Here is a 57,671-nt window from a genome sequence, read left to right on the forward strand (position 1 = left end):
ACTTGCTCAGGATTCGGGTACTTTGTCGCAATCCTGAGCCGAGCCCTGCTCATTGATATTGCAAAAAAATGAGCGACCAACTTCAGACGGTCGCTCATCATCGTTCACCAACATTGCGTAAGAACCACTCCTATTTTGCACTACACATCTTTGATACGTTCGTTTATGTAGTCTTTGTAGGGTTCGAGTTTTCCTTTCCTCTTTTTCCGCTTCACTTTCGTAGGTGCACTTTCCATCTTCAAATACTTTCGGATTGTCTTAGGATCATATCCCGTCTCGTCAGAGATGGCTCTGATTGTCCATCCTTTGCTTCTTAACTCACGAATCATAAAAAATCCCTCACTTCGGATCATGTCTCACACTCCATTTTCAGGTTGTCAGAATCATTATCCGTTAATTTGAGGGATTTTTAATACGTTGATATAAGGGATTTTAACAGCGTTGATTACAGACATAGAGACACCATTGCTGAAAGACAAGTTTCACGATATATTCGGTCGCTACGGGGCGACGCGGCTGTTCACAAGGGACGGTTCGACGTTCAACGAAATGGAAGCGCTCACAAAAGCGGACGGCGTCGTCGTCACCCGCTCACGGCGGGACGGCATCTTCCGGCTATATGACGAGGAGGCACGCGACATCCGCCTGTTCCGCGTCTCGGACTTGAACCAGGCCGAGCGGGCGAACAGCTTCGACGAACTGTTCGAGATGCTGCTCTGGCGCTTGAAGCAACAGGACGCGCTGCCGTTCGGGGCGGACCTGTACGTCGTCGGCTCGTACATAGACGACCATTGGCAGTTTGATTTGGAACTGATCGCGTACACGCTCACCCGGCTCGGGGATCAACCGATGCCAGACCACTTGATTCGGGAGCTTTGCCTCAAGTTGGTCGCATAACATTCAAAGGAGAATTGGACATGAAAAAATCGACAATCGCACTCGCATCATCGGTACTCGTCTTGTCATCATTGCTCGCAGCTTGCGGCGGAAAAGAAGAGGCGGCCACGACGACAGAAGACGGCAAGCCGGTCATCAACTGGTGGGGCTGGGCGCCACAACCGGAAGTCGGCGAGGCACTCGCCAAATCGTTCAACGAGTCGCAAGACGACTACGTCGTCAAGTTCAAGCGTCTCGAGGACTATGAGCAGCAACTCCAAGTCGCCATGCTCGGCGGCGACGGCCCGGATGTCATCGGCCTCAAAGAACCGATGATCCCGCAATACAAGGACCGCCTCGTCCCGGCGAAAGACTACATGGACAAAGCGGCCGGCGCGGGCTGGCAAGACAAGTTGATCGAGCTCGGCATCGAACAGACGACGGTCGACGGCGAACAGATGGCGGTGCCGGTCGGCTTCACGGGCCAGGCCTACCTCATGTACAACAAGACGTTGCTCGACAAATACGGCGTGACGCCACCGAAGACGTATGACGAGACGGTCAAAGCGATCGAGACGATCAACGCCTCGGGCGACGCGGTCATCCCGATGCAGCTCGGCGCGAAAGACGCCTGGGTCGGCACGGACGTGTTCAACGTCTTGAGCCACCAGGTCGCACCAGGCTACATCCAAAAAGTACTTGCAGGCGAAGCGAAATGGACGGACAAAGAGATGGTCGAGACGGCCGAACTTTGGCAACAACTGTTCGAAGACAAAGTGTTCCAAGAAGGGGCGCTCGGCCTCGCAACATACATGGACGGCATGAACAACTTCTTCGACAAGAAAGCAGCGATGTGGGTCATCGGCTCATGGGAAGCCCACTCGATGACGACGGTCGAGAAACGTGACAAGTGGAACAACTTCGAAGACGAGATCGGCTTCGTCCCGCTCCCGAACCTCGCGGGTGGCACTGAGCAACCGGTCATCGCCTCGATCGACATGGCGCTCGGCGTCAACAAAGAGTCGGAGCAACAAGACGGCGCGGCCGCTTTCATCGCCTACATGACGCAAGGCGAGGGCCAAGCGCTCTACATGGAGAAGTTCGAGATGGCACCAGCCGTCAAGGACATCGAAGTCGCGTACGAAGACAAGTTCACGTCTGACGTCGAGCGCGAATCGTACGAGATCTTGAACGAGACGGTGAAGAACGCCGTCGCGGGCCGCGGCATCCGTGACCCGAAAGTGTACGACACGCTCGGCAAAGAACTCCAGAACATCGCGGGCGGACAAGATGCGAAAGAAGCACTCGCACGCATCCAAGCCATCGCCGATCAAGGTAAATAATCGACACGAGCGCCAGTGGCCAGCCTGACTGGTGCTCGATTTTTTTAGCGGAAAGTGAGGGAACACTATGCAACACGCAACCGACTTAACGGAACAGGAACCAAAGCTGTCCGCGGTGCCGCCGAAACGGCCGGACCCGGTGAAGAAGAAAGCGCAGCTGAAAAAGAACTTGATCGGCTGGGCGTTCGTCGCACCGACCGTCCTATTCGTCATCGCCTTCATCTATTACGGTATCTTCTATAACGCGTATCACTCGGTGTTCTCATGGGACGGCATCTCGTTCGAGAAGACGTACATCGGGCTCGAGAACTTCGGCCGCATGTTCAGGGACCCTGAATTTTATAACGCGCTCAAGAACACGGGCATCTTCACCGTCCTGACCGTGACGATCCAAGCCGGTCTCGGGCTCGTCTTGGCGTACTTGCTCCACACGAAAGGAGTCGGCCGGACGTTCTTCAAATCGGTGTTCTTCTTCCCGGTCGTCTTGAGCCCGGTCGTCCTCGGCGCCGCGTTCTCGCAGATCTTCGACTTCCAGTTCGGTTACATCAACGAATTCTTACGCATGGTCGGCTTAGGCGCGTTCGAGCAGAACTGGCTCGGTGACCAAGACGTCGCGCTCTACTCGATCATCTTGATCAACATCTTCCAATGGACGGGCTCGTCGATGATCATGTACTACATGGCGATGCTCGCGATCGAACGAGAAGTGTTCGAGGCGGCCAACATCGACGGTGCCGGCTTCTGGCGCACGCTGTGGAGCGTCGTGTTCCCAAACTTGAAAGGGACGACGTTCACGCTGACGATCCTCGGGGTCATCGGTGGACTGAAGACGTTCGACATCGTCTGGATCTCGACGCAAGGCGGCCCGGGTAACTCGACCGAGGTCATCTCGACGTACTTGTTCCGCAAGTCGATGCTGCACCAAGAGGTCGGCTACGCCAGTGCCGTCGCCATCATCTTGTTGATCATCGCGCTCGGCATCACGTACTTCCAGACGCGTGTGCAGAAGAAAATGGACTGAGGAGGGGTACCCATGGAAATTCAAACGAAAAAAGGAAGATGGCTCACCAATGTCGGCCTGTCACTCATGGCGGTCATATGGTTGTTCCCAATCTTCGTCATGTTCAAAGAGAGTTTACGGGTCAACGGCTTCAGTAACTATATCGCGACGTTACAGAACCCGAACTTTCCCCAGTTCGTCTTCAACAGCTTCATCGTCGCCTTCTTCATGATCATCATCTCGATCTCGTTCCTCGCCTTCGCGGCGTTCGGCTTCTCGAAGCTCGAGTTCGCCGGGAAACGGTTGCTGTTCAACCTCGTCTTGGCCGGGCTCATGCTGCCGGTCGCCTCGCTCATCGTCCCGCTCTTCTTCACGCTGCGGACGCTCGACGGGCTGAACAGTTATTGGGGGCTCATCGGAGCTGAGGTGGCGTTCTTCCTCCCGTTCGGACTCATGCTCATCAAGAGCTACTTCGACGAGCTACCGAACGAGTTGATGGAAGCGGCCCATATCGATGGGGCGTCGACGTTCCAAATCTTCTATAAGATCATGATGCCGCTCGCCAAACCGGCGCTCGCGACAGCGACGATCTACGCGTTCCTCAACTCGTGGAACGAGTACTTGATGGTGCTCACGTTCATGACGGACCCGGCCAAGCAGACGGTGACGCTCGCGCCGACGTTCTTCACGGAAGCGCTCGGCGGGGACCCGGGTAAACTATACGCCTCGCTCGTCTTGATCAGCTTGCCGACGATGGTGTTCTATATCTTCTTCCAACGCTTCTTACAAAAAGGAATGACTTCGGGAGCGGTCAAATAATCGATTGAGGTGACTAACATGTATGTAGGAGTAGACTATTACCCAGAACAGACGGACCGTGCCCTGTGGGATACGGACGTCCGCTTGATGAAAGAGTTAGGTGTCAACGTGATCCGGATGGCCGAGTTCGCGTGGACGATGATGGAGCCGGCCGACGGCGAGTTCGACTTCGCGTTTTGGGACGAGGTCGTCGCCAAGTTCGGCCAAGATTTCGACATCATCCTCGGCACGCCGACGGCGACGCCGCCCGCCTGGCTGATCGAGAAGTATCCGGACATCTTGCCGGTGACGGCCGACGGGGTCAAGATCAGTTTCGGGGCCCGGCGTCACTACACGGTCAACAGCCCGGTGTACCGCGAGTACTGCGAGCGCATCACCCGCAAGATGGCCGAGCGCTACGGCAAGCATCCGCGCGTCATCGGCTGGCAGACCGACAACGAGTACGGCCACGAGAAATCGGACCGCTCGTACGGCGACGTCGACCAAGTCGCGTTCCAAGCATGGCTACAAGACCGCTACGAGACGCTAGACGCGTTGAATGCGGCCTGGGGGACCGTCTTCTGGAGCCATACATACTCGGCATGGAGCCAGATTCCGGTCCCTCGCACCGTGTTCCAAGAGCACAACCCGTCGCTCCTCGTCGACTTCGACCGCTTCTGCTCGGACGCGTACCGTTCGTTCAATAAGCTCCAAGTCGACACGCTCCGTCCGCTCATCCATGACGATGCGTTCATCACGCACAATCTCGTCTATAGCGACATGGCGATCAACCAGCAACAGATGGCCCAAGACCTCGACTACGTCTCATTCGACAACTATCCGGTCTGGGGCGGGCTACCGGAGCCGAACCGGTTCGAGAAGACGGCGCACGACCACGATCTGTGCCGCTCGTCGAAACAAGGCAAAGGCTTCTGGGTGATGGAGCAGTTGAGTGGCGCCCAAGGCTGGAGCCGGATCGGCTACTTGCCACGACCGGGCCACATCCGTCTTTGGACACACCAAGCCGTCGCCCGCGGCGCCGAGGCGATCGTCTACTTCCGCTTCCGAGCCGCGCATTTCGGCACCGAGGAGTTCTGCCACGGCATCATCGACCACGACGGCAAGCCGAAACGCAAATTCGATGAAGTGCAAGGCGTCATGAAAGAACTTTCGACGCACGGTGACATGATCAACGCGGCCGAATATAAGGCCGACGTCGCCGTCTATTACGACCAAGAGAACTTATGGGCGTGGACGCACCAGCCTCATTCGGATGCGTTCAACTTCAAGCAAGAGTTCGTCCGCTTCTACGGCGCGGCCGTGCGCCAAGGCGTCAACACCGACATCGTCTTCCCAGGGGACGCGATCGACAAGTATAAACTCGTCGTCGTGCCGCTTTATTTCCTCGGCAATGACACGTTCGACAAATCGCTCATCGACTATATCGAGAACGGCGGCCACGTTATCTTCACGTACCGGACCGGCGTCAAAGACCCGATCAACCGCTGTCACTTTGATACGCTCCCAGGCAAGTTCGCGACATACGCCGGTATCGAGATCGACGAGTATGAGAGCCTGCAGGCCGTCCAGTCGAACCAGGTTCGCCTAGGCGACTACGTGTCTGAGGCGAACATGTGGTGTGATTTGATCACGCCAAAAGGTGCCGACGTGCTCGCGACGTATGAGCAGGCGTTCTATAAAGGGACGGCCGCCGTCACGCGCCACACGTATAAAGGCGACGTGACGTACATCGGCTCATCGGTCGACGATACGATGCTTGATGTGATCTACAACGAGGCGCTCACGCGCGCCGGCATCGACGCAACGCGTCTTCCGGACGACGTCGAAAAAGTCGATCGTCACGGCGACGGTCACGTCATCCGCTTCTATATGAACCATTCGACGGACGTCACGTCGACGGTCGAGATTGGTGACGAGTGGCAGACGCTCGACGGGGACGCGGTCTCTGGGACACTCGAGCTCAAACCGCTCGACGTCATTATGTTGAAACGGGAGGTGGGGGCATGATCTATCGCTTCGACAACCGGTTTGTCATTGAAGGGAAGCAGATTGCCTACGTGTTCGACGTCGACGCCCGGGGCCGGCTCGTCCATCAATACCTCGGCGATCGGCTCCTTGAAACGGATTACATTGAACTACCAGATCGTCGGGTGTTGCACTCGTCGTTCGAGACACCAGAAGGCGTCGCCGCGTACGAGTTCGTCTCGTTCGGCGACCTCGTCTACACCGAGCCGACGCTCAAAAGCCATACGGCGACTGAACGGCTGCACGCCTTCACGTTCCAAGACGCACGGATCGGTCACGACACGCTCGAGCTCGACTTGGTCGACTCGATCCAACAGCTGACGGTCACGCTCCACTTCACCGTGTATCCGGCGTACGACATCATTGAACGGAAGATGACGGTTCAAGCCGGGACGGACGTCACGCTCGAGAGCGCGCAGTCGTTCAGCCTCGGGTTGACCGAGCGCAATCTGCGCCTCAGTCATTTTTCAGGGGCGTGGACAAGTGAGTTCCAATTACAACAAGGTGAGTTACTCCCAGGTAAGAAGACGATTGAGAGCCGGCGCGGACTGACGAGCCATCAAAGCAATCCGTGGTTCGCGCTCGACGATGCGGCGACGGAACAGCACGGTGAGGTCATCTACGGCTTCCTCGGCCATTCCGGCAACTGGGCCGTCCATTTCGAGCGCGACCAGTTCGGCTTCACGCAAGTGACGGGCGGGCTCAACACGTTCGACTTCGCGAAACGGCTGGCTTCAGGTGACGTGTTCACGACGCCAGCGGCCTATATCGGCTACACACAACTTGGTTTCGGGGCGATGAGCCGGAACGCGCACGACTTCGAGCGCGACGTCATCATGCCGGAACGGACGCGCGAGACGCTGCGTCCCGTGCTCTACAATTCATGGGAGGCGACGTATTTCGACGTCAGCGAGGACGGGCAGAAACGTCTCGTCGATGAGGCCGCTGCAATCGGTTGCGAGCTGTTCGTCGTCGACGACGGCTGGTTCGGCGAACGGAACTCGGACGCGGCCGGTCTCGGCGACTGGCACGTCAACAAGACGAAGTTCCCGAACGGGCTAGAGCCGCTCATCCGCTACGTCGAGGACAAAGGCCTCCAGTTCGGCCTCTGGGTCGAGCCGGAGATGGTCAACCCGGATTCAGATCTCTACCGGTCGCATCCCGACTGGATCTACCACACGAATGGACGCCCGTCGACGACGTCGCGCAACCAGTTCGTGTTGAACTTGGCGCTGCCGGAAGTCGAGGCGCACGTGACGCATCTGTTGGACGATCTGCTCGAGAACCATGCGATCCGCTACATCAAATGGGACATGAACCGCGCCTTCTCTGAACCGGACAGCCCGCATTTAGGTGACGCGAAAGAGTTGTGGCTCCGTCATACGGAAGCGGTCTACCGTATTCTCGACACGCTCCGGGACAGACACCCGGACGTCGCCTTCGAGTCTTGTGCCGGCGGCGGCGGCCGGATTGACCTCGGCGTGCTCTCGCGCGTCGAACAGGTCTGGACGAGCGACAACACCGACGCGCTCGACCGGCTCGAGATTCAGGAAGGATTCTCCCACGCCTATAACGCCAAGATGATGAGCTGCTGGGTGACGGACGCGCCGAACTGGCTGAACGCCCGCGCACTCCCGCTCAACTATCGCTTCGTCAGCGCGATGCAAGGCACGCTCGGCATCGGCGGCAACTTGCTCGAATGGAGCAAGGAAGACCTAGCCGCGTCGAAGCGTTGGATCGAGACGTACAAGTCGATCCGCCCACTCGTGCAGCACGGGACGAGCTATCGTCTCGCTTCACTCAAGAAAGAAGGGTTCCACGCGATGGGCTATACGGACGGGGAGGACTACGTCGCCCTCGTCAACGCAGACCGCCGTCATTACGGCAACAACAAGCTGCGCCTCAAACTCGCCGGGCTCGACCCGGACCGCGTCTACTTATATGAAGGAAGACGTTTGAGCGGCCGCTACTTGATGCAACAAGGGATCACATTGACACAACAAATCGATTATGACGCTTACTGCCTGGTCATCCACCCGGCGTGAGCGATGGAAGGGATGGAGTCGTATGCTTGCATTTGATTTAGCACACCTGAACGAACAGTTCGAGACCGTGTTTTTGGCGGGGCCTGAGCGGATCTTCTTCGCACCGGGCCGCATCAACTTGATCGGCGAACACACGGATTACAACGGAGGTCACGTCTTCCCCTGTGCCATCACGTTCGGCACGTACGGGCTCGTCCGGAAGCGCGAGGACGGAATCATTCGCGTCTACTCGCTCAACTTCGAGGCCGTCGGCGTCGTCACGTTCCCGGTGACGGACGGGACGTATGACGCTGGTCACGACTGGGCCAACTACGTCAAAGGGGTCGTCGCGCTCCTGCGTCAAGACGGTCACGACGTCGGAGGATTCGACTTCTTCCTCGCCGGCAACATCCCGAACGGCGCCGGACTGTCGTCGTCGGCCTCGCTCGAACTCGTGACGGCGCTCATGATCAATGACGTGTACGGCCTCGGGCTCGAGCGAATCGACCTCGTCCATCTCGGTCAACGTGTCGAGAACGACTTCATCGGCGTCAACTCAGGCATCATGGACCAGTTCGCGATCGGGATGGGCAAGGCCGACCACGCCATCCTGCTCGATTGCGACACGCTCCATCACGACTATGCGCCGATCAAGCTCGACGGTTACGACATTTTGATCATGAACACGAACAAGCGCCGCGAACTCGCCGACTCGAAATACAACGAGCGCCGGACCGAGTGCGACACGGCACTCGGGCTGCTCCAAGAGCGGTTCGACGTCGCTTCGCTCGGCCAGCTGTCGGTCGCGACGTTCGAGACGGTCGCATCGGAACTCCCGGAGACGCTCCGGAAACGGGCCCGCCACGCCATCTCGGAGAACGAGCGGACGAAGCTCGCCTTCACCGCCCTTCAAGACGAAAAGCTCGACGTGTTCGGGCAACTGCTGAACGACTCGCATGCGTCGCTTCGTGACGATTACGAAGTGACCGGCGTCGAGCTCGACACGCTCGTCCAGGCGGCGCAAGATTGCGACGGCGTCATCGGCGCCCGCATGACCGGTGCCGGTTTCGGTGGCTGCGCCATCGCCATCGTCGACAAGACGTCGACGGAAGCCGTCATCCAGACCGTGTCGACCGTATATGAAACAACGATCGGCTACGCGCCGACATTTTATATCGCGTCCGTCGGGGACGGCGCGCGTGAACTCGTAGAGGAGGAAGTCAAATGAGTGTACTCGTCGTCGGCGGGGCCGGTTATATCGGCTCCCATGCAGTCCGCGCCTTGCTCGCGCGCGGGGAAGACGTGATCGTGATCGACAACCTTCAGACCGGGCATATCGAGTCGGTCCCGAAACAAGTCCGCTTCTATGAAGGCGACATCCGTGACCGTGCGTTCATGGACGAGACGTTCGCGAACGAAGACGTCACAGAAGTGCTTCATTTCGCCGCCAACTCGCTCGTCGGCGAATCGATGGAGGAACCGCTCGCGTATTACGACAACAACGTCTTCGGGACGCAAGTGTTGCTCGAGACGATGCGCAAACACGGCGTCGCGCGGATCGTCTTCTCCTCGACGGCCGCGACATACGGCAATCAGGACGAGATGCCGATCCGAGAGACGGCTGAAACGAACCCGACGAACACGTACGGGGCGACGAAGCTCGCCATGGAGACGATGATGAAGTGGTGTGACCGCGCCTTCGGCATCCGTTTCGTCGCACTCCGCTACTTCAACGTCGCCGGGGCCGATCCGTCGGGCGAAATCGGCGAAGACCATACACCGGAGACACACCTCATCCCACTCGTCCTCGAAGTGGCGAACGGGCAGCGTGAGGCGATCACCGTATTCGGCGACGATTATCCAACGCCTGACGGCACATGTATCCGCGACTACATCCACGTCCAAGACCTCGTCGACGCCCACGTGCGCGCGCTCGACTACTTGAAACGAGGCGGAGACAGCGACGTGTTCAATCTCGGTACGGAGACGGGACTGTCGGTGCTCGAGATCATCGAGGCGGCCCGCCGTGTGACGGGACACGCCATCCCGGTCAAAACTGGTGTGCGCCGTGCCGGCGATCCGGCGATGCTGATCGCGTCACCGGACAAGGCGAAACGCGTGCTCGGTTGGACACCAGAGCGCTCGACGGTCGATATGATTCTCACAGACGCCTGGAACTGGCACGAGTCACATCCGGAAGGCTACAAACACTTAGAGGGGGCGAGACGATGATCGATGCAACGATTGAAGCGCTCGTCGAGGCGGCGATCCGCGAGGAACTGATCACGGAGCAAGACCGCATCTACTCGCGGAACCGTGTGCTCGCACGATTGAACAAGCTCGACTTTGACAAGCCGACGTTCGTGCCGCGCGACTCGATCCCGAACTTGCTCGAGACGTTGACCGAATACGCGGTCGAGTCTGGGCTCGTCGAGAATTTATTAGAGGAGAAGGACCGATTCATGGCCGAGGTCATGGACGTGTTCGTCTCGAAACCGTCCGAGGTGACGCGCACGTTCAACGCGCTCCGGGCAGTTGACGTCGAGGCCGCGACGAGTTTCTTCTATAAGATGAGCCAGGCGTCGAACTATATCCAGACGCAGCGGATCGCAAACAACATCACGTACAAGGCACCAACCCGCTACGGCACGCTCGACATCACAATCAACTTGTCGAAGCCGGAGAAAGACCCGCGCGAGATCGCACGGGCCCGGCTACAACCGGCGCCAGAGACGAACTATCCGACGGGGTTGCTCGCGATCGAGAACGAAGGTTACGGCGGACACTTGAAGCATCCGGCCCGGGCCAACCACCGCATCATCCCGCTCACGCTCGGCGGGGAAGAGTGGTCGTTCCAATACTCGCCGTACTTGTACTACAACGAACACTCGATTTTACTGTCGAACGAAGTGCGCGACATGGTCATCGACCGGTCGGCGTTCGAGCGTCTGCTCGACTTCGTCGGTCAGTTCCCGCATTACTTCGCTGGGTCGAACGCGGACCTGCCGATCGTCGGCGGCTCGATCTTGACGCACGACCATTACCAAGCCGGCCGCTACCGGTTTGCGATGGACGATGCCGACGTCGTTGCGACGTACCGCTCGGACCGTTACGACCAAGTCGACATCGAGACGCTCGAATGGCCGCTCTCGGTCGTCCGGCTCCGTTCGACGCAGCGTGAGCAGCTCGCTATGTTGGCGAACCAACTGCTCGGCCACTGGCAAAACTACGAGGACGGTGACATCGTGCCGTATACGGGCGACGTCCGCCACAACACGGTGACGCCGATCGCCCGGCGCCGCGATGGCCGCTACGAGCTCGACCTCGTCCTCCGCAACAATCGGACGAGCGAGGCGCATCCGGACGGCATCTTCCATCCGCACGCCGACGTCCATCATATCAAGCGCGAGAACATCGGCTTGATCGAAGTGATGGGGCTCGCCGTGTTACCGGCCCGACTGAAGACCGAGCTCGAACAAGTCGTCCGTTTCATCGAAGGCGAGGACGTCGAGGTCGCGGACATGCACAAGGCGTGGGCCGAGGAGTTGAAGACGAAGTCAGGTGACGCGCGTGTGCTCGTCGACCAGGCCGTCGTCGACAAGTTCGTCAAAGGGTTAGAGGACGCGGGTGTGTTCAAACAGACGGTCGAGGGGCAGGAGCGCTTCACGGCGTTCATGAGCTCATTTTTGAGTCACGTCGATAAAGTAGAGTACGGCGCGTCGTCTTCGGGAATGAACAGGTAAACTAGTCGAAGTAGGTGAGCCAATGAGAGAAGCAACGATTGAAAACAAGAACGGCATGCGGCTGTCGGCGATCGAGTACGGCTGTGCCATGACCGAGCTGACGGCACCGGACCGTGACGGCAACATGGACTCTGTCATTTTGAAATATGGCGACTTGGATCAATATCTCGAGAATCCGGTCTATTTGGGCTCGGTCGTCGGCCGTATCGCCGGAAGAATCCGTAACGCCGAGATTGATGGTGTGGCCTTGACCCCAAGCGAGGCCCCGCATCATATCCACGGCGGGACGGACGGTATCACGTCGCGGTATTGGGACATGGACGTCGACGGACAGGCGATTCAATTCATATACTTAAGTCCGGACGGGGAAGAAGGCTACCCGGGGAACGTCCGCTTCAAAGTCATCTATGAACTGACGGACGACAATGAACTCGTCGTCACGATGACGGCTGATACGGATAAACTGACGTGGGTCAACTTGAACCATCACAACTATTTCAACCTCGGTGGGCGACCGACGATCCACGATCACGTGCTGACGCTGCCGGCCGACCACGTCGCGCGGCTCGATGATGAGTCGCTCCCGACCGGGGAACTGCAGCCTGTCGATGCGACACCGTTCGACTTCCGCGACGGGAAAGCAGTCGGCGAGGCGATCACGTCAGACGATGAAGCCATCGCGAAAGCCGGCGGGCTTGATCATCCGTTCATCTTGAAGGATGGGGTGGCGCGGTTGCACGACCCAGTGAGCGGACGCGTGCTCGACGTCGAGACGAACCAACCGGTCATGGTCGTCTATACGGCGAACTTCCTAAGCGAAGAAACACCAGTCACGCTCGACGGACGGCAGAAACACAGCGCCATCTGTTTAGAAGCCCAGGCGCTTCCAGACGCGCCGCACTATCCAGACATCGCCACTTCGATCGAACTGAAGCCGGGTGAGTTGTATCACTCGAGGACGGTTTATAAGTTTAGTGTTGAATAAGCGAAATGGACCCCACTACGCAGCGATGCGAAGTGGGGTTTTTGAGTACATAAAAATATCAAAAGGGGGAAATGAACGAATTGATAAAAGGTATAAATATAGTATACTTAAACTATATAAAAAGACATAAAACTATAAAAAGCATTCAATATTTAAGAAATAGTATATATATAGTGGACTTTCGTTGAGGAGGGATTGAAATGAATCATCATAAACCGATGACCATTGAGGAAGTTGTTGCTGAAAATATTAAAGTCTACATCCAAGCAATTGATAAAACGAACAAGTGGGTATACGAACGGGCGGGGATGTCAAAACAGACGTTTTACAACTTGTTAGCGGGCAAAGGGGAAATCACGCGTAATGTTGAGAAATTAAATCGATTGTTCCGGATTCAGGACCCCATGTACTTCTATCGAACTGATTTTACCCCGCCATTATCTGTTGCAGAGATTGAAAAAACGATGAACTTACAGCAAATGGCCGCTGCAAACTACCATGTTGGATCAATTGGTTCGGAAGCAGAACAATTGAATCATACATTTAAAACGCTAGATGAAGTGATCGATTTACTGGACACGCTGCATACAGTCGCTGAGGTGAACCAATTGTGATTACAAAAGAGAACCTACTACAGGTCGTCGAATCAAATCGGCGGTTGTTACCTAGCGTCCTAAGTAAAGTCGAAGAAACGAGAGAAATCAGTTTGCTATTCCGCTATAAGCCTGTCGAGGTAATTAAGCACTACTTGATGCAGACAGCAAACGTGATTTTATTCCCGAGCTCATTTCCGAATTACGGAGGAATGGTGACTTATCGAAATCATCGCTTTTATATCCATATCAACACGGCACAACCTAGAGTTTACGAAAATTTTGTATGGGTGCATGAGTATTATCATTTCAAATATGAGCAATCAAAAATAAAAAACGCGGCGATTCAGACTTTTTTTGAAGACTCAGTATTAAATGAGCATGAACGCCAAGCCAATCTATTTGCGGCAGAACTTTTAGTCGATGGCAGGCTTCTTAGTGATTTGTTCCAACAAGTGACCCGAACACTGCGAGATCGTCCGTTAGTCGACCGAGTGCTTCATTTGATGCCTGTCTTTGAAGTGCCTTATAAAGTGATTGTTATTAAATTGCTTCAAGACGGTTTGCTTTCAGAAGACGATGCCCTAAATCTGATTGATCATGAATATCGAGAGCAGCTGCCAGATGATTTTGATCATTCAATCTTACAACCAACATTGGTCATCAAATTAGATGACTTGAATGAAATGCTGCGTGATCCTTCCGTTATTTCTGGACTTCGTGAAAGCGACTTGGCTAGCATCCGGAATCGCGCCTCAACTCTGCAAGATCGAATCCGTGAGGAGCGCGCTCAGTATGACTGAATTTTGGTCTTTTGAGGATTCGACATATGATGCGATTCGTAACTACGTGACCACAGACTGGAATTATGCACCGGATGAGACCATTTATATATTGGATAACATGTTGTTGTCCAAGTTGGCAAAAGTGGCGAGAGAACATCCAAGTGCGTTCATCGAAATGGCTGACTATTTTGTGGAGGAGCAGGCTGTATTTTTGATTCCTGACATTATATTTGAGGAAAGTGCGAAATCGAAACATACGGATTCTGAGCGCTATGCTTCGTGGTATTTAGACTTCTTCAAACGAATGAGTCAAGCTTGTAAAGTGATTCGAATCGATTTCCACACCACGTACCAGATTATGATAGATGGCGTTACGAATATAGAAACGGGTTTTTCCAAATTCAAACTAATTGCAAAAGAGACGGTACGAATGAACCCCGACTTGTCGGAACAGGTCAATGCGGCAACTAGCGTTGATGAAATCAAAGAAGCCTTTTATTCCGTCTCAAAGGACTGTGGTGAACGAGTTGTGCATCTGCTCGCCTGTGCGTTGTTACTAAACGGCGCACAGAGCGTAACTGTATTAAGTGATGAAGAAGCAGGGGTATTTATCGTTCGACAAATGTATGCCCGGAACGAACGCTTGTTACAACTCTTGTATATGCAAGATAAGTATGTATTTCTTAGCAGTTACCTCCTCTACTCATTCGATCGACTCCTCTACAACGTCTTGATTAAACGAAAACAGGAGGACGTGCTCGATTTTCTGAATACGGTGAGAGATTCGCGTGATCAAACCCGTTATGTGAGAATTATCTTTGGTGACGAAAGTGATCGAAGTCAGCTTGATAATAGTCAATTTACAGATATGATTTTTGATGACAAAGCTAAAATCACATTTTGAATGAGTCTGGCTTAAGACAAATGAAAGACCATCGTACCTGTCCTAGACAAGTCCGATGGTCTTTTGCGTTACGCTTTGACTGCATATAGCTCATCCAACACATCGGTCACTGTCGCGCTGAACGAACGGAACGCCGGGTCATCGATAAGTGAGGTCATCGCATCTTTGACGAAGGTGGCGTTCGTCCAGTCCGAGACTTCGGTCGTCTCGGTATAGATGCGGGTGAATTTTTTCCCTTCTTGCTTTCCAGACTTCCAAAACGAGATATGCTTCGCTTCGAGTGCTTCCAGAAGCGGCAGACGTTCGGCATAATCGATCGGTCCGACCTCGACGTAGAGCTTGAGACGCTTGCTGCCTTTTCGTTCGAACCAGATGATCAATCCATAGTTGAGCCAGTACTTCTTCAAGCGATCCATCTGTTCCAAACTCGGTAACCAATCGTCCATGACAAAGTTGGGGACACGGGGATGGGCCGAATATGTCGTTATACCTTGTTCTTTCACAAACTCTAGGAACGCTTGACGAACGAGATCACTTCCCGTCTCAAAGATGTAGTCGATTGTCTGGCACTTTCGATTATAGATGAGGAGCAGGTGACGTTTCGTCTCAGCGTCGAACGTGGTGAGCGTCTTCACCGCTTGGCGGAGCTCGATTTGTTTTTGTTTCGCCGGATTGGCATTCGCGTACAATAAGTGAATCGCAGACGCATAGTCTTGATAGAGTTGCAGAGCCGTCTCCATCGTCTTCTCGTCATCGACGAGTCGTTCTTCGAGCAGAGTGACGTAGTACGATAAGAAATCGTGGATGTTGTCAGCAATTGTCGCCTTGTTCAATGTCAGCTCTTGCTTGATGATGTGGAGCACGTCTTCATACGTTAACATCCAGTACGCATCGTGCGACGGTGTATCACCCGACAGCGTTAAGAACACAGGGAGAACGTTCCATTCTGAATAGTGTTTCTTTACACTTGTTAAATAACGGGCCAGCTGACCTGCGGATTCAACTGAATGAACTTTGTTTTCGATGAGTAAGACGATGTTCAACGTCGGTATTTCAATGAGCAAATCGACCGCACCATTCCCATTCGTTGACCACTCGCGGTGGACGACGACGTCGGACAATGACGCATGAGCGAATGACAAGTAGGGAAATTCATCGATTTTATTCTCGTTATCGGCTCTCGTCACAAGATTCATGAGCACTTTGCGTAAGAAAAAGCTTCCAAGCCGATGATTTTCGTTTGGATCGAACAACCAAGCTAGGACGTTCGAATGACGAATCTCGTATTTGGCGACGCGGAGTACTTTAAACGGGTTGAACTCATTGAATTGTTGATCGAGTTTATTGAATTCGGGTGTGTTTTCAAGTTGCAGGATTGTATCAAGTGAGTAGGCCATGTTGGACTCCTTCATTATCAGTATGTATCGCTTATTTTTTTCCATTCTTGTTCAAGGTGGGCATCGACTGCTTTCCAGTCATACACGTCTCTCCCGAGTACATGCTTGAGCTCTTGCATCGAGGCGAAGGCGAAGCGGCTCCAAGCGACGTAGTTTAGTCGTGTCGCAAACAGAATCGGCACGTTGCCACTTCGAATGTACGCATCCATCCCATCAGTCAGGCACAGGGCCCCGTGACCAACGAGCATCATTTTTCGAAGTGTCGGTTTGTTGCCGATAGGGATTGACTCCAACCATCCGTTTTTGTGATAAAACAGACTCTTCAAACCCCAGAGCAGGCGGATGACGAGTTCGTTGAAGACGACCGGAACCGCCATCGCGACACCGTGACGAGCATCATACCCGCTCTCGAACACTTTTGTCGAGAAGTCGGCAAACGAGAGTGTCTTGCCTTTATGGGAAACCTGTCCGAAGTCAGCGAATTGGAACAGTTCGAAAAACGGGAGCGGGATACCGGCGCCACGACGACCATCGTCATGCCCTCGGACACCACTCGATCCTGACACGTCTGATAAAAGGTGGCCGAGCCAGTTAGCGAATCCGGCGAACAGTTTGGCCAACACGTTTCCACCTTGAAGCACCTGGGTCCCGTCTTCTTTTGGCTCGAGTCGAAGCAGTCGGCCGTCCGAGATGAAACTGGCCTTACCCGTGAATTGATCCAAAATCGAGAAGAACAAACCGATGATGTCCGGCGCGTGGGCGAGCGATTTCAAATGATGGTCCGACGGGCGCATGTTGAGCGTCGTTGCGCCCATCTTTAAATCACTCGCATAGCGAGCGTCGTAGTTCACTTTAAACCGACGCTCTAAAAAACCGATGGCGCTCGCAATCGAGTCCGGTTGTTTCCGGAGTTGGGCCCCGTTCTTTTTATCCTGCTTCCAGACGAGGTTTGCGAACTTGATGACGACGTTGTCGACTTTTTCGTCCGACCATGCGCGCAATTTACTGTCGGCCGGGGAACCGACGAAGAAGCTGTCGATCAAACCGGCGACAAGGCCACTGAAGGAGGCAATCATATAATCGTAGCGGTCACATTCCGCTTCCTTCAATAGAAACTCCTCTTTAAACGTTGTCGCCAAGTCGTGTCGCTGTCGTGCTGTCAAAAGATGGGCGAACGGGTCGTCGAGCCCGGTCACGTCATGTCGCGTCGCGTACATATCGAGTTCGGCCAAGTAGATATCCCAAGAGACGTCCGAGACTTGAATCGGCTCGAGGTCGTCAAACATCGGGACGGCTAACGGCGCAAGCGTTGTTGCCTCCGCTGGAAGAGACTGTCCGTTCATGAGCCGCATCATATCTTCAAACAAATCATCGAGGACAGCAGCCTGCGCATCTTGTGTATTTTCAAGTTGTGATAGATGCTTGTTTACTTCACCTAAGCGTTGCTCGGCCTGGGCGGCTTGATGCTGTTGGACGAGTAGCGCTTTCGCTTTATCGATCATGTCTTGTTCGGACCGGTTCATCTGTCACCGAAGACGTTCTTGACGAGACGCTTCGCTCCACCCGTCACTTCAGCGAGACCGCCGCCTGTCATCTCGAAGTAACCGATCGCTTGGAATGACTCATGCAATTGTTCTAGTTCTTCAAGCGTGAGCGTCTCTTTCAAGACGAGCTCCTCTTCGTTACTGAACGTCATGTCATCCAATTGGATTGGTTCAGGCGTGTAACACGTATAGACGTAATCGCGAATCTTTTGATATGTCGCTTTCGACGTCAACTCGTCTAAGCGAACCGCACTCAGTTTTGACGGTAGTTGTGTCATGATTTGTTCTTTCTGCGAATGGGTTTGCTTATCGGCGCTGAATTGAGCACTTTGGCTGAGCATTTGTAGCATATTGGATAACTGATTGATTTTCTCCGAATTTTCATTCCCCTGTTGGATGGCGACAACGAGACGACTGGAAATCTCATTGATGTCTTCGAGCAAATAGTTGAGCGTCTGCTGAGTGTTCCGAATGATGGCTTGAAGCATATATTCCCGTTGCTTGTTATTCTCGATATCTTTCATTCCAGTAATTTTCTTCAATCCCTGATACGTGCCGACCCCGATGACGACCAACACCCCGATTCCGGTAAACATGCTCGAAAAACCGAGTAGACCGCCCATGCCGAGTGAAGCGAGGCCAGACGTCAATCCGGCGGCGCTCAAGCCGACGACAGATCCTGATAAATAGATGGCCGTCAATGGGACTCCGACCGCGGCCGCTTTAGCCGCCAAGTCTTTCATCGACTTGGCAATCTCAGAGTCATTTTTCCGGAACGTCAAAATATCCTCATCGCTTTGGATAGCATTTGAGATAAGTTCGATTTCGTCTCTTGAAATCGACAGATCCTCTTTCAGCTGTTGGAGAAACGCATTCTCAAACCATGCTGAGAGTGGGCGTTTTAATTTGAACAGATAAAGTAAATCTTTGAACAATGATTTCTCGACGATGGAGAAATCGAGCGTCGTCGATAGGGTACGTAATTCTTCAATCAAGTCGGTCGTCGAAGTGTGAAGCGACGGGTTGCTCAAGTAGCTTCGAAGCTGCAATCGATACTCGGAACTGAGGTGAATCCGAGTGACGAGTGACATGAGTTCACTGTACTCTTTCGCATCGATTTGCTGGTCGTCGACGAAGGTGAAGTTCGCCAAAATTTTTAAATATGTAAGCTTATACGTTTCCGGCAAGTCGGCGAGGGGGGTCACTTGCGAGACGTTGACGAGTTCGTCTTCTTTGTCTTTGAGCGCTGCGATGCCGTTTAATAACTCGACGACGCCTTCGACGTTATACGTCGCGAGCTTGTCGGTCATACTATAGTCGTATTGCTCGGTGTGCATGACGACATGAAGCTTCTCTTTCCGCTTGTCGTTTTTATATGTTACTTCTCGGTCCAAGTCGACACGTTGCAAATCTTTGTAGAGCACACAGATTGGCTTTTCAAGAAGCGGTTTGAAGTAGAAGCGGTCCCCTAAAAACAGCATGCCTTCTTTGCCGCTCTTAAAGAGCGTCGAATCGTACAAGACGACGACGTGTTCTGGAAGTGCATCTTGCGCATAAGTTTTAATGGCACCGTTCAATTTTTTGTCGGGTACGTTTGGGGCGATATGTGTTCCGTCACCGAGCACAGTTTGGGCGTACTCTTTCAAATATGTATTAATATTCATGTGGCAACACCTTCCATATATTGTTTATAAAGTTATTATATACTTATAGGGGTTTAAGAGTAGGGAAAATATTCTACTCGGTAGCATAAATGAACGAGAGGAGAAACGAGCGCCGTGAATGTCATCATGTATATGTTGATCGTGTTATTAAGTGGGGGTATTACGATTCTCTTATTTCGTCAAGGACGTGAAATGAGGATTGTTTATCGGGCATTAAAGCGTGAACTTCGTCCCATCCAGAACGAGTTGAAAAGGTATGAGCACAATCCCGCCAGACAGTTTGAACTACTCGATCCGGTGTACCGGAAAGTCGTGTTTCAAGTTCACCCTAAACTGAAGATGAAACGGACGCAGCTAGAACAGATGGTCAGCGATGAACTGAACAGATTGATTAAAAGCAAGCGGTCATCAATTTGGTCATCAATCGTCGTGACTGGACGTGGCGTGTTGACGATGACAATGCTCGGGGTCAGCTTCGTGAGCGGGCACATGGTGTATACGGAAGGTGACATGACGGAACTGTTCGGACCGAAACAAGTGGAGAGTCAATCCGCTACGATTTTAGGGGACACGTTTGAGCTACCGAATCAGATTGCTTCTCCCGAAGAGCTCGGCATGGCAATCGCCTACCATATGAGCCAATTCGATGAATCATTCAGCATCCGTTATATCGGTAAAAGTCGTGACTTCGAGCAGACGATGGATGAAGCGTGGGATTGGCTCGAAGCGAACCATATTTATGTCTTCCGCTTGTCACGCGGAGGCGAGACAGAGTATCGGGATCACGGCGGGTATGTCGATTTGGATATGCGATTAGCCTACGATATGAACATCGAGGAAGCTAAGCAAATCGAAGCAAAAGTCGATCAAGTCGTCGAGGAGATGCCTAGCGGCTTGAATGATTATGAGAAAGTGAAATATGTGAACGACTTTGTCGTCTTGAATACAGCTTATAACTTGGATAGCGTGGCGAGTCCGTTCACCCCGTACTCGATTCTATTCAACGGGGAAGGTGTCTGTGAAGGATATGCCTTGACGACGTTGCTTCTATTAGAAGCGGCGGGAGTAGAGGCGAAGTATATTTCCGGGGAAGCCGGGACCGAGTTGCATGCCTGGAATCTCGTGAAGTTGGACGGTGTTTGGTATCACTTGGATACAACCTGGAATGATCCCGTGCCGAACCGGCCGGGGGAGGTCGGGTATGATTACTTCTTAGTGTCGGATGAGACGCTAAGAAGTGACCATTCATGGGAAGAAGAGACGTATCCGGTGACGGCGACAGCGAACTATCATTGAGGCAGGAGTGAAGCGATTGAAGCTTCGCTCTTTTTTGTTGCATTCATACACTTGTTTTTAAAAATAGGTCATTTCGTTTTTGAGAAACGTGCTATATTTTTAGTTGGGATTTATAGGGTTCATATTCAAAAGTCTACATATAGGTGTTGGGAAAAGAGGAAAACATATGAAGAAGTGGTTCATTCAATTGGTGGTTGTTATGTTGGTGCTGGGTTCATTTCAGCTGACAGGTACGGCAGAGGAGGACGTAATCCCCCCAGAAATCTTGAGCTATACGATCGCGCCGGGCGAGTACACGGTCGGAGACACGGTACCGGTTGAGGTCGTGGTGAAGGACAATGTCACCGAACAGAACCGGGTTTACCTTTATCTCAAGAAGCCGAAAAGTGGGAACTCGTTGAACGTCTGGCTGACGTACGCCGGGGACGGTCGTTATCAAGGCGAGCTGACGATCGCGGAGGGCATGGAGGCCGGCGTATACCATCTCAACTACATTTCGGCGATAGATGATCAAGGAAATGCCTACACGTTGTGGGGGGATGATAAGGGCCAAAGCATCACTATGTTCGATACGAACGAAGATGTATCACCTCCAGAAATTTTGAGCTACACGATTGCGCCGGGCGAGTACACGATTGGAGATACGGTACCGGTTGAGGTCGTGGTGAAGGACAATGTCACCGAACAGAACCGGGTTTACCTTTATCTCAAGAAGCCGAAGAGTGGGAACTCGTTGAACGTCTGGCTGACGTACGTCGGGGACGGTCGTTATCAAGGCGAGCTGACGATCGCGGAGGGCATGGAGGCCGGCGTATACCATCTCAACTACATTTCGGCGATAGATGATCAAGGGAATGCTCACACTTTGTGGGGGGATGATAAGGGCCAAAGTATCACTATGTTCGACACGAATGAAGATACATCACCTCCAGAAATCTTGAGCTATACGATTGCGCCGGGCGAGTACACGGTCGGAGATGCGGTACCGGTTGAGGTCGTGGTGAAAGACAATGTCACCGAACAGAACCGGGTTTACCTTTATCTCAAGAAGCCGAAGAGTGGAAACTCATTGAACGTTTGGCTGACGTACGTCGGGGACGGTCGTTATCAAGGAGAGCTGATGCTCACGGAGGGCATGGAAGCCGGAGTATACCACCTCCACTATATTTCGGCGATAGATGATCAGAGCAACTCCTATACGTTGTGGGGAACAGACGACTATGACTTTTCATTCCGCTACCCCTCAACCGACACCGTCGCACCTACGTTCAAACGCATTGACGCTACAAACACCCAGCTCGACGAAGGAGAAGCTACTTCTTTCACCGTCTTCGCCACAGATGACTTGAAACTGAAGTCGGTCGATGCGGTGTTCGTGAACGGAGAAGAGTCCATCACGCTCTCTAGTTCGAACGTGACGAATGAAGGATTCCAATTCGATTTGAACCGCAGCGACTTCCCGGAAGGAGCAGGGACGTGGAAGCTGAAAGAATTGACGATTGCTGACTTGAACCAAAATACGACGACGGTATCGGATGGGTTGGTATTCACCGTGACGACGTTACCGAAAATCGAACCGGTCGATGAGGTCATCGTCAATGCGGACGACTGGTGGAGCTACACGACAGTCAATCAAGACGTCTACATCATGCCGGGTGCGACGTTGACGCTCGGACAGAACACCGTCTTAAACGGGAACGTTTACGTCGGCGGACGGCTTCGTCTGACGGGTGGGGTCCAAGCGAAGCGTGAGATTCGAGCGAGTTCGTTCACATTTGGCCACTACTATCCGTACCAAGACGGGATGGTGACGATGTCGGGTTCGAACTCGATCTCCTCGATGATCGCAACGAGCAATTTGTATGGCACGCTCCCGTTCCGCTTGAACGAGACGCCAGTATTTGAGACGAACGGGAACGTCGCCGTCGCCGGTGCGTTCATCCCGCTCGGCACACTGTACGTGAACGGTGAAGCGGTTCAAGCAAACGCAAACGGGACGTTTCGTCTGGACATGGAAACACCGGGTGACCACGCGCTTCGTTTCGCGATGACCGACCAGTTCGGAAAGACTCACCGCTGGACGTATAAAGTCTATACGCGCGACTTGCCGGTCGTCTCGGTGAGCAAGGAAAGCGGCATCTACTTGCGAGGTGAGACGGCCGAACTGACGGCGACGAAGCAGGCGACTGTCTACTACGCCAAAAATGATGAGGCTGCTAGCCCGTATACGGGGGCAATCCCACTCAGCGAGACCATGTCGCTCACGGCATATGCGGTCGATGAGATCGAGCTCACGTCTGAGAACGTGACACGTCGTTATGAAGTATTCCACGTCGACGACGTGACGAATCGGGATACGTCGATTCGGGGGAAGGCTGAGCCGGGTACGGAGCTCACGCTCACACTCGGACAACTGCCGGTCGTGACGACGGCGAAAACGGACGGGACGTTCGCTTTCACCGGTCTTGATTTGACTACCGATTCGTTTACGATTCAAGCGACGCGCGGCCTACTGACGAGTGACGTGTATACGAAAAAGATTCGTGACGTCCTCCCGCCTGTCGTGTCAGGTGTGGAAAACGGTAAATCTGTCTCCACGCCAGCGACGATTACCTTCAATGAAGGAACCGCGACGTTGAACGGGAAACCGTTCACTTCTGGCCAGACGGTCGATCAAGACGGGAAGTACACACTCCTCGTTCGAGATGCGAGCGGAAATGAGACGACGCTGCAATTCACGATCGATCAGACTGCCCCAGTCGTCACCGGGGTAACCGACCAAGCGTTAATCAATAAAGCCGTCACGGTAGCCTTCAATGAAGGGACAGCGACGTTGAACGGGAAACCGTTCACGGGCGGAGCCGTGACGAAGGCTGGGACATACGTCTTGCGCGTGACCGACCTCGCCGGTAACGAGACGGCGTTGACATTTACCATCGACCTCATCGCCCCGGCAATCGAAGGCGTTGACGCGGCGTTCTACCAAGACGGGGTCACACCGACGTTCACAGAAGGAATGGCGACGCTCAACGGGAAACCGTATACGCCCGGCATACGCATCACGACAGAAGGCACGTATACACTCGTCGTGACAGACGCTGCTGGAAATGAGACGATGCGCGAGTTCACGATTGACCGAACTCCGGTCGCGGTGACCGGGGTAGCGGACGGAGTGACGAAAGACATCGTCACCCCACGTTTCACGGAAGGGACGGCGACCTTAAACGGGAAACCGTTCACATCGGGACAAGCCATCACGGGCGACGGTGCGTATACACTCGTCGTGACAGACGCTGCTGGAAATGAGACGACGCGCGCGTTCACAATCGACCGGACCGCGCCAATCGTCACGGGCGCGACGAACGGGACGTTCAACAAAGCCGTCATCCCTGTCTTCACGGACAAAGCGACGTTGAACGGACGGGACTTCACGAGCGGCACGACCGTCACGAATGAAGGGACGTATACGCTCGTCGTGACGGATTTGGCCGGCAACAAGACCGAGATTCGTTTTACGATCGATCAGACGAAAGTGGAAGTGAGTGGTGTCGAAGCCGGCAAGACGTATGTCAGTGTGACACCGCGCTTCACCGAAGGCAAGGCGACATTGAATGGGGCGTCGTTCGTCTCTGGCCAGACCGTATCAACAGACGGTGACTATACGTTGAGCGTGACGGACGAAGCCGGCAACGAGACAGTCATCCGTTTCACGGTTGACGCGACACCCCCTGCAGTAATTGGTTTAAACAAAGGCCAGACGCATTACCGCGAAGTCGCACCGACATTCGCAGAAGGGACGGCGACATTGAACGGACAACCGTTCGCCTCGGGCACACGTATTTCCCGGGAAGGGGCGTACACGTTGCGCCTAGTCGACGCGAGTGGCAACGAGACGACTGAGACGTTCACAATCGACCGGACGCGTCCAGCCATCACCGGCGTGACGGCAAATCAGCTGACGAAGCAGACCGTCACGATTCGGTTCAATGAAGGCACGGCGACGTTGAATGGGAAGGTGTTCCGGACGAACACGCAAGTGAGTGCGTCAGGCAACTACACGCTCCGTGTGACGGATGTGGCTGGCAACTACAGCTGGCTCGCGTTCACGATTGATAAAGTCGGGCCGACAAAACCGACGATCCTCACACTCACGAACAAGTCGACACGCGTGACCGGTAGAACGGAAGCGAGGGCGACCGTGCTCATCACGTATGGCGGGCGGACGTATACGACGAAGGCGAGTTCGACCGGTGTCTATGCGTACAACCTGAAGACGACGAAACCAGGTGCGACCGTCTCCGTCCGGGGGCGCGATGCGGCGGGTAACGTCTCGAGCCTGACGTCGACGAAAGTGCTCAATACGTTCACGACGTTCACGACCAATCCGGTCAAGTCGACGCAAACAATCGTGACCGGCAAAGGGAACCGGGCCGCGACGGTACAGGCGTATGTCGGGACGAAAGCAATCAGTAAAGCGGTAAAAGTCGACGCGAAAGGGAACTATCGGTTGATGATCCCGAAACAAAAGACAGGGACGGTCATTACGGTGAAGATGACCCAAACCGGTTATCAAGAAGTGAAGAAGACAAATAAAGTCGTAAGATGACAAAACGCAGGTTGGCTCTAAGCCAACCTGCGTTTTCGTTAACCTTTTTCTAAGAATTCGACCGGATCATGGTCCGACCGTTTTGCATGATTCATTTCAACGTTTACGACGTAAAACGAACAGTAAGCCAGCGATTCCTGCGATCAGTGCGAAGAACCCTACGAAATACCAGACAGGACGAGATGAGGTCACGGTATTTGTGTTCGCTCCGGCTGTCTCGACTTGGGTCGTGTCGCTATTCGTAAAGACGGCACCGTTTTGATTTTTTACGGCAACGTTGAACGTTTCACTCGGTAAGGCGAGCGTCTGAATGAGTGCTGGGTCGATGCGTTCAGTCGTCGCGATCACGACCATCGCCCGTTCGTCATTCCAAGGTGAAGGTTGAATCCAGGCGAATTCGTCAGATGTTTCCGGTACGAATCCGTATTGCGCCAAATCGACACGTTCATCCGCCGTGACGAGCCAGTCTGCCTTACGGTCACGCAAAATCGGCATCTCTTCTGGGTCACCGACGAATAGGACGGAGCGATCGTCTAGGAGCGATTCGTCGAGTTTGCCCGCCTGTACGAATTGGATCTGACCCGTCAACGGTGTTGCCGGGAGCTCGCCCATGACGTTCGATATATTCGTGAGCATCATTGAATCAATTTCATCTGGGACGACGACGACGACGCCACCGTCAGCCGAGAACAGGCTTGCTAAATTCAAGAACGCCTCGTTGCTGGCTTGGCTGTTGCTGGCCGGTAATCGAACCTGACTGTCGTCAGAAATGTAAAGCCAGCGATCCAAATCACTGTCGGTACAAGGGGCCTCGGTCCGCAAGCCATTCGCTTCGAATGATACATCGAGGAACGTCGTCCGTTTGAGCGTCGAGGCATCGACGGTGACGACATGTCGCTGCCAGTCATCCTCACTGTCCTCGGCGTTTAACGGGACGGTATGGGGGACACCGTTCACCCAAGCGATCAGTTCGGCGGCTGTACCGGCCTTGTCTGAACTGAACACGCTATCCGACACTTTGAACTGAAGGTCGAGTTCGACGGACGATGTGTCATCAAGCACCGGTAACGGATAGAAGTAGTTAGAACTTACAGTCTGTGTGCCCCTCAAGAAAAGATCGGACGCGCCAAGTGTCTGAAGCGAAATGACATCTGTCTGCGGTCGCTCGTTTGGTGCGCTCGATAGAACGAGGCGTTCGCCATCGAGTTGGAGCCGCTGGCGCTCAATCAACAAGTGATCAAGTGTTCCTTCGAACGCTGTCGTGTCTTGGGCGAGAACGAATAGCGCATCGACCGACGTCTCGTCATCAGTAATCGTAGCCCGTTCGAGCAACACTTCGTCGTCTTCGATAGCAAGGTCAAGCTGGGCGATGAGTTCACTGACGGAGTCTGTGAAGCCGTCAGCTTGTCCGACAAAGATGTATCGTCCATCAAGCGACTTGAGTTGACGCTCGTATTGAATTGAAACGTTGTCCGAGTCGGCAGCGTCTCCTTTCATTTGTCGATACAGCAACAAGCCCGCTTCGAGCGAATCGGTATCGGGTTGGTCAGGCAATACGATGGTCAAGCGGTCGTTGAACGTTTGGGTGAACGGGCTCGGATAGTCACTGAGCGACAAGTTCGCCGACTCGTTCCCGACCGAGACGAAGCTCGAGGAACGAATCGTGAGCCAGCTCCCAGACGTGTTGCCCGTGTCACACATCCTTCCACGCACGATGCCGGTGAAACGAACGGTCACTTCATGTGTCCCTTTCGTCAATTGATCGGCTCGGAGCGGTATGTTCAGGTTACCGTCGGCAGTATCTTTTGACAGCGCAACGGATTGTACCGGTTCCCCGTCGATTTCTACGGTGAGTGCTGACGGAGGAATCAACAAATTGGAATGAGCCCAGTCGAGTGAGAGGAGTTTATCGGAGCCGGTCGTCTCATCACTCAAAATCGTATACGTGTAAGTACGTGTCGAACTTTCGCCGGGCAAGACGTCATCGTTTAATGTCAGGCCCTGGTCCCCCGTCGAGCTCTTTCCTTCAATCGGGAGAGTTGACGTCAACGGTTCAGACGCTTGTACAGGGATGGCGGTCAGTAAAACGGAGGCTCCTAGCGCAAGACACAAATTTGTTTTCATATGCTTCATCCTTTCAACCGAATCGGTCTGTTTTATACCACTTTACTTCTTGATTGAAGAGTACTCGTTTCGTCTCGAGATAAAGGGAGTAAATGACAAGAATAATCCACAGCTGACTGTACGTAAAATACATAAAGATGACGGTGAAAAAGTTTTGAATATTGAATTCGGAGCGTTCGATACTGAGCGTCACGAATACCTCGGTGACGAACAATAAAAAAGCGAGCACCCAAAGGACGAGCGTGATATTCCCAACCTCGAGCCCGATGTCGACGAACAAATTGATGACGAATAGGCTGTTCGAGAGGATGACGCCAAAAAAGAATAAGAAGTACGTAAAAAAGAAGTAAAAGATATCAAAGATGATTTTTTTCTGCTTCAACGTGAACAGTTGTCTCATGAATTTCAAGACGACGTACTGGTTGCCGCGCGCCCAGCGTGTCCGTTGTTTCCACCATACTTTAAGCGTCTGCGGTTCTTGCTCCCACGTGACGGCGGCGGGGAAAAATCGGATGTGCCAGCCGAGCTCATACACGCGAATCGTCAACTCGGTATCTTCGGCGAGCGCTGATTCATCCCAGCCCCCGAGTTCTTCGATGATGTGGCGCCGGATGGCGAAGTTTGTCCCAGGAATCGTCGCAATATTGAACCATTTCCAACGGCCGGCTTGCGCCATCCATTGGAAGCAAATCGTCTCGATATTGATGAGCCGGGTGAGCAGTGTTTCATACGCATTGGTGACACGGAACTTGCCGACGACAGCACCAGCTTTCGGGTCGTTCATCAGCCCCATGACCAAATGGTACACACCGTCCTTTTCTGGTGTGTTGTCGGCATCATAGACGACGAGGACGTCACCGGACGATTGGGAAAATCCGTAGTTGAGTGCTGACGATTTGCCTTTGCCAGCAAACTCGGGTGTCGTTTTAACGACGTGAATGAACGGGAACTTGGCAGCGAACGTCTGGGCAATCTCGCCCGTCCGGTCTGACGAGTTGTCATTGATCAAGATGACCTCGAGCTTGTCTTTCGGATAGTCGATTCGAGACATCGCGCGAAGCGTCGCAGCGACTACGACTTCTTCGTTATGGGCCGGAATGAGCACGGACACCTTCGGCAGGTCGGTCATCTGTTTCGACCATTCCGGAATAGGGTCACGATACGTCATGAAATGCCAGAAACCGCCTTGCATTAAGAACATATGATAGAGGAGCATCGTCCAAATCATGATGAGTGAAAAGATGAATAGACCGTTCGCCATGATTATCCACGCTCCTTAAACAGACGTTTTTTGCGCTGACTGCGCAAGTAAATCGTATAGGTGAAAAAGGCAGTGACGGCAATGAGCGTGATCAGAGCAAGGATTGCGAGGGCACGTTCTAAAAATGAGCCGGGAACGAGAAACCGCAAACGTTCAAGCAAGGTGTTTCGGTCGTCCTGTAAGACGAACTCACCGTCGATAGCTTGAATCGAGATGTCATCCGTCGACACACGTTCTCCTGTCGTCCTCAGGTCAAGCCAGCTAAACCCTGGAGCCGACTCCATCAAATCGACGACTTCATCCAAATGTTCGGTTCCGATGTAAGGATGATAAAACGCGCCGATCATTGACTCGCGGACGAGCAGTACCTCGTCAAACGCGTGGCGCATCTCGTCAACCGGACGGGGGATATCTGGACGGACGTAACCGATCGTTTCAGGGTAGAGCGTCATACCATGCAAAAGTGTCGGTTTAGATACGTAAGGCGTCGCACTCATCGTTTGCCAGTTCGTGTTGCTCCATTGAACTTGCCCGAACACGTTCGTGAACTGCTTGGCAGTCAATGCATAGCCGGAATGGGACATCGTATAGTGTGGTGCTTCGAACCCGAGTGGATGTAACCCGAGCGAGACGAGTGAATGAATCGAATTCGTCAGTTTTGAACGGATATAGGTCGTCTCACCCTTAAGCAGCGCGTCACGATGCGACACATAAGCGCTTTCACTCGAGAAGGACTCGCGGCTTTTTAATATCGGGGGTGTCTCGTTCGAGGGAACGAGCACCGGCTGGTTGTTCTCGACGTCCCAAAATTCAAAACCTTCTCCAGTCTCGGAAGAACGGTATTGATGGGTGTATCCGTGTGCGAGTACGGTAGCCCCCCGAGCCTCGAGCTCTTGTAAGACCCGAACGAGTTCAGGACGCTCGGAAAACTGGATCGTCTGTCCGCTTTCAGCATCCGTATAAATTGGGATGACGGCAAGCAGGATCGGGACGCCTCGATCGAGTAAATAGGTACCGACCGACTCGACCAAGTCTGGGTCGGAGCTCGGGTTGATATCTTCGAGCCGCAAATATCCGACATGACCGGGCTTGGCTTCCACATCGAAAAAGTCAAACAAGCTGTCAGCAACAAACAGGTGAGTTCGGTTCAATAGATTATTGACACCGGCATAAAAGGTATCGTCTATTTGGACGAGCACAGGTGTCATCTGTTGATCGCGGATGAGGCTGGCGTGAACCAGCATGTCCTCGGTTCGTCGAATCGTCGTGACCACGTCCGTAAGTTCGAACGATACCGTCTCGCCCGTTCGCTCATGAAAAAATTTAGATGCGTCCGGGACACGGTTTAAGTCATATTGCTTGAACGCATCAAGCTGTTCGACATTGTGACCAATCGCATAGACCGGTACGTCTGTATCGTTGAGCAGGTCTCGTGCAGGCTCTGCGATTGTGGCGATCGACACACCATAGTAAAAAAGGTGGCTCGCGTGATCGGACGTATTCGCCATGACGTCGACGTCGCGGACAAGGCGAACGTCGTCTGTGAACTTAGAGACGAGGGCGTCTAACTTATGGACGTCTGGTGGCACGGTGACATCGGATGAACTGTAGACGATGACGACGGTCGTCGGCTCATCGGCATGGACGTACATGGGAAGCAATAACAACAGACAGGTCATCACGAGGATATTATAACGCATAGCTTTTCAACTCATTTCCAATTAGCGTCAAAATCTCGTCCGGTGTGTCTACAGCGATGTCTTCTGTCACCGTATAGTGGGCGATGTGATGGGTGAACGTGACCAGTTTACCTGACTCAGTCTCGTAGTCCCCAAGCATACGACGAAATCGATCGGTCAGAATCATCATATGCTCGTCAGAGGCGTCTGGTAAAATCAATGCGAACTCTTCCGTGTCGAGCCTGAATTTTTTATCGGTCGTCCGTGTCGATTGATAGAGCCGCTCACTGAAGTAAAGAAGGAACCGTTCATATTCACGCTGTCCGTACAGCTTTTTAAATTCCTTTAAATAATCGATTTTATAGAGGAAAACAGTGAAGGCCTCACTGTGCCGTTTCGTTCGATCCAACTCGAGCTGAAGTTCAAGGTTGAATCGGCCCCGATTATCGAATCCGGTCTCCGTATCGATGGCGACCAATTGCTTAACTTGTTCTTGTAAATCTCGATTGAGTGTATGCAGTGCTTTAATACGCTCATGGAGCAAACCGCTCAAGATGACGAGTCCGATTAAGGAAATACCGTAATAAAAGAGGGTCGCCTCGTCAAATAGGAGCGTATCGTCTTGAGGGCGGAAAAATAAATTCCAAAAGTAGAGGCTGCCGAAGCAAAATAAGATGGCCAATGATGTAAATAAACCTGCTCGCAGACCGGCGAACAGCGTCAATACCGTGGCAAACGCGACGAATAGCATGCTTTCGGTATGGACACGTCCCATCTCGGGCATGTACAGGATGAAAGCGATAGCGGCTAAGGTGAATACAGTAAGTTGTAAGCTAATGATGCTTGTCTTACGGAATAAGGCGTCCATCGAGAAGTCTCCCTTCAGCCAATAGCGGCAGTAGATTGTCAAAAGAATGGGTGTGTCGCGTCTTGACGTCAACATACCCGCCGTATAATGCGGCTGTTTCATCTTGGACAGCCAGACCTCGTAATCTTGTCATCACCTGTTCGGCGAATTCAGGCTCATCTCGCTCGAGTAAATAGAAGACAGCGAGCGCATATACGGCCTGAGATTCATAGTCGACTGTCGGTGCTTGTGTCTTGCGATCATAACGGCCATAAACCGGACCAGAGTCGAACACCATTTTGAAGAACTCATAAAAGCGGTCTGTCGGAAGGTCAAACTGTTCATACCTGAGCGCGACATACACCTGGTCAATCAGATTGAGTTCAGAGTCAAAACTGTACGTCCCATCGGTGATGGAATAAGCTTTCGCGAAAAAAGGTCCGTCAATCGGTGCGTCAAGCAAGAGGTTTTTACTGTTCGTGTAAAGTGTAGAGGCGGGGGCCATCCATTCAAGCGCAGCCTCATCTAAGTAGCTGAGCGTGATGACGTCCGAGGTCTCGTTCGTTTTCAAATCGACGTAGTCAACCGGAAGACCTTGCTTGGTTGCGACTGTCGTGAGCGGCACCGAGATACGGCTTGCCAACTCCGCATATTCCGGCTCGTCAAATGTCTGTGCAGCCTCATAGAGCGCGTGGACGATGCGGGCATCGTCAATCCAAGCGTTGACCGGACTTGCGACGAGCGCGTCGCCCGTTCGATCCAACTTCCAAGTAATCAAGTCTGATTCGTCAAGAAAATGGTCTGTCAGCACAGCGATTTGATCGGCGAACTCGTTCTCGCGTTTACGCTCGACTAAAAAGAGTAGATAGAGACCGATCGATTCAGATAAAAACTCGCTGTCACGATCCGTCATGTTCGTCCGCAACAGTCCCTCTGCCGTTAACAGATGGTCTCGGATGAATGTTTCGACGGGAAATTCACTGTCATAGTCTTGAGGCGGTTGTTTCGGCGGATCAATTGAGCATCCTGCTAAGGAAATCACACAGGAGAGGGCGAGAAGGATGTTGTTTCGCATAGAGTTCTCCTCAATAAATAGGTTTCTTTTATTAAGATATCGGATGCGTCTATCATTTGTTGATGGCTTTAGGAGAGGATGTGTGCAACATTGACATGCGAAGTTTAGGAGTACAAAGATAAATGTTAATTTAATAAAATATTCTCAATTCAGTGTATTAATGTCAAGGTGAATTATAAAATTAAGTGCAACACCTGGAACAGTATACAAAAAAGCCCATAGCGATGGCCTCGTATAGAATGAAGTTACGACAACAAACATTCGGAAGGATAAATCGCTATGAGCTACACCCATCTTACCACACACGAAAGCGTGAAAATAGATACATATCTCGATCTCGTCTTCATCATGGGGCTGATCGACGTACCGATTAGCGCTCCGCGAGCAAGGGAGGCGACGAAAGTTCACGCCGACACGAGGTCATTTCAGCATCGGTCTATCCATCGCTAGACGTGCTCGCACTAAGGGTTTGCCAAGATTAACGGAAGCCCATCCACCGGGCCGGAAGACCGCACACGAGGCATCCGAGGAGGAAGTGTTGCGCTTAATTTGACAAACCAGTCGTCAACTAAAAACCTGTAAGATCATGATCCACATCCAAGACTTCGGAACCTGTCAGCAATAAGAGACGTATATGAATCAATCCAATTACTCATGAGGAGCTGACTTATGAAACGCGAACAACATATCCGCCGCCTCGTCGACTATGCACGGCAAGGCAAAGCAAAAGCGATTATGATCGGAGCCGGTTCCATCTTCCTGACGAGCACGTTCCTGCGAACGGACGACCTCTCGCAACCGCTCCTCATCGGACTCGGTTTCCTCGGCGTCGTCCCGCTGCTCGTGCGTGAATGGAAACTCGGGACAATCCGGAGTACGTTCAACGATGACGCGACGTATCAACGGCTCATCCGCTTCCCGTTTTGGCTGACGCTGTTTGGCCTCCTTGTCTTGTACGCGTTGCTTGGGTGGTTTGAAACCGGCTCGCCGGGGACGTCGTTCTTTCTAGCGCTCGGTGTCCTGTTGCTTGGCATGTTCGGCCTTCAACGCGCCTTCGACCGCGTCATCTTAAAACTCGAACCCGACTATATCACCGACCGCGAACTGCAGCGCGAACTGAACTGATCGACCGTCTCCTCGCGAGGCGGTCTTTTTTTAGGTCCAAGTTCCTAAAAAGACAAAGAACGAAACGGAACGGCAACATGACATGATGTTGCGAAAAAATGATAAATGATTCCCTCCGATTGTCAAGATGAACAGGGAAAGAACGTATTACGGTAGGCTCATGCCTTATTTCTGTTGTCCATTTTGTCTATAAGGAGGGAAACATTCATGAATCAGCAAACGACGATCGTCGGTGATCTCGTCGAGGTACTTAAGAAAAGCAAGTGGTTACTCGTACCGTTCATCCTGCTCGGCGGGCTCGCTGCTTATTATGTAAGCACGGCGTTCATCCAACCGACGTACGAGGCCTCGACGCAAGTGCTCTTAGTGACCGAACAAGAAGGCGACCGCGTCGACAGCTCGGAAGTGCTCTCGTCGCTCTCGCTCGTCAATACGTACCGGGTCATCATGAAGAGCCCGGCCATCTTGAACGAAGTGACAGAGCGCGTCCCGAACGCGCCAGACCCGATCAGTGACGCGCTCACGGTCGAGAGTGAGGAAGAGTCGCAAGTCATCAGCGTCGTCATCACCCATACGGACGCGACGGTGGCGGCCGAGACGGCGAACGTCATCAGCGAAGTGTTCGCGGACGAGATCCCGGACTTGATGAACATCGACAACGTCCGCATCTTGTCACCGGCTGAAGTGCCGCTCAACCCGGTGTCGCCGAACATTCTCGTCAATACAATGATCGGTATGTTCGTCGGCTTGTTCTTCGGCGGGCTGATCGGTCTCTTACGCTACGTGTTCGACAAACGGATCCAAAACGAACAAGAGGCGGAACGGCTGTTAGACCTTCCCGTCATCGGATCGGTGCCGGTCATCGAACGGCGTGACATGAAACCGAAAAAAATAAAAACGAACACCCCTAAAGGGAAAGGAGAGGCCCCTCATGTTTCTGAGAAAAAAGAACGACAATCTTCCTGATTACGGGCAGCGTGATTTGATCACGCTCGCCAATCCGAAGTCGCCGATCTCGGAGCAGTATCGGACGATCCGGACGAACCTCGAGTTCACGTCGATCGGTCAGAAGCTACAGATGATCAACGTCACATCGGCCTCGACCGGGGAAGGGAAGTCGACGACCGCCGCGAACCTCGCCGTCGTCTATGCGCAGCTCGGAAAGCGCGTCCTCCTCATCGACTGTGACCTTCGTAAACCGACGGCGCAGTTCACGTTCAACCTCTCGTCCCAAGCCGGGCTATCGACGATTCTCGTCGGTCGGATCTCGCTCGAGCGGGCCATCCAACAGACGGGCGTCGAGCGGTTGTCGCTCCTCACCGCCGGACCGATCCCGCCGAATCCGACCGAGCTCGTCGCTTCTGACCAGATGGTCGAACTGCTCGACGAGGTGCGTCGGCAATACGATATCGTCATCCTCGACGCACCGCCGATGATGCAAGTGGCGGACGCCCGTCTGCTCGCAAAAATTGCCGACGGCACGATCCTTGTCATCGGCTGCGAGAATTCGGAGCGCCAACTCGTCGTGAAAGCGAAAGAACAGCTCGATCGGACCGGGACGCATATGCTCGGCCTCGTCTTGAACAAGCGGAAGAGCAGACGGCATAAGTATTACGCGTACGAGTGAGGTGGCGACGATGAAGATTCTCCATATTAACGCGATCAACGACGTGAAGAGCACCGGACGAATCTGTAAAGAACTCGCATCTGTCCATCACGACTGCGGACACGAGACACGTGTCGCCCATTCGACGGGACCGGTCACCGAGGCGAGTTACGTCATCGGCGATCCCGTAGACGTGAAGCTGCACGCGCTGCACGCCCGCATCACCGGACGGCAAGGCTACGCCTCACGATTTGCGACGGAGAATTTGGTCCGTGACATCGAGCGCTACGCTCCGGACGTCGTCCATCTCCATAACTTGCATGCCAACTACGTTCATCTCAGGACGTTGTTCGAATACTTGGCCACACGCGACATCCCGACCGTTTTGACGCTCCATGACTGCTGGTTCTTCACCGGCAAATGTACGCATTACACGACGGCCGGGTGCAACAAGTGGCAACGCGGTTGCGGCGACTGCCCGCAACTTCGGGACGATATCCCGAGCTGGCTGTTCGACCGGACGAGTGAGATGCTCGACGACAAACGTCGCTGGTTGACGGCGATCCCGCGCCTCGCCGTCGTCGGGGTCTCCGACTGGATCACGACCGAGGCGCGCTTTTCATTCCTCCGACACGCTGCTGTATTGCGCCGGATTCATAACTGGGTCGACCTCGACGTGTTTCGTCCGGTCGACGCGACCGAGCTCAGGGCACGGCTTCAGTTGGCCGACAAGATGGTGCTGCTCGGTGTCGCGAGCACGTGGAGTGAGGCTAAAGGGCTCGGTGCTTTCCTCGACCTCGCGGCGGCACGTCCGAACGACGCATTTCTCTTGATCGGCCGGCTTGACGACACAGAACTCCCGGCCAACGTCATCCACGTCAACGAGACGAACGACTCCCGTGAGCTCGCCCGCTACTACGCGCTCGCCGACGTGTTCCTCAACTTATCGGAACAGGAGTCGTTCGGCAACGTCACGGTCGAGGCGATGGCGTGCGGGACGCCGGTGCTCGTCTTGGACGCGACCGCGAGCCCGGAACTCGTCACCGACGATACGGGTGTCATCGTCGCGACACGGGGACTCACCGATTTGAATTACGGGATCGAGCGCATCTTTGCCCGCGGCAAACGGTCGTACAAAGACGCGTGCGTCACCCATGCCCGGACGAACTTTGCGCTCCGTGACCGCGCCATCGACTACTTGGACGTCTATGCGGCGCTCCGACACGAGAAAGTGAGGAATATTCTATGAAACCACTCGTCTCGATCATCATCCCGGTGTACAACGGGAGCAACTATTTGGCCGAATGTATCGACAGCGCCCTGGCCCAGACGTATACGCACATCGAAATCATCGTCGTCAACGACGGCTCGACCGACGGAGGGAAGACGGCCGCCGTCGCCAAAACCTACGGCGACCGGATCCGTTACATCGAGCAAGTGAACGGCGGCGTCTCGAGCGCGCTCAACCGTGGGATCGACGAGATGCGCGGTGACTTCTTCTCTTGGCTCAGCCACGACGACTTGTACGCCCCGCGGAAGATCGAGGCGCAGCTCGAGACGCTCGAGCGGGAAAGACTCGACCCGTCGCGGACGATCCTCGTCACCGGCACCCGCTTCATCGACGAACACGGGGCCCCGATCCGGCGTTACCAGCGCAAGTTCACCGGGTTGTATGAAGCGGGTGATATGTTCCGTCACTTGATGCTGACGTCGAGCCTGAACGGTTGTGCGCTCCTCATCCCACGCGAGGCGTTCGCAGCGCGTCGCTTCTCCGAGGAGGACCGGTTCATCCAAGATTGGATATGTTGGATCGGGTTCGCGCTTGAAGGGTTTGACTACTATTTGACGGATGAGCCGCTCGTTCTGTCCCGGATTCACGGGGCCCAACAGACGAAAAAGATTGCCCACCGTGCCGAACTCGAATCGGACCGCTATCTCAGCCAGTTACTCCTTGACGTCGAGCGCCGTCCGGACGCGGGTACGCTCATCCCGATCATCTTGCGCCATACGTTCAAAGAAGACGCGGCGGCGGTGCGTGAAGCGTATCTCGCGACCCGGGACGTGCGTGACTATTTCAGTCCGTTCGAACATGGGCGTCTGCGGTTCAACGGACTTTTGATCTCGAACTTGCTGTCGCTCTATCGCGGCGTCACGAACCTCATCTATCGTTAGAAAAGAGGCGACCTCATGACCATCTATCTCGTCAACATCGCACTGCTCGTCCTCTGGGCGATGCTACTCATGCGTTCTGACACGACTTACAGGCGCGGTTGGTTCGTGACGTTCGCGACCGTCCAGTGGATCGTCTTGTCGGGATTTCGTCACATCTCGGTCGGGGACGACACGGCGCAATACGGATCGCTTTTTCTCGCGACGAAGCCGCTGCCGCTCGACGCGCTGACGCAGGACTTCTTTACCCTCGTCTTCACCGAGAGCGAGGACCCGGGCTATTATTTGTTCCAACGGCTCACCCAGTTCGTCATCTCGGACTATCAACTGTATCTCGTCTTGATCGCCGTCATCTTCATGGTGCCGCTCGGTTACTTCATCTATAAATATTCGAGCGAGCCGCTCATCAGCTTTTTGATCTTCTCGGTCTTGTTTTATGAATTTTTCGCCGTGACGGGGTTACGCCAGACGGTGGCGACGGCGCTCGTCGTCCTCATCGGTTATCACTTCGTCCGGGCCCGCAAGCTCCTACTGTTTCTCGTCCTCGTGCTCGTCGCCATGACGATCCATAAGTCGGCGCTCGTGTTCTTGCCGTTTTATTTCTTGGCGAACCGGCAACTGACGAAAGCGTACATTCTCGGCATGCTCGGCTTCATCGCCGCCTTGTTCGTGTTTCGGGGCCCGTTCTTTGAGATGTTGGTGACGTTATCTGGCTACGACACGTATGACTACATGAATGGGGCGGGTGCGATCAACTTCAGCGCCATGCTCCTGTTCGTCCTGCTCGTCGCCTTATGGCGGCGCGATGAGATCTTGGCGAACAACCCGTCGGCGACGCATTACTTTAACGCGTTGTTCCTCGCGGCATGCTTCTTGCCGCTCACGTTCATCAACCCGTCGATGATGCGGCTCGTCCAGTACTTCACGCTGTTCTTGATTCTGATGATCCCGGAGATCCTCAAGACGTTCGAGCGGCGCGAACGATTGCTCGTCTATTACGCGGCGGTGACGCTGTTAGTCTTGTTGTTCCTGCAGGACGCACCGGTGTATACGTTCTTCTGGCAGTAAGGAAGAGAGGTGGAAACACATGTCGACACGCGTCGAGCCCGATGAGGCCGCGAGCACGCGCAAAATCAAATACGGGGCAGCGATGTCGTATACACAAATCTTTTTCGGCATCTTGTCCGGATTGATCTATACGCCGTGGATGATCCAGGAGATCGGTCAAGCGAACTACGGGCTCTACATGCTCACCATCTCGCTGATCAGCATGTTCGCGATGGACTTCGGGCTCGACGCGGCCGTATCCCGGTTCATGAGCAAATACATGGCCGAAGGGGACGAGGATAAGGCGGCACGCTTCCTCGGCGTCGCCTATAAACTGTTCACCGTCATCGGCTTCGTCTTGTTCGTCATCCTCGCGGTCGTCTATTTCTTTCTCGACTCGGTATACGCGGGGCTGACCGCGGCCGAGCTCGACAAGTTGAAAGTCCTGTACGTCGTCGCCGGTCTGTTCATCGTCATGTCATTCCCGGCGAAACCGTTCACGGGCATCCTTGTCTCACACGAGTACTTCTTGTTCTCGAGCGCGCTCCAGTTAACAGAAAAGATTGCGACCGTCGTCCTCATGGTGACGGCGCTCATCCTCGGCTACGGGCTGTATGCGCTCGTCCTCGTCACCGCGTTCGTCGGCACGCTCGTGCTCATCATCGAATACATCTTTATCCACCGGAAGACGACGGTCCGCGCAAACTTCCGTGAACGCGACAAAGGAATTTATAAAGACATCTTCGGCTTCATGACATGGAGCACGGTCACGCTCGTCGCCCAGCGCTTCATCCTCAACATCACGCCGAGCCTGCTCGGGATGCTCGCCGGAAGTGCCTCGATCGCCTTGTTCTCGGTCGGGATGGTCATCGAAGGGTACGTCTGGACGATCGCGTCGGCGCTCGGTTTCTTGTTCTTGCCGAAAGTGAGCCGGATGCTCACGCGTGACGACAGGGGAGGAATCGCCGTCTTGTTCGTCCGGATCGGCCGCATCCAGCTCTATATCGTCGGATTGATCGTCCTGTCATTCTTCGTCCTCGGGCAAGAGTTCATGCGGCTCTGGGTCGGCGAGGCGTTTCACGATTCGTATTACGTCGCGCTCCTCCTCATCGCCCCGAGCCTCATCACATTGACACAAGACATCGGCAACACGACGCTCATCGCCGAGAACAAAGTGAAGTATCGGGCGTATGGCGCACTCATCGTCGCCTGTATCAGCATCACGTTATCTCCGCTCCTCATCCCGATTTACGGACCGATCGGGGCGGCTGTCGCCATCTGTATCGGCAATATCGTCGGGCTCGTCTTCTATATGAACTTCGTCTACAGCCGCATCCTCAAACTCGACATCGGGCTATTTTTCCGGTCATGCCACGTGAGGATTCTTCCGGCGCTCGCGCTCTATACGGTCATCGGCTGGGGCATCCAACAGCTGTTCCCGGCGTCGAACCTGTTCACCTTCGCCTTGAAAGGGGGCGTGCTCGTCGTCCTCTATGGCATCATCATGTGGTTCCTCGCGTTTGATGACAGCGAGAAAGCACTCGTCCATCAAGTGTTTGCCCAAGTGAAGATCCGCATCCTATCCATCCACCATACTTCTTAGGAGGGAACGTTATGAATCGACTCAAAGTGATGACCATCGTCGGCACGCGCCCGGAAATCATCCGTCTCTCGGCCGTCATCGCCAAGCTCGAGGCGTCGGAGGCGATCGAACACATCCTCGTCCACACCGGACAAAACTACGACTACGAGTTGAATGAGATCTTTTTCGAAGACTTCGGTCTGCGCACACCGGACTACATTCTCGACGCCTCCGCGGACGGGCCGATGGCGACGATCGGCAACATCTTGATCGCGGTCGATCCGGTGCTCAAGGCGGAACGACCGGACGCCGTCCTCATTCTCGGCGATACGAACAGCTGCCTCGCCGCCATCGCCGTCAAACGCCATAAAATCCCAATCTTCCACATGGAGGCAGGGAACCGCTGTTTTGACGAACGGGTGCCGGAAGAGACGAACCGCCGCATCGTCGACCATATCGCCGATGTCAATTTGACGTACAGCGACATCGCCCGCGAGTATCTTCTAAAAGAAGGGCTCCCGTCCGACCGCGTCATCAAGACGGGCAGTCCGATGTTCGAGGTGCTCACGCGCCAGCGAGACAAAATCGACCGCTCGGACGTGCTCGACCGGCTCGGTCTGACGGCAGGCGGCTACTTCGTCGTCTCCGCGCATCGGGACGAGAACATTAGTGCGGATGAGAACTTCTTCGATCTCGTCGACACGTTGAATGCGATCGCCGAGACGTACGACCTCCCGCTCATCATCAGCACGCACCCGCGCACCGCCAACCGGATTCGCGAGACCGGGGTGACGCTGCACCCGAATATCCGCACGCTCAAGCCGCTCGGGTTCAGCGACTACGTCCACTTGCAACTTCATGCGAAAGCGGTGCTCAGTGACAGCGGGACGATCAGCGAGGAGAGTTCGATCCTCGGGCTGAAAGGCTTAAACATCCGCCAAGCGCACGAGCGGCCCGAGGCGATGGAAGAAGGGGCGGCGATGATGGTCGGCTTGAAACGCGACCGCGTCCTCCAGGCGCTCCGCGTGTTAGAGGAGACGGATACGCCGATGCGACTCGTTTCCGACTACGCGATGCCGAACGTGTCCGATAAAGTGCTCCGCATCTTGTTGTCGTACACGGATTATGTGATGCGTGAAGTGTGGAAACAGACGCCGGGGAGTCCGCTCAAGAGGGAGGTGTGAGGGATGCGCTATTTGAATCAAAAGCGGAAACTCGACATCGTCTTGAGTTCGCTCGCACTATTTTTGCTCGCACCGTTGCTCGTGTTGCTCGCGATTTTGATCAAACTCGACTCGAAAGGACCGGTCCTGTTCAAACAGCAGCGCGTCGGTCAGGACGAGACGTTGTTTTGGATCTATAAGTTCCGGACGATGCGGGACGACACGCCGAAAGACGTGCCGACCCACATGTTCGCCGACCCGACGAAACACATCACGCCGATCGGTAGCGTCCTCAGGAAGACGAGCCTCGACGAACTTCCGCAACTCGTCAACATTTTAAAAGGCGACATGGCGCTCGTCGGTCCGCGGCCGGCGCTGTGGAATCAGACCGACTTGATCGAGGCGAGACGCGCGGAAGGCGTCGCCCCGGTCAAACCAGGCCTGACCGGTTGGGCGCAAGTGAAAGGACGCGATGAGCTCCCGATCGAGGTGAAGGCGAAGTTTGACGGGGATTACGTCCGGCACATGGGTCACCGTCTCGACCTCGTCTGTATCTTGTTGACGGTCCGAAACGTCCTCCTGCGTAAAGGCATCATCGAAGGGCAGGTCGAACCGCCGACCGTCCCGTTGAAAGAAAAAGAGATGACACATGTTGCGAAAAAATGATAGGAGTTTCCCTTCTATTACCAATTCATTTCAAATTTGGCGGGTAAAAGACTTCATACACAACCTCCTGACCTCTCAGACAATGCACCTCAGAAAGGAGACTCGATCATGTTTTCGAATAAGACTTTGCTCATCACCGGCGGGACCGGCTCGTTCGGCAACGCCGTCATGGAACGGTTTCTCCATACGGACATTAAAGAGATCCGTATCTTCTCACGTGACGAGAAAAAACAAGAAGACATCCGCAAACGCTACAACGATGACAAACTGAAATTTTACATCGGTGACGTGCGCGATTCGAATAGCGTCAAGAACGCGATGTACGGCGTCGATTACGTGTTCCACGCCGCGGCGCTCAAACAAGTCCCATCGTGCGAATTTTTCCCGATCGAAGCCGTCAAGACGAACATCCTCGGCACCGAGAACGTCTTGAACGCTGCCGTCGATGCCGGTGTCGCCAAAGTGATCTGCCTGTCGACCGACAAGGCGGCCTATCCGATCAACGCGATGGGCATCTCGAAAGCGATGATGGAAAAAGTGTTCGTCGCCAAGGCACGCGCCGTCGGTCCGGACAAGACGCTCATCTGCGGCACCCGTTACGGTAACGTCATGGCGTCCCGCGGATCGGTCATCCCGCTCTTCGTCGAACAGATCAAAAACGGGGAACCGCTCACCGTGACCGACCCGCTCATGACCCGGTTCTTGATGAGTCTCAGTGACGCGGTCGAGCTCGTCGTCTTCGCCTTCAATTATGCGCACGCGGGCGACATCATGGTCCAAAAATCACCGGCTTCGACGATTGGTGACCTCGCCGAGGCGCTCAAACAATTGTTCCAAGTCGACAATCCGGTCAAAGTCATCGGCACCCGGCACGGCGAGAAGACGTTCGAGACGCTCATGACACGTGAAGAACATGTCCTCGCTGAAGATATGGGCGGTTTCTTCCGTGTCCCGGCTGACAACCGTGACCTCAACTACGACAAATATTTCAGTGAAGGCAGCAGGGAGCTGACGGTCCAAGGCGAGTACAACTCGAACAACACCGAACAGCTCGGCGTCGAAGACGTGAAACGGCTGCTGTTGACGCTGCCCTACATTCAAGCAGAACTCGCAGCTTGGCACGTGCCGAGCTCGACGAAGCGGATCGGGTGAGGTGAATCTGATGAAACAACGACTCGTCTTCATCACGAACATCGCCGCCCCGTATCAAGTCAAATTCTGCTACGCGCTCCAAGAACATTTCGATACCGAGTTTTGGTTTTATGACCAATTGACCGCCCGACGTCCCGACTGGTGGAAAGTCCCGCTCGGCGACCGCTGTAAAGTGCTCAAAAGCAACTACTTCGCCGGACCATTGAACTATGTGTCACTCCAAGTGTTCCAAGAACTTGCCCGCTTCAAACCGGACATCATTCTCGTCGCCGGCTTCACACCGCTGCACTCGCTCATCTTGAAGCTCGCGAAACGGAAAGGCAGCAAAGTCGTCGTCTTGAGCGAACCGATCCGCGACGTGTCGGGTGAGGATAACGCCTCGGACAAGCTGCTCGAACAAGCGAACGCGAAATGGAAGACGCGGATCATCCACACGATGTTCCGTGACGCCGACCTGATCTTCGGAATGGGGCAGGTCGCCCGCGACCAATTCGTCCGCGAGTTCGGATTCATGGAAGAACAAGTCGTCAACGCCCCGTACCCGATCGATATTGACGCCTATTTCGACCATCCGCTCCGTGTGAAGCGCCGAGGTGACCCGGTCCGGATCTTGTTCGCGAACCGGCTCATCGACCGCTACCAACCGCTCGTCGCCCTAGAAGCTTACCGGGCCTTGAAACGAGACTATCCGAACCTGTCGCTCGCGTTGAACCGGGACGGACACTTGTACGAGGCGTGTCGTGACTACATCAAGGAGCATGACCTCGAAGGCGTGACGTTCTTGGATGAAATCGACGCCTGGGACAATATGCATCTCGTCTATCGTGACTCGGACATCTTAGTCTTGCCGGCGACCTATTCGAACGGCAACTTGACGATCATCGAGGCGTGCGCGTCCGGGATGGGCGTCATCGTCAGCCGTCAAGTCGACAACGTCTCGGGGCATTTGACGGAAGGGGAGAACTGTTTCAAATGTGAGCCGACCGCTACGTCGCTCGAGGCGTCACTCCGGAACTACCTGGAAGCACCGGAACGGCTCGCGACGCATGGCGCCCTGTCAAAACAAAGCGTCGAGAATCGTCGCAACCGTGCGACCGCGGCGACGTATCGCCAACTGTTCACGCAAGCTCACATCATTTGACGCCAAAGGAGACCAACGACATGGTGAAGCTCATGCTGTTAGGAGGAGCGATGCATCAAACGCCCGTCATTTTAAAGGCGAAAGAGAAAGGGATCTTCACGATCCTGTGCGATTTCTTGCCGGACAATCCGGGGCGAAACGTCGCTGACCGTTATTACTGCGTCAGTACACTCGACCGCGAACGCGTGCTCGAAGTGGCACGCGAGGAACAGATTGACGGGATCATCGCTTACGCGTCAGACCCGGCCGCTCGCACTGCGGCTTACGTCGGCGAAGCGCTCGGGCTCGTCACGAACCCGTTCCAGACGGTCGAGACGTTGACGAATAAAGTCAAGTTCCGCGCCTTCTTGAAAGCGAACGGCTTCCCGACACCTGAGGCATACGCCTTCACCGAATTCGAAACGGCCGTTTTGGCACTGTCGACGCTGCGTGGGACGTACGTCGTCAAACCAGCCGACTCGTCGGGGAGCAAAGGGATTAGCCGCATCACCTCGTCGGATACGCCCAGGAGGATTCGCGAAAAGCTAGCCGCCGCCTTCAAGGTGTCACCGGGCGGGGAAATCGTCGTCGAACAGTTCGTCAAACGTGACGGCTATCAAGTCGCCGGAGACGGGTTCGTCGTCGACGGGAAACTCGTCTTTCGTTGTTTCGGTAACAGCCATTTCAACGTGAAAGGCGTCAACCCGTTCGCGCCCATCGCTGCGAGCTTCCCGAGCGTCCAACCGGACCGCGTCCAAGCGAAAGTCCACGCCACGCTTCAACGCATGATCACGAAAGTCGGGCTGAAGAACGGTCCGCTCAACTTCGACATTTTCGTCAGTAAAGGTGCCGTCTACTTGATGGACATCGGCCCCCGTAACGGCGGCAACTATATCCCGCAGATCATCGAACAGGCGACCGGCGTCGACATGGTGAGCGCGACGATCGACCTCGCGCTCGGACGACCGGTCGAACTGGAAATGAAACGTGTCACGACGCCGTCGAGTTACTTCATGCTCGGCAGCCAAGTACCAGGCCGTTTTATCGGACTCACGTTCGCATCCAAAGGGTACACGATCGTCAAATCGAATTTGGCCTACGCGATCGGTTCGGATATCCCGCGCTTCGAAGGGGCGAACAAAGCACTCGGCAGTCTCATCCTTCGGTTTGAAGACGTGCCGACGATGCTCCGCTTGCTCGATCATCCGGACAAATGGGTGACGCTTCACGTCACGCCGGCTACTCAACAGAAGGAGGGATTGTCATGGATATCGTCGTCACCGGAGCAAGCGGCTTTTTAGGAAAACACCTCACGCACGCACTTGAACAGGATGGGCACAACGTCCTTAAAGTCACGCGGGAGACACACTTCGCTGAACGGAGCCGGATGCTCCGAGCGGCCGACTTCGTCTTCCATCTCGCCGGCGTCAACAGGCCGGAAGACCCGCACGAATTCATCACCGGTAACGTCGATTTGACCGAGGTCATCGCGACGGAGCTGTTGTCATACAACCCGGTCCCGATTGTGTTCGCCTCGTCGATCCAGGCGACGCAAGACAACGACTACGGCCGCAGCAAGCGTGACGCGGAAAACGTGCTCGTCGTCTACAGCGAACGCTCTGGGACACGGGTCCACTTGTTCCGCTTGCCGAACGTGTTCGGGAAGTGGGGGCGCCCGTTTTATAACAGCGCCGTCACGACGTTCTGTCATCAGATCTCGCGCGGCGAGACGGTCACGGTGAACGACCCTGAGCGGTTGCTCACGCTCGCCCACGTCGATGATGTCGTCGCCTCGTTTCTTGACACGTTGACGACGGACGTCGCGCTCTATCCGACGGTTCCGTCGCATGAGATCTCCCTGCTCGACGTCGTCCGTACGCTCGAGGCGTTCGAGACGATGCGGGCGGCGCACAGCGTGCCGGACTTGTCGGACGCGTTCACGAAACAGCTGTATAGCACGTACACGAGTTACTTGCCGAGAGAGCGGATGGTGACTCCGCTCCTGATGCACCGCGACGCGCGCGGCTCGTTCACCGAGTTCTTGAAGACGCCGGACCGGGGGCAAGTGTCCGTCAACGTCGCCAAGCCCGGCATCAAAAAAGGGGAACATTGGCACGACACAAAGCATGAGCAATTCCTCGTCGTCAGCGGAGAAGGTGTCATCCGGCTCCGGTTGGTCGACGACACGGAAGTCATGACGTTCCATGTGAGCGGGGAAACGCTCGAAGTCGTCGAGATCCCGCCTGGATACGTCCACAATATCGAGAACGTCGGCACGACCGACCTCGTCACCATCATGTGGGTGAACGAACCGTTCGACCCGGGCCAGCCCGACACGTACTCAGGCACCGTCGCCCGAGCTGAAACCGAAGTGCTGTGAGGAGGAAACGCGATGATCATGGTCAGTATCAACTGCATCACCTATAACCATGAGGCGTATATCGGTCAGACGATCGAAGGATTCCTCATGCAGGAGACGGATTTCGACTTCGAGATCCTCATTCATGAGGATGCGTCGACGGACCGGACGGCCGAGATCGTCCGAAGTTACGAACGTCTTCACCCCGACAAGATCCGGGTCATTTATCAGACGGAGAACCAGTACTCAAAAGGCGTGTTCGTCAACTTGTTGAACGAAGAGCGGGCCCGCGGCAAATACGTCGCCCTCTGTGACGGTGACGACTACTGGACCGACCCGCACAAGCTGCAAAAGCAAGTCGACTACATGGAAGCAAATCCCGACTGCACGCTTTGCTTCCACGACGCCTACGTCGAGACGGACGACACGTTGCATACGGATTGGCGCGTCATTCCATGGATGCCTGAGAACCGGAAGTATGCGTCGTTTGAAGCACGGACGTACAACGCCGGTGAGCTGCAACTGCTCGGGTTCATCCCGACGATGTCGATGTTGTACCGAAACGGGCTGATCCTGGACGGGCCGGACTGGTTGAGCGATGCGCCGGCAAAAGACGGGGCGATGAAACTGTACGTCGCGAGTCATGGCTACGCCTACTATATGCCCGAGGTGATGAGCGTCTATCGATATGGCGTCGCAGGATCGGCGACGACGATCTGGAACGAAGGGAACCTCGAGCGGGATATCGCGCGTCACGAGGCGTTCATCCGCTTTATCGATACGTTCGATGCGTATTCAAACGGACAGTATCAGCAGGAGATGGAACTTTCTCGCATCTCGTTCGAGGTCGGGCTGCACCGGCTGAGACGAGACTATGCCGCTTTAAAGTCACCACGATACGATCGCTACCTTGACCGTTTCGTCGGGAAAGAGCGGATTCGTCCTTACTTGATGGTGCGGCATCCGATCGTCACCGAACTGTTGATTCGGCTTCGGTCGCGGCAACTGATATAAGGGGGTCGTAAACTTGAAACTGGCAATCATGCAACCTTACTATTTTCCATACCTCGGCTACTTCCAACTCATGGCCGCGGTCGACACGTTCGTCATCCTTGACGATGTCCAGTTCATTAAAGGGGGCTGGATCCATCGCAACACGATCCTGCTCGAGGGTAAAACGAAGCCGATTTTAATGCCGGTCGAGCACATGTCCCAATTGCGTTTGATCAATGAGCATGACCGTGTGCTTGATTCGAAGCAGCGGCACTCCCAGTTACGTCTCATCCGTCACGCCTATCAGCACGCGCCACACTTTGCGGACGTCATGCCGATGGTCGAGCGGATCATGAAAGACGAGGAGCGGAACGTCGCCGCGTACTTAGGGCGTCTCTTGAGTGAGGTGCGTGACTATGTCGGACTCGACACATCAATCCTCTATTCGTCGGAGCTCACGAACAACAAAAATGCGAAATGTGAGCATCTCGTTTTATCCATCTGTGAACATTTAGATGCGGACCATTACATCAACGCGATCGGGGGCACGGCCTTATACGATAAAGCGATGTTCGCCGAAGCCGGGGTCGCGCTCGACTTCATTAAGATGGACCCGGTCACATACCGGCAATTCAATGAACCGTTCACACCGAACTTGTCGATCATCGATGTGCTCATGTTCAACTCGAAACCGAAAGTCCGCGAGCTGCTGAACGCCTACACGCTAACTTGACTTAATAGAAGGAGAGGGACTAGATGAACTTACCGAAACACGATCTGTCGCCGCCGATCCCCGTGACACGTCCGGCGATGCCTGAGTTCGAGGCGTACGTCGAGATGATCCGGCCGCTCTGGGACAGCCGCTGGCTCAGCAATCGCGGCGAACACGTCCGCGCACTCGAAGAAGAATTGACGGAAGTGCTCGGTACAGAGCACGTCTCGCTCCTGACGAACGGACATTTGGCGCTCGAGACGGCGATCGACGTCCTCGGCCTCTCGGGCGAGGTCATCACGACACCGTTCACGTTCGCCTCGACGACGCATGCGCTCGTCCGAAAAGGACTGACACCGGTCTTTTGTGACATCAATCCGCTCGACTATACGCTAGATGTCTCGCAGCTCGAGTCGCTCATCACCGACAAGACGTCGGCCATCCTTCCGGTGCACGTGTACGGCAACGTTTGCCACGTCGACGAGATTGACCGCATCGCCAAACGGCACGGGTTGAAAGTGCTGTACGATGCGGCCCATGCGTTCGGGGTCACGTATCAAGGACGGAGCATCGCCACATATGGAGACATGAGCATGTTCAGTTTCCATGCGACGAAAGTATTCCATACGATCGAGGGCGGTGCGCTCGCCTACAATGAGGCGAGTTTTCACGCCGCCATCGAACAGGCCGTCAACTTTGGCATCACCGGACCCGAAGCGGTCGAATCGGTCGGGGGCAACGCCAAGATGAACGAGTTCCAGGCGGCGATGGGGCGCTGTAACTTGCCGCGGTTCGAGCACGACGTCATGAAACGGCGCGCCATCGTCGAACGCTATGATGAACGGCTCAGGGGAATCCCGACGATTCGCTTGAACCGCCGAGGCGACGACACCGTCTCGAACTACGCCTACTACCCGGTGCTGTTCAAAGGTGACCGGCGCCACCGCGACGAGATGATGGCTTGGCTCGCCGAGCACGGCATCTTCGCCCGGAAGTACTTTTATCCGCTCGTCACCGATTTTAGTTGTTACGCGTTCGACGCCCACATGCCGAACGCGAAATATGTATCAGACCGCATCTTGACGCTGCCGCTCTATCCGGACATGACGCTCGAGATGGTCGACCGGATTTGCGACTTGATTATTGAAGGAGGGAACCGGACATGAAAGGAATCATTTTAGCAGGCGGTAATGGGACACGGCTCTATCCGATGACGAAAGCCGTCTCGAAACAGTTGCTCCCGATTTACGACAAGCCGCTCATCTACTATCCGATGTCGGTCTTGATGCTCGCTGGGATCCAAGACATTCTGCTCATCTCGACACCGAAAGACATCAATGGCTATGAGCGGTTGTTCGGGGATGGACATCAGCTCGGGTTGTCGATCACGTATAAAGTGCAAGACAAACCGGTCGGTCTCGCCGACGCCTTCATCCTCGGTGCGGACTTCATCGGCGACGACTCGGTCTGCCTCATCCTCGGTGATAACGTCTTTTATGGACAGGATTTGACGCAATTCTTACGTGACGCGAAACAACGCGAGACGGGGGCGACCGTGTTCGGATATCCGGTCAAGGACCCACGCGCGTTCGGTGTCGTCGAGTTCGATGATAATCGCCGCGTCATCTCGATCGAAGAGAAACCGGCGCAGCCGAAGTCGAACTATGCCGTGCCTGGTCTCTACTTCTATGACAACCGTGTCGTCGAGTACGCCAAACAAGTCCAGCCGTCCCCGCGCGGCGAGCTCGAGATCACATCGATCAACCAGATGTACCTCGAGGCCGGTGATTTGAACGTCGTCTTGTTCCGACGCGGGATGGCGTGGCTCGATACGGGGACGCCGGAAGGGATGATCAAGGCGTCGGTGTTCGTCCAGACGGTGCAGGAGCGGCAAGGTTACTATATCGCCTGTCTCGAGGAGATCGCCTGGCGCCGCGGGTTCATCACGTCGACCGAGCTCCGCGATATCGGCCAAACGTTAAAGATGACGGATTACGGGCAGTATATCCTATCACTTCTTGAAGAGGAGCGTGTCGAGCATGAAGACTTTACTCGTAACTGGCGGAGCCGGGTTCATCGGATCAAACTTCATAAAGATGCTTCTGGAAAACGAGCAGTGGCGTATCGTCAACCTTGACGCGCTCACGTACGCCGGTAACCTCGAGACGCTACAAGACATCGACGACCCGCGTTACGTGTTCGTCAAAGGTGACATCCGGGACCGCGAGACGGTCGAACGCGTGTTTGCGACGTATGACGTGACGCGCGTCATCCACTTCGCGGCCGAGTCGCACGTCGACCGGAGCATCGTCGAACCGGACGTGTTCTTGACGACGAACGTACTCGGGACACAAGTACTGTTAGACGCGGCGAAGCGGCACTGGAATTTACGTCCTGACGATAAACACTCACGTGACTATTCGGAAGGCGTCAAATTCGTCCACGTCTCGACCGACGAGGTGTACGGGACGCTCGGGCCAGACGGGTTCTTCACCGAGACGACCCCGCTCGCCCCGAACAGTCCGTACTCGGCCTCGAAAGCGAGCTCCGACTTCATCGTCCGGGCCTATCACGAGACGTACGGCCTCCCGGTCAATATTACGCGTTGCAGCAACAATTACGGGCCATACCAATTCCCTGAGAAGCTGATCCCGCTCATGATCCAACGCGCCGAGCGCGGGGAGACGCTCCCGGTGTACGGTGACGGTCAACAGATCCGTGACTGGCTCCACGTCAAAGACCATTGCGTGGCGATTTGGACGGTCGCTGAGCGCGGACGCGACGGCGACGTGTATAACATCGGCGGCAACAATGAACAAGCGAACGTGACGATCGTCCGCTTAATTTTAGAACTGCTCGGTAAAGATGACTCCCAGATCACATTCGTCGCCGATCGTCCCGGGCATGACCGCCGCTACGCGATCGACAACACGAAGATCACGACCGAGCTCGGATGGCGTCCGGCCTACACGTTCGACCAAGGCTTGCGGGAGACGGTCGACTGGTACGTCACGCATCCTGACTGGGTCGACCACATCGTTTCCGGGGATTATGCACACTACTACGACAAGATGTACGCGAAAGGGTGACGGGGAATGGCTGAGACGACGAAGACGACGAACACGACGAACACGACGTACGAATGGACGAACCGGCGCTTGCTGTTCAGTCCGGAACGAGATACCGACATCGATTGGATGGATGCATTCGCACAGGCGCCGTCCGTGCTCGAGCGCGATACGTATTTGCGCATCTATTTCAGTTGCCGGCCGAAACCGATCGATGGCCGCTACGTCAGCTATAGCGCTTACGTCGACGTCGATAAACGAGACTTCTCGATTTTGCGCGTGAGTGAACAGCCAGCGCTTTCGCTCGGGGAGCGGGGCACGTTCGACGAGTTCGGCATCTATCCGTTCTCGGCAATCGACGTCGGGGACGAGGTACACGCCTACTACGGCGGCTGGACACGTTGTACGTCGGTCCCGTTCAACGTCACTATCGGCAAAGCAGTGAGTCGGGACGGTGGCAAGACGTTCGAGCGGATCGGACCGGGACCGGTTTTGTCGTATACGCTCGATGAACCGTTCGTCTTGAGCGGGCCGAAAATCCGGCGCTTTGGAGACACGTGGTACTTGTTTTACATCGCGGGCCGGGAGTGGCTCATGCACGAAGGTAAACCGGAACCGGTGTACAAGATCCGTCTCGCCACGTCAGCCGACGGCGTGAACTGGGTGAAACAAGAGCGCGACTTGATCGAGAGCATCGTCCCGGACGAGGCACAGGCGAGCCCGGACGTGTTTTATGAGAACGGGTCGTACCATATGTTCTTCTGTTATCGCGACGCGACCGATTACCGGAAGAATCCCGAACGGACGTATCGGCTCGGCTATGCGTCGTCGCCGGACTTGTTGAACTGGACGCGCGACGATGACGTCATGCGCTTCACCCGCTCAGACGTCGGGTTTGACGACGAGATGGTCGCTTATCCACACACGTTCGTCGTCGGCGGGAAGCGTTATCTGCTCTATCTCGGCAACGAGGTCGGACGGGCCGGTTTCGGCATCGCCGAGCGGAAGGAGGAAACGACATGAAGTGGCGGAAACTCGGGCATATTTTCGATCCCAAGCCGCACGGCTTTTTCGGGGACTATTCTGCGTTCGCTCAATCACCGCAAGCACTCGTCTTCGACGACTTCGTCCGCATCTACTTCTCGACCCGGGAGCCGGATGCGGACGGGACGTTCAAGAGCCATATCCGTTACGTCGATATGACACCGTCGTTCGAAGTGATCGCCGTATCGCACGACCCGGTCATCCCGCTCGGAAAACTGGGCACGTTCGATGAGCACGGCATCTTCCCGTTCCACGTCACGCGGACGGACGCGGGCCTGTACGGATATACGAGCGGCTGGAGCCGACGCGAGTCGGTGTCGGTCGAGACGGGGATCGGCCTGTCGATCAGTCATGACGACGGGCATACGTTCGAGCGGCTCGGTGACGGGCCGGTGCTATCGGCGAGTGTCGATGAGCCGTTCCTCGTCGGGGACCCGTTCGTCTTCACGAAAGACAAGCTGTATATGTACTATATTTACGGTACGACGTGGAAGACGGGCCCGGACGGCGTCGCCGAACGGACGTACAAGATCGCGCTCGCGACGTCCGAGGACGGGCGCACGTTCACCCGGCACGGCCGTATCGTCGCCGATGTGATTCAAGACGAGAGCCAGGCGCTCCCCACCGTGTTCGAGGCGGGTGGCCGCTATCACATGGTGTTCTGTTTCCGTGACACGTTCGGCTTCCGGGACGACCCGACGCGCGGCTACCGGCTCGGTTACGCTTATTCCGACGACCTCATGCAGTGGACGCGCGACGACGCCTCGCTCGGTTTTGAACGGAGCGACTCGGGGTGGGATTCAGCAATGGAATGTTACCCGCACGTGTTCGAGATGAACGGGCGGCAGTATTTGCTGTATAACGGCAACGCCTTCGGACGCGACGGCTTCGGTGTCGCCGTCTTGGAGGACGTATGATCACGCTCGGCCGCGGGTCGGTCGCCGACTACGAGGCCCACCTCGAGGCGTGTGATGCCTTGTTCCCGACGGCACTGTCGGAGAGGATCGACTTGCACGAATATGCGCGCAAGCTGCATGACCGGGCGACATCGTTCGAACTGTGGGACGACGACCGGTTGATCGGCCTCCTCGCAGCCTACTTTGATACGGACGTCGCCTTCATCAGCCATATATGTGTCTTGCCGGAGGCGCCGAAAGGGAGCGGGCATGACTTGTTGGTCAGACTGTTCGATGAAGCGGCGCAGCAACATAAGCAGTTGATCCGGCTTCACGTCGAGAAGACGAATGAGCACGCCATTTCATTTTACAGAAAGCATGGCTTCGTCGGGACGGGACAAGCGGGGAACGATGTGATTATGGAGCGCGAAGCGTGAAGGTTCTGATTAGAATCGAAGCGCTTCTTTTTGTTTGGCCCGGGGAGTGTCAACAGAACGTCACTCGAGTTTTCATAGGAGGCGTGGTATAACAGACATATGTGAATAAATGAACATATGGAGGATGAGCATGAAACGTTTACTATTGATTCTATTAGGTGTGACGATGTTGGCGGCTTGCGGGACAAGCGAGTCGGATGAACGGGGAGAGCAGTTTACATATACGAGGTACGAGCTCCCGCTCGAAGATAAGGTCGCGCTCGGCGATGGTTCGCACGAGATCGTCTTCGTCTTTGACTACAGTTGCCCATGGTGCAAAAAATGGATGGAGAGCGTCTTGCCGGAAATCGAGTCGCGGTGGATCGAGACGGGAGAGGCGACGTTCAAAGGACAGCCGCTCGTCTTGCTGAATGAGCAGTCGCAACTGCTCGCTAGTGTCGATGCGAACGCTGAACAAGTGATGCCGGAACGGTACTATGCGTTGCAACGCCACATCGGGCTCGACGCCGAGACGGTCTCGGACTTCGGTACGGAGGCGTACGTCCACCGGCTCGCGGAAACGTTCGGTGTGGACGCGGAAGCTCTGCTCGCACCGCAAGTCGACGCGGGGATTCAAAACGCACGGCTCTATACGCGTGACCTCGGCGTCGAATACGTGCCGACCGTGTACGTGGACGGGATCAAGTTGCTCGATGCGTTCAGCTTAGAGGAGATGGAGCGGGTCATGTCTGGCGAGATTGAGGCGGGGGACCAAGTCGAGATGCCGAAAGAATGAACAAGCGACACCCTCATTTCTACTGGGTGTCGCTCTGTCCGCAGGCGATGCCGTCAAGATCGGTGTCGAACGACAGCAAATAGGCGTCGTGCTCGAGTGGGACACCGTCCGGGTAGACTGCGTTCAAATCGGTGCAGGAGCCGTACACCTCGAAGAACGCATCCGTCTCGTCGGCCGTGGCGACTGCGTCGTCTTGGAGGGCGGCTAGTTCACTTTCGAGTTGCTCGTTCAAGGCGTGCGCTTCCCGCAATTCGTCTTCGAGCGCGTAAATCTCGGTCCGTTGTGTCTTGATGACTTCTTCTAGATCGAACACTTTTTGAAACAAGTTGTCTTTCATCGTGTCTTCGCGGACGGCAAGGCGTGCCTCGAGTTTCTCGGTCACGTCCCGCTCGATTTGAATCGCTTGCCAGGCGAGGGCGTCGGCATGTTGTTCCTCGAGGGCGAGCAGGGATTCGTCGTAGTTCGCCTCGACCTCAGCTAAGTCGGCGCTGACGTGTAGCTTGTCTTGTTCCAAGTTGTAGTAGTAGACGCTCGAGCCGACGAACAGTAAATATAAGACGGTCGCGAAGACTTGTAGTTTGATCGGCTCGACCGGATGTTCGGCGAACCAGATGAACACGAGGCTGAGCGTGCTCGCCACGCATGCGGCCGTGATGAACGTCATGATCGTCATAGACACCCCTCTTTTCCTAGACTCTCTTTGACTATTCCTGTTTCGACTCGAAAACGAAGCGACAACGCGAGCATACTTTCAAGAAATCGAATCGACAGCTAGATATTGAACCACATTTATCACAGCGAATGTTCACGCGTCATACATATCGAAAAAGCAGGAGTTTCGGCAGATTCGTGGAATAAGTGCAAAAAGAAAAAAGCGTTCGACTGTCGTCAAACGCTCTTCTTGTCTTCAAGCTGTTGATTTTTCCGCCATTTCCAAATCACAAGACCGAGGACGAGGAAAATCGGAGCGGCCACCCAAGGACGGGCTTCGAGAATCGCGACAATTTCAAAGATGGACAACCATCCGCTGATCATGACGAGGATGAGCAACAAGGTTCGCAGTCCCCCCCGGACCGGAAACCAGTAATAGATGAATAACGTGATCAAAAAGAAAGCGAGCAAGCCCATGCGGTTAGTCCTTTCTAGCATCATTTTGACCAATTATAGCAGACAACATTGCGAGAGTGTTAGAGGCTTCCCTTTAAGACGACTTTTCGCTACAGTTGAAGATAGATTATTTAAGGAGGAACTAGCGTGAAATTTGGAATCATCGGCTTAGGGTATGTCGGATTAGCCACCCTGTGTGGCCTTGCAAAAGCGGGACATGAAGTCATCGGTGTCGAGAAAGACCAACCGAGACTGCGCCGCCTCATGAGCGGCCACGCACCGTTTCACGAGCCGGGTATGGCAGAAGTGCTCCAAGACTATGCAGACTCGATCACACTTACGGATAACACCGCCGACACAAATGATGTCGATTACTTGTTCTTGGCTGTCGGTACGCCGAGCAAGGAAGATGGCAGCTGCGACATGACGTTCGTCGATGCCGCTTTGTCTGAGATCAACACGAAGCAAAAAATCGTCATCCGCAGCACCGTGCCACCGGGAACGACCGACTTACTTAGCATCATGTATCCATTCCACACGTTCGCAGTCGTGCCAGAATTCTTACAAGAAGGGCGTGCGCTCGCCGACGTCCTTAAACCGCACCGCGTCGTCATCGGCAGCGGAAGTCTTGAAATCAGCGAAGAACTCGCCGGCATTTATGGCCGTCTCGGTGTGCCGATTGTTTGCACGACACCGATCAACGCCGAACTGATCAAATACGCCTCGAACGCATTTTTAGCCACAAAAATCAGTTTCATGAACGACTTGTCACGCCTCGCGGATAAAGCTGGCGCCGACATCGCGACGATTGCCGACGGGATGGGGCTTGACCCGCGCATCGGACGTTCTTACTTAAACGCTGGTCTCGGTTACGGCGGCTCGTGTTTCCCGAAAGATATGAACGCGCTCTTGAACGTCGCGGCCGAGAACGAACTCGACTTGCCGGTCATCCGTGCGGCGATTCAAGCGAACGATGAACAGATCGCCTATGTCGCATCGAAGATCGAACACCGCCCGAACCTGCGCGTCGCTTTCCTCGGTCTCGCCTTTAAACCAGGGACGGACGATATGCGTGACGCACCGTCGATCACACTCGCCAATCACTTACGGTTACGTGAAGTCGAAGTCGTCGGCTACGATCCGCTCGCGAAGTGGGAGTACCGTCAAGCGTTGACACCAGAAGAGGCGCTCAAAGGAGCCGACGTGGCGATTCTTGTCACGGAATGGGACGAACTCGTCAACTTGAAACCGGAAGCGTTCGCCGGGATGCGGACGAAACGGTTGATTGACGCCCGGAACGCATGGAAGTATGCGCGCGACCCAGAAGACGTCGAGTACGAAGGCGTCGGCCGCATGCAGGGCAAGACGAACACACCGTCATCGAAATGAGCAAAGACGAGACCTTTCAACAGGTCTCGTCTTTTTGGTTGCGGTCTATGACCTAGGTGCTGAGTGCGACGGCGGTTAGCGGTTCGTCTGTTCTTTTGTCGGGCCCATGACACCAGGGACGTGTTGTCCGGCCTGGCGTAAAAGTACCGTCATCTGACCACGATGATGTGTCTGATGGTCGATCATCATGCGGAGGACGGCACCGCGCGGCGTCATCTTCCCGTGGACATCGACTTCTTCTAGCAAGTAGTCGTCTGAGAAACCGTCAGCGGCGCTTGAAATTTCTTGTGCGTATCGTTCGTACTGGTCGGCGATCGTGTTCGCTTGATCGGGCTGGGTCAGGCTCTTCAAAGCCGAGAGACGGAAGCCGAGCAAGTTCGTGAAGTAGCCGAGCGCGGTCGTGACGTGCCAACCGATCCAACCGAGCGAGTTATGGTCGGGGACGATTTTTTGGCCGAGCGTGTCATCGGTCATGGCGCGGAGCACGTCGAGCGTGCCGGTCGATGATTTTGTCCAATCCTGTTTGAAGTCGTTAGCGGTGCGATACATAAGACTACCTCCTTCTGCGTATTCTATCGCTAGTATACGCATGTGCCTTTCGTTCACGCACGTCTGATGATCCGATGAAACATTTCGGTCGGTTTTCCCGTAGAATGAAGGAGATAGGAGGG

49 protein-coding genes are annotated in these 57,671 nt (G+C 54.7%); 38 read left to right on the forward strand and 11 right to left on the reverse strand.

Features of this window, described 5'->3' with window-relative positions; translation table 11 throughout:
- Nucleotides 1-441 precede the first annotated feature (441 nt).
- The 13 genes from EVJ30_RS08225 (at nucleotide 442) to EVJ30_RS08285 (ending at nucleotide 15,097) form a co-directional block, all read left to right on the forward strand.
- Entirely contained in the window at nucleotides 442-897 is a 456-nt protein-coding gene (locus EVJ30_RS08225) for a hypothetical protein (RefSeq protein WP_131468676.1), read from the forward strand.
- Between the two features lie 20 nt (nucleotides 898-917).
- The gene (locus EVJ30_RS08230) at nucleotides 918-2,219 is read left to right on the forward strand and encodes an ABC transporter substrate-binding protein (protein WP_201739069.1); all 1,302 of its coding nucleotides are present in this window, start codon (nucleotides 918-920) and stop codon (nucleotides 2,217-2,219) included.
- 67 nt (nucleotides 2,220-2,286) lie between these two features.
- Nucleotides 2,287-3,240, forward strand: a complete 954-nt coding sequence (locus EVJ30_RS08235; protein WP_131468681.1) for a carbohydrate ABC transporter permease — start codon at nucleotides 2,287-2,289, stop codon at nucleotides 3,238-3,240.
- 12 nt (nucleotides 3,241-3,252) lie between these two features.
- On the forward strand, nucleotides 3,253-4,038 hold the full coding sequence (locus EVJ30_RS08240; protein WP_016507830.1) for a carbohydrate ABC transporter permease: 786 nt from the start codon (nucleotides 3,253-3,255) through the stop codon (nucleotides 4,036-4,038).
- A gap of 18 nt (nucleotides 4,039-4,056) precedes the next feature.
- The gene (locus EVJ30_RS08245; RefSeq protein ID WP_131468683.1) at nucleotides 4,057-6,045 is read left to right on the forward strand and encodes a beta-galactosidase; all 1,989 of its coding nucleotides are present in this window, start codon (nucleotides 4,057-4,059) and stop codon (nucleotides 6,043-6,045) included.
- Nucleotides 6,042-8,108 (forward strand): alpha-galactosidase, encoded by a 2,067-nt coding sequence (locus EVJ30_RS08250; protein WP_131468685.1) that lies wholly within the window; start codon nucleotides 6,042-6,044, stop codon nucleotides 8,106-8,108. Before EVJ30_RS08245 ends, EVJ30_RS08250 begins: the two co-directional genes overlap by 4 nt.
- Before the next feature lie 22 nt (nucleotides 8,109-8,130).
- Nucleotides 8,131-9,315 (forward strand): galactokinase, encoded by a 1,185-nt coding sequence (locus EVJ30_RS08255; protein WP_131468687.1) that lies wholly within the window; start codon nucleotides 8,131-8,133, stop codon nucleotides 9,313-9,315.
- On the forward strand, nucleotides 9,312-10,319 hold the full coding sequence (gene galE / locus EVJ30_RS08260) for a UDP-glucose 4-epimerase GalE (RefSeq protein ID WP_131468689.1): 1,008 nt from the start codon (nucleotides 9,312-9,314) through the stop codon (nucleotides 10,317-10,319). Before EVJ30_RS08255 ends, galE begins: the two co-directional genes overlap by 4 nt.
- On the forward strand, nucleotides 10,316-11,830 hold the full coding sequence (locus EVJ30_RS08265; protein ID WP_131468691.1) for a UDP-glucose--hexose-1-phosphate uridylyltransferase: 1,515 nt from the start codon (nucleotides 10,316-10,318) through the stop codon (nucleotides 11,828-11,830). Before galE ends, EVJ30_RS08265 begins: the two co-directional genes overlap by 4 nt.
- 22 nt (nucleotides 11,831-11,852) lie before the next feature.
- Entirely contained in the window at nucleotides 11,853-12,815 is a 963-nt protein-coding gene (locus EVJ30_RS08270) for an aldose epimerase family protein (RefSeq protein WP_131468693.1), read from the forward strand.
- Nucleotides 12,816-13,015: 200 nt separating this feature from the next.
- Nucleotides 13,016-13,429, forward strand: a complete 414-nt coding sequence (locus tag EVJ30_RS08275; RefSeq protein ID WP_131458920.1) for a PLP-dependent aminotransferase family protein — start codon at nucleotides 13,016-13,018, stop codon at nucleotides 13,427-13,429.
- Entirely contained in the window at nucleotides 13,426-14,211 is a 786-nt protein-coding gene (locus EVJ30_RS08280; RefSeq protein ID WP_131458919.1) for an ImmA/IrrE family metallo-endopeptidase, read from the forward strand. Before EVJ30_RS08275 ends, EVJ30_RS08280 begins: the two co-directional genes overlap by 4 nt.
- A complete protein-coding gene (locus tag EVJ30_RS08285) occupies nucleotides 14,204-15,097 on the forward strand; it encodes a hypothetical protein (protein WP_131458918.1) in 894 nt (297 codons plus the stop codon). Before EVJ30_RS08280 ends, EVJ30_RS08285 begins: the two co-directional genes overlap by 8 nt.
- A 68-nt stretch (nucleotides 15,098-15,165) precedes the next feature.
- On the opposite strand, the gene EVJ30_RS08290 is transcribed toward EVJ30_RS08285, so the two are convergent.
- Genes EVJ30_RS08290 through EVJ30_RS08300 form a run of 3 tightly spaced genes read right to left on the reverse strand, consistent with a single transcriptional unit; the run spans nucleotide 15,166 to nucleotide 19,702 of the window.
- Nucleotides 15,166-16,509 carry a PDDEXK-like family protein gene (locus EVJ30_RS08290; RefSeq protein WP_161568824.1) on the reverse strand — a complete coding sequence of 448 codons (1,344 nt, stop codon included), beginning with the start codon at nucleotides 16,507-16,509 and terminating at the stop codon, nucleotides 15,166-15,168.
- 2 nt (nucleotides 16,510-16,511) lie between these two features.
- On the reverse strand, nucleotides 16,512-18,017 hold the full coding sequence (locus EVJ30_RS08295; protein WP_131468697.1) for a hypothetical protein: 1,506 nt from the start codon (nucleotides 18,015-18,017) through the stop codon (nucleotides 16,512-16,514).
- On the reverse strand, nucleotides 18,014-19,702 hold the full coding sequence (locus tag EVJ30_RS08300) for a hypothetical protein (RefSeq protein ID WP_131468699.1): 1,689 nt from the start codon (nucleotides 19,700-19,702) through the stop codon (nucleotides 18,014-18,016). Before EVJ30_RS08300 ends, EVJ30_RS08295 begins: the two co-directional genes overlap by 4 nt.
- Before the next feature lie 192 nt (nucleotides 19,703-19,894).
- On the opposite strand from EVJ30_RS08300, the gene EVJ30_RS08305 reads away from it, so the two are divergent.
- Together EVJ30_RS08305 and EVJ30_RS08310 are read left to right on the forward strand one after the other, a co-directional pair.
- A complete protein-coding gene (locus EVJ30_RS08305; protein WP_161568825.1) occupies nucleotides 19,895-20,998 on the forward strand; it encodes a transglutaminase domain-containing protein in 1,104 nt (367 codons plus the stop codon).
- Between the two features lie 265 nt (nucleotides 20,999-21,263).
- Nucleotides 21,264-25,604 (forward strand): Ig-like domain-containing protein, encoded by a 4,341-nt coding sequence (locus EVJ30_RS08310; RefSeq protein ID WP_161568826.1) that lies wholly within the window; start codon nucleotides 21,264-21,266, stop codon nucleotides 25,602-25,604.
- 96 nt (nucleotides 25,605-25,700) lie between these two features.
- Here the strand turns inward: EVJ30_RS08310 and EVJ30_RS08315 are convergent, their stop codons facing one another.
- Genes EVJ30_RS08315 through EVJ30_RS15150 form a run of 5 tightly spaced genes read right to left on the reverse strand, consistent with a single transcriptional unit; the run spans nucleotide 25,701 to nucleotide 32,590 of the window.
- Nucleotides 25,701-27,728 (reverse strand): cellulose biosynthesis cyclic di-GMP-binding regulatory protein BcsB, encoded by a 2,028-nt coding sequence (locus EVJ30_RS08315; RefSeq protein WP_131468705.1) that lies wholly within the window; start codon nucleotides 27,726-27,728, stop codon nucleotides 25,701-25,703.
- 13 nt (nucleotides 27,729-27,741) lie between these two features.
- Nucleotides 27,742-28,989 (reverse strand): glycosyltransferase family 2 protein, encoded by a 1,248-nt coding sequence (locus tag EVJ30_RS08320; RefSeq protein ID WP_131468707.1) that lies wholly within the window; start codon nucleotides 28,987-28,989, stop codon nucleotides 27,742-27,744.
- 2 nt (nucleotides 28,990-28,991) lie between these two features.
- Nucleotides 28,992-30,689: a DUF2334 domain-containing protein gene (locus EVJ30_RS08325; RefSeq protein ID WP_131468709.1), complete on the reverse strand. Its 1,698-nt coding sequence runs from the start codon at nucleotides 30,687-30,689 to the stop codon at nucleotides 28,992-28,994.
- Complete coding sequence (locus tag EVJ30_RS08330) at nucleotides 30,679-31,536, reverse strand: diguanylate cyclase domain-containing protein (protein ID WP_161568827.1); 858 nt, start codon at nucleotides 31,534-31,536, stop codon at nucleotides 30,679-30,681. The genes EVJ30_RS08325 and EVJ30_RS08330 overlap by 11 nt, the downstream gene beginning before the upstream one ends.
- Nucleotides 31,517-32,590, reverse strand: a complete 1,074-nt coding sequence (locus EVJ30_RS15150) for a hypothetical protein (protein ID WP_161568828.1) — start codon at nucleotides 32,588-32,590, stop codon at nucleotides 31,517-31,519. Before EVJ30_RS15150 ends, EVJ30_RS08330 begins: the two co-directional genes overlap by 20 nt.
- A gap of 669 nt (nucleotides 32,591-33,259) precedes the next feature.
- Between EVJ30_RS15150 and EVJ30_RS08335 the strand changes: the two genes are divergently transcribed.
- The 22 genes from EVJ30_RS08335 (at nucleotide 33,260) to EVJ30_RS08440 (ending at nucleotide 54,504) form a co-directional block, all read left to right on the forward strand.
- Nucleotides 33,260-33,715 (forward strand): hypothetical protein, encoded by a 456-nt coding sequence (locus EVJ30_RS08335; protein ID WP_070328439.1) that lies wholly within the window; start codon nucleotides 33,260-33,262, stop codon nucleotides 33,713-33,715.
- 207 nt (nucleotides 33,716-33,922) lie between these two features.
- Entirely contained in the window at nucleotides 33,923-34,681 is a 759-nt protein-coding gene (locus EVJ30_RS08340; RefSeq protein WP_131468713.1) for a YveK family protein, read from the forward strand.
- The gene (locus EVJ30_RS08345) at nucleotides 34,647-35,342 is read left to right on the forward strand and encodes a CpsD/CapB family tyrosine-protein kinase (protein ID WP_131456362.1); all 696 of its coding nucleotides are present in this window, start codon (nucleotides 34,647-34,649) and stop codon (nucleotides 35,340-35,342) included. Before EVJ30_RS08340 ends, EVJ30_RS08345 begins: the two co-directional genes overlap by 35 nt.
- A gap of 10 nt (nucleotides 35,343-35,352) precedes the next feature.
- Nucleotides 35,353-36,570 carry a glycosyltransferase gene (locus EVJ30_RS08350; protein ID WP_201739070.1) on the forward strand — a complete coding sequence of 406 codons (1,218 nt, stop codon included), beginning with the start codon at nucleotides 35,353-35,355 and terminating at the stop codon, nucleotides 36,568-36,570.
- On the forward strand, nucleotides 36,567-37,493 hold the full coding sequence (locus EVJ30_RS08355; RefSeq protein WP_131468717.1) for a glycosyltransferase family 2 protein: 927 nt from the start codon (nucleotides 36,567-36,569) through the stop codon (nucleotides 37,491-37,493). Before EVJ30_RS08350 ends, EVJ30_RS08355 begins: the two co-directional genes overlap by 4 nt.
- Before the next feature lie 15 nt (nucleotides 37,494-37,508).
- The gene (locus tag EVJ30_RS08360) at nucleotides 37,509-38,558 is read left to right on the forward strand and encodes an EpsG family protein (RefSeq protein WP_131468719.1); all 1,050 of its coding nucleotides are present in this window, start codon (nucleotides 37,509-37,511) and stop codon (nucleotides 38,556-38,558) included.
- Between the two features lie 19 nt (nucleotides 38,559-38,577).
- A complete protein-coding gene (locus EVJ30_RS08365) occupies nucleotides 38,578-40,140 on the forward strand; it encodes an oligosaccharide flippase family protein (protein WP_131456370.1) in 1,563 nt (520 codons plus the stop codon).
- A gap of 11 nt (nucleotides 40,141-40,151) precedes the next feature.
- Nucleotides 40,152-41,303, forward strand: a complete 1,152-nt coding sequence (gene wecB, locus EVJ30_RS08370; RefSeq protein WP_131468721.1) for a non-hydrolyzing UDP-N-acetylglucosamine 2-epimerase — start codon at nucleotides 40,152-40,154, stop codon at nucleotides 41,301-41,303.
- 3 nt (nucleotides 41,304-41,306) lie between these two features.
- Nucleotides 41,307-41,948 (forward strand): sugar transferase, encoded by a 642-nt coding sequence (locus tag EVJ30_RS08375; protein WP_131468723.1) that lies wholly within the window; start codon nucleotides 41,307-41,309, stop codon nucleotides 41,946-41,948.
- A gap of 108 nt (nucleotides 41,949-42,056) precedes the next feature.
- Nucleotides 42,057-43,100, forward strand: coding sequence for a polysaccharide biosynthesis protein (locus EVJ30_RS08380; RefSeq protein WP_131438962.1), 1,044 nt, complete (start codon nucleotides 42,057-42,059; stop codon nucleotides 43,098-43,100).
- A 10-nt stretch (nucleotides 43,101-43,110) separates the two neighbouring features.
- On the forward strand, nucleotides 43,111-44,241 hold the full coding sequence (locus EVJ30_RS08385) for a glycosyltransferase family 4 protein (RefSeq protein WP_131468725.1): 1,131 nt from the start codon (nucleotides 43,111-43,113) through the stop codon (nucleotides 44,239-44,241).
- Nucleotides 44,242-44,261: 20 nt separating this feature from the next.
- Nucleotides 44,262-45,521: an ATP-grasp domain-containing protein gene (locus tag EVJ30_RS08390; protein ID WP_131468728.1), complete on the forward strand. Its 1,260-nt coding sequence runs from the start codon at nucleotides 44,262-44,264 to the stop codon at nucleotides 45,519-45,521.
- Nucleotides 45,485-46,600 (forward strand): polysaccharide biosynthesis C-terminal domain-containing protein, encoded by a 1,116-nt coding sequence (locus tag EVJ30_RS08395; protein WP_131468732.1) that lies wholly within the window; start codon nucleotides 45,485-45,487, stop codon nucleotides 46,598-46,600. Before EVJ30_RS08390 ends, EVJ30_RS08395 begins: the two co-directional genes overlap by 37 nt.
- Before the next feature lie 12 nt (nucleotides 46,601-46,612).
- The gene (locus EVJ30_RS08400) at nucleotides 46,613-47,593 is read left to right on the forward strand and encodes a glycosyltransferase family 2 protein (protein WP_131468734.1); all 981 of its coding nucleotides are present in this window, start codon (nucleotides 46,613-46,615) and stop codon (nucleotides 47,591-47,593) included.
- Between the two features lie 13 nt (nucleotides 47,594-47,606).
- The gene (locus EVJ30_RS08405) at nucleotides 47,607-48,305 is read left to right on the forward strand and encodes a WbqC family protein (protein ID WP_236636056.1); all 699 of its coding nucleotides are present in this window, start codon (nucleotides 47,607-47,609) and stop codon (nucleotides 48,303-48,305) included.
- A 23-nt stretch (nucleotides 48,306-48,328) separates the two neighbouring features.
- Nucleotides 48,329-49,450, forward strand: coding sequence for a DegT/DnrJ/EryC1/StrS family aminotransferase (locus EVJ30_RS08410; RefSeq protein ID WP_131456383.1), 1,122 nt, complete (start codon nucleotides 48,329-48,331; stop codon nucleotides 49,448-49,450).
- Nucleotides 49,447-50,421 (forward strand): glucose-1-phosphate thymidylyltransferase RfbA, encoded by a 975-nt coding sequence (rfbA, locus tag EVJ30_RS08415; RefSeq protein ID WP_070328455.1) that lies wholly within the window; start codon nucleotides 49,447-49,449, stop codon nucleotides 50,419-50,421. The genes EVJ30_RS08410 and rfbA overlap by 4 nt, the downstream gene beginning before the upstream one ends.
- Nucleotides 50,324-51,373 (forward strand): dTDP-glucose 4,6-dehydratase, encoded by a 1,050-nt coding sequence (gene rfbB / locus EVJ30_RS08420; RefSeq protein ID WP_131468736.1) that lies wholly within the window; start codon nucleotides 50,324-50,326, stop codon nucleotides 51,371-51,373. The genes rfbA and rfbB overlap by 98 nt, the downstream gene beginning before the upstream one ends.
- 6 nt (nucleotides 51,374-51,379) lie before the next feature.
- A complete protein-coding gene (locus tag EVJ30_RS08425) occupies nucleotides 51,380-52,375 on the forward strand; it encodes a glycoside hydrolase family protein (RefSeq protein WP_131468738.1) in 996 nt (331 codons plus the stop codon).
- Nucleotides 52,372-53,313 carry a glycoside hydrolase family protein gene (locus EVJ30_RS08430; RefSeq protein ID WP_131468740.1) on the forward strand — a complete coding sequence of 314 codons (942 nt, stop codon included), beginning with the start codon at nucleotides 52,372-52,374 and terminating at the stop codon, nucleotides 53,311-53,313. The genes EVJ30_RS08425 and EVJ30_RS08430 overlap by 4 nt, the downstream gene beginning before the upstream one ends.
- A complete protein-coding gene (locus EVJ30_RS08435; protein WP_131456391.1) occupies nucleotides 53,310-53,729 on the forward strand; it encodes a GNAT family N-acetyltransferase in 420 nt (139 codons plus the stop codon). Before EVJ30_RS08430 ends, EVJ30_RS08435 begins: the two co-directional genes overlap by 4 nt.
- A gap of 130 nt (nucleotides 53,730-53,859) precedes the next feature.
- Nucleotides 53,860-54,504 (forward strand): thioredoxin domain-containing protein, encoded by a 645-nt coding sequence (locus EVJ30_RS08440; protein WP_161568829.1) that lies wholly within the window; start codon nucleotides 53,860-53,862, stop codon nucleotides 54,502-54,504.
- Nucleotides 54,505-54,523: 19 nt separating this feature from the next.
- Here EVJ30_RS08440 and EVJ30_RS08445 read toward each other — a convergent pair whose 3' ends face one another.
- Together EVJ30_RS08445 and EVJ30_RS08450 are read right to left on the reverse strand one after the other, a co-directional pair.
- Nucleotides 54,524-55,177 (reverse strand): excalibur calcium-binding domain-containing protein, encoded by a 654-nt coding sequence (locus tag EVJ30_RS08445; RefSeq protein ID WP_131468744.1) that lies wholly within the window; start codon nucleotides 55,175-55,177, stop codon nucleotides 54,524-54,526.
- Between the two features lie 215 nt (nucleotides 55,178-55,392).
- The gene (locus tag EVJ30_RS08450; protein ID WP_070328462.1) at nucleotides 55,393-55,632 is read right to left on the reverse strand and encodes a hypothetical protein; all 240 of its coding nucleotides are present in this window, start codon (nucleotides 55,630-55,632) and stop codon (nucleotides 55,393-55,395) included.
- Nucleotides 55,633-55,758: 126 nt separating this feature from the next.
- Between EVJ30_RS08450 and EVJ30_RS08455 the strand changes: the two genes are divergently transcribed.
- On the forward strand, nucleotides 55,759-57,000 hold the full coding sequence (locus tag EVJ30_RS08455; protein ID WP_131468746.1) for a UDP-glucose dehydrogenase family protein: 1,242 nt from the start codon (nucleotides 55,759-55,761) through the stop codon (nucleotides 56,998-57,000).
- A 75-nt stretch (nucleotides 57,001-57,075) separates the two neighbouring features.
- Here EVJ30_RS08455 and EVJ30_RS08460 read toward each other — a convergent pair whose 3' ends face one another.
- Nucleotides 57,076-57,549, reverse strand: a complete 474-nt coding sequence (locus EVJ30_RS08460) for a DinB family protein (RefSeq protein WP_131456399.1) — start codon at nucleotides 57,547-57,549, stop codon at nucleotides 57,076-57,078.
- Nucleotides 57,550-57,671 lie beyond the last annotated feature (122 nt).

The sequence above is a fragment of the Exiguobacterium sp. SH5S13 genome (assembly GCF_004337085.1).
Classification (GTDB): Bacteria; Bacillota; Bacilli; order Exiguobacteriales; family Exiguobacteriaceae; genus Exiguobacterium; species Exiguobacterium aurantiacum_A.

Coding starts and splice junctions, on each gene's coding strand:
- EVJ30_RS08230 (WP_201739069.1), top strand. CDS start 918: ATGAAAAAATCGACAATCGCACTCGCATCATCGGTACTCGTCTTGTCA.
- EVJ30_RS08235 (WP_131468681.1), top strand. CDS start 2,287: ATGCAACACGCAACCGACTTAACGGAACAGGAACCAAAGCTGTCCGCG.
- EVJ30_RS08240 (WP_016507830.1), top strand. CDS start 3,253: ATGGAAATTCAAACGAAAAAAGGAAGATGGCTCACCAATGTCGGCCTG.
- EVJ30_RS08245 (WP_131468683.1), top strand. CDS start 4,057: ATGTATGTAGGAGTAGACTATTACCCAGAACAGACGGACCGTGCCCTG.
- EVJ30_RS08250 (WP_131468685.1), top strand. CDS start 6,042: ATGATCTATCGCTTCGACAACCGGTTTGTCATTGAAGGGAAGCAGATT.
- EVJ30_RS08255 (WP_131468687.1), top strand. CDS start 8,131: ATGCTTGCATTTGATTTAGCACACCTGAACGAACAGTTCGAGACCGTG.
- galE (WP_131468689.1), top strand. CDS start 9,312: ATGAGTGTACTCGTCGTCGGCGGGGCCGGTTATATCGGCTCCCATGCA.
- EVJ30_RS08265 (WP_131468691.1), top strand. CDS start 10,316: ATGATCGATGCAACGATTGAAGCGCTCGTCGAGGCGGCGATCCGCGAG.
- EVJ30_RS08270 (WP_131468693.1), top strand. CDS start 11,853: ATGAGAGAAGCAACGATTGAAAACAAGAACGGCATGCGGCTGTCGGCG.
- EVJ30_RS08275 (WP_131458920.1), top strand. CDS start 13,016: ATGAATCATCATAAACCGATGACCATTGAGGAAGTTGTTGCTGAAAAT.
- EVJ30_RS08285 (WP_131458918.1), top strand. CDS start 14,204: ATGACTGAATTTTGGTCTTTTGAGGATTCGACATATGATGCGATTCGT.
- EVJ30_RS08290 (WP_161568824.1), bottom strand. CDS start 16,509: ATGAAGGAGTCCAACATGGCCTACTCACTTGATACAATCCTGCAACTT.
- EVJ30_RS08295 (WP_131468697.1), bottom strand. CDS start 18,017: ATGAACCGGTCCGAACAAGACATGATCGATAAAGCGAAAGCGCTACTC.
- EVJ30_RS08300 (WP_131468699.1), bottom strand. CDS start 19,702: ATGAATATTAATACATATTTGAAAGAGTACGCCCAAACTGTGCTCGGT.
- EVJ30_RS08305 (WP_161568825.1), top strand. CDS start 19,895: ATGAGGATTGTTTATCGGGCATTAAAGCGTGAACTTCGTCCCATCCAG.
- EVJ30_RS08315 (WP_131468705.1), bottom strand. CDS start 27,728: ATGAAAACAAATTTGTGTCTTGCGCTAGGAGCCTCCGTTTTACTGACC.
- EVJ30_RS08320 (WP_131468707.1), bottom strand. CDS start 28,989: ATGGCGAACGGTCTATTCATCTTTTCACTCATCATGATTTGGACGATG.
- EVJ30_RS08325 (WP_131468709.1), bottom strand. CDS start 30,689: ATGCGTTATAATATCCTCGTGATGACCTGTCTGTTGTTATTGCTTCCC.
- EVJ30_RS08330 (WP_161568827.1), bottom strand. CDS start 31,536: ATGGACGCCTTATTCCGTAAGACAAGCATCATTAGCTTACAACTTACT.
- EVJ30_RS15150 (WP_161568828.1), bottom strand. CDS start 32,590: ATGCGAAACAACATCCTTCTCGCCCTCTCCTGTGTGATTTCCTTAGCA.
- EVJ30_RS08335 (WP_070328439.1), top strand. CDS start 33,260: ATGAAACGCGAACAACATATCCGCCGCCTCGTCGACTATGCACGGCAA.
- EVJ30_RS08340 (WP_131468713.1), top strand. CDS start 33,923: ATGAATCAGCAAACGACGATCGTCGGTGATCTCGTCGAGGTACTTAAG.
- EVJ30_RS08345 (WP_131456362.1), top strand. CDS start 34,647: ATGTTTCTGAGAAAAAAGAACGACAATCTTCCTGATTACGGGCAGCGT.
- EVJ30_RS08350 (WP_201739070.1), top strand. CDS start 35,353: ATGAAGATTCTCCATATTAACGCGATCAACGACGTGAAGAGCACCGGA.
- EVJ30_RS08355 (WP_131468717.1), top strand. CDS start 36,567: ATGAAACCACTCGTCTCGATCATCATCCCGGTGTACAACGGGAGCAAC.
- EVJ30_RS08360 (WP_131468719.1), top strand. CDS start 37,509: ATGACCATCTATCTCGTCAACATCGCACTGCTCGTCCTCTGGGCGATG.
- EVJ30_RS08365 (WP_131456370.1), top strand. CDS start 38,578: ATGTCGACACGCGTCGAGCCCGATGAGGCCGCGAGCACGCGCAAAATC.
- wecB (WP_131468721.1), top strand. CDS start 40,152: ATGAATCGACTCAAAGTGATGACCATCGTCGGCACGCGCCCGGAAATC.
- EVJ30_RS08375 (WP_131468723.1), top strand. CDS start 41,307: ATGCGCTATTTGAATCAAAAGCGGAAACTCGACATCGTCTTGAGTTCG.
- EVJ30_RS08380 (WP_131438962.1), top strand. CDS start 42,057: ATGTTTTCGAATAAGACTTTGCTCATCACCGGCGGGACCGGCTCGTTC.
- EVJ30_RS08385 (WP_131468725.1), top strand. CDS start 43,111: ATGAAACAACGACTCGTCTTCATCACGAACATCGCCGCCCCGTATCAA.
- EVJ30_RS08390 (WP_131468728.1), top strand. CDS start 44,262: ATGGTGAAGCTCATGCTGTTAGGAGGAGCGATGCATCAAACGCCCGTC.
- EVJ30_RS08395 (WP_131468732.1), top strand. CDS start 45,485: ATGGATATCGTCGTCACCGGAGCAAGCGGCTTTTTAGGAAAACACCTC.
- EVJ30_RS08400 (WP_131468734.1), top strand. CDS start 46,613: ATGATCATGGTCAGTATCAACTGCATCACCTATAACCATGAGGCGTAT.
- EVJ30_RS08410 (WP_131456383.1), top strand. CDS start 48,329: ATGAACTTACCGAAACACGATCTGTCGCCGCCGATCCCCGTGACACGT.
- rfbA (WP_070328455.1), top strand. CDS start 49,447: ATGAAAGGAATCATTTTAGCAGGCGGTAATGGGACACGGCTCTATCCG.
- rfbB (WP_131468736.1), top strand. CDS start 50,324: ATGAAGACTTTACTCGTAACTGGCGGAGCCGGGTTCATCGGATCAAAC.
- EVJ30_RS08425 (WP_131468738.1), top strand. CDS start 51,380: ATGGCTGAGACGACGAAGACGACGAACACGACGAACACGACGTACGAA.
- EVJ30_RS08430 (WP_131468740.1), top strand. CDS start 52,372: ATGAAGTGGCGGAAACTCGGGCATATTTTCGATCCCAAGCCGCACGGC.
- EVJ30_RS08435 (WP_131456391.1), top strand. CDS start 53,310: ATGATCACGCTCGGCCGCGGGTCGGTCGCCGACTACGAGGCCCACCTC.
- EVJ30_RS08440 (WP_161568829.1), top strand. CDS start 53,860: ATGAAACGTTTACTATTGATTCTATTAGGTGTGACGATGTTGGCGGCT.
- EVJ30_RS08445 (WP_131468744.1), bottom strand. CDS start 55,177: ATGACGATCATGACGTTCATCACGGCCGCATGCGTGGCGAGCACGCTC.
- EVJ30_RS08450 (WP_070328462.1), bottom strand. CDS start 55,632: ATGGGCTTGCTCGCTTTCTTTTTGATCACGTTATTCATCTATTACTGG.
- EVJ30_RS08460 (WP_131456399.1), bottom strand. CDS start 57,549: ATGTATCGCACCGCTAACGACTTCAAACAGGATTGGACAAAATCATCG.